Origin of the sequence: Kribbella pittospori (assembly GCF_004331465.1) — a bacterium.
GTDB classification, from domain to species: domain Bacteria; phylum Actinomycetota; class Actinomycetes; order Propionibacteriales; family Kribbellaceae; genus Kribbella; species Kribbella pittospori.
In genome coordinates this window covers 673760-729307 of the sequence record NZ_SJKB01000002.1, presented here as the reverse complement: position 1 = coordinate 729307, position 55548 = coordinate 673760, and the positions used below count along the sequence as shown (strand labels likewise).

The window sequence follows — 55548 nt, the reverse complement described above, 5'->3', positions numbered from 1 at the left end:
CAGCGGGGCCATCCGCATCCGGCCACCGGCCTGGTCGAGGGCCCGCAGGACCTCGTGCTCGAAGTAGCCCATCTTGAGCCGGCTGCGCAGGGTGTTGTCGAGATGGGCGTAGAGCAGCGTGTCCGCGCGGTACAGCGCCCGCCAGGACTCGAATTGCACGGCACTCATCTGCTTGGTCGGCATGCGCAGCAGTCTACGGCGATGAGTGCACCATACAACTGTTGACACACGAACTGTTCTCTTGTGTAGGCTGACCCGACGTTGCCGAGAGGGGGATGTCGTGCGCTCGATCCGTTGGAAGGCGGTGCGTCCGCTGCGGCACCGGGACTACCGGCTGCTGTGGACCGGACTGGCGGTTGCCCTGCTCGGCAGCGGGCTGTGGCTGGTCGCACTGGCCTGGCAGGTGATCGAGCTCGGCGGCGGACCGGTGCAGCTGTCCGTGGTGACGACGGCGTACAGCATCGGGCTGGTGGTCTGCGTGCTGTTCGGCGGGATCGCGGCCGACCGGTTGTCGCAGCGCAGCGTGATCGTTGTGGCGGACGGAGTACGCGGTCTGGTGCTGTTGGTCGTCGCCGGGCTGGCGCTGACCGAGCTGCTGGAGGTCTGGCATCTGGCCAGTGCGGCAGTGCTGATCGGAGCCGGAGAGGCGTTCCTGATTCCGGCGTACACGGCGCTGGTGCCGAAGCTGTTGCCGGCCGGCGAGTTGCTCGCGGCGAACGGCTTGGAAGGGACGCTGCGGCCGCTGGCGCAGCAGGCGACCGGGCCGGCGCTGGGTGGTCTCGCGATCGCCGCGATGTCGCCCGGGATCGCGATCCTGATCACGGCGTTGACCTACTTCTTCTCCGCCGGTTGTGTGCTCGCGATGCGCGTGCCGGCAACCACCAAGGAAGTGGACGAAGTACCGCAGACGATCTTCGGTGACCTCCGAGAGGGATGGGCCTATGTACGGCGTACCCGGTGGCTGCTGGCCTCCTTGTTGTTCGGCACGGTGTTCGTGCTGCTGATCCTCGGGCCGCTGGAGGTGCTGCTGCCGTTCGCGATCCGGGATCAGCTCGGTGGTGGGCCGAGTGACTTCGGCCTGGTGCTGGCGGCGTTCGGTGTCGGCGGTGCGGCCGGTGCCTTGCTGATCTCGTCACGGAACTTGCCGCGGCGGTACCTGACCGTCATGACTCTCATGTGGGGCGTCGGTTCGCTGCCGTTCGTCGTGCTCGGGTTCGCGCGCGACCTGTGGGTGATGGCGGCGGGTGCGGCGGTGGTCGGTGCGACCGGGTCCGCCGCGATGGTCATTTGGGGGACGCTGTTGCAGCGCCGGGTCCCGGACCGTCTGCGCGGACGCATCTCCAGCTTGGACTTCTTCGTCTCGCTTCTGCTGATGCCGTTGTCGATGGCACTGGCCGGCCCGGCGGGTGCTGTGTTCGGGCTGACGGCGGTGTTCATCGTCGCTGGTGTCGGCCCGGCAGTGGTGTCACTGTTGGTCGTGTACTTCGGCCGGATGCCGTCGGACGAGATCGCTCATCCGCTGGACCATCCCGTCACGCCGGCCGGCTCGCCCACCGCCGCCTGATTGCGCGGCCCCCGGGTGGGGAACGGTGCAGAGGGGCCGTTCGTTCTCTGGGGTAGAGGTGTGGTTACGGGGTGGGTGACACGTGAGGTGTTCTGTGGCGACGAGTGAGTTCCGGTGAGGGGTCATTCCGCGTTGATGCGGCGGATGGCGATCGCTGCCGGACTCGGTGTGGGGACAGCCGGGGTGCTCGCGGGCGTCTTGCTGCTCGGCCCGCTCGCGGCCGTGATCCTACTGACCGTCGTGTTCGCACTGGTCTGGCCGCTGGCCGCGGTGATCCGGCACGTGTCGGACGAAGCGCCGTACCAGTCGTCGGCCGTGGTCGCGGCCACTGCGGCCGCTGCTGTGCTGTGCCTGCCGGGGCTGGTGCGTCTGCTGGCGTGGGGCGCGGTCGGGTTCGCGGTGGCGCTCATCGCGGCGACAGCGTTCGTGCTGCTCGACCTGGTCCTGCCGGAGCGACGGCACCGTCCGTCGCGGCGGCAGCGGAAGCTGGAGCGGTTGACCGAGAAGCAGGGGTTCGAGGACGAGGCGCTGATCGCGTCGCTGCAGTGCCCACTCAGCATCGAGGAGTTGTGCGGCGTCTGGACCGAGACCGCGACCCAGCTCGCCCAAGGTGCCGGCCCGCGCGACCGCCAGGCAGTCGCCGAAGTACGCCGGATCTGCCTCGACGAATTCGAACGCCGCAACCCCGACGGCTTCCACCGTTGGCTGGAGGCCGGCGCGCCCGCGAATCCGAGCAGCTACCTGCTCCCCACTCCGGGAGACGGTCCGACCGCCCTGTGAGTCAGGCCGCCTTCTTCCGGCTCGCAGCCTTCCTGGCAGTGGTCTTCTTCGCCGCGCTCTTCTTGGCCGTGCCCTTCTTCGCGGTCGTCTTCTTGGCGGTCGACTTCTTCGCTGTGGACTTCCTCGTACCGCGGGACTTGCGTGCGGACTCGACGCTGGCGCGCAGCGCGGCGACCAGGTCGGTCGGGTTGGTGGCCTGCGGCTCCTCCTCGGAGAACACGACCTCCTTGCCCTTGTGCTTGGACACCACCAGTTCCTTGACCCGCTCGGTGTAGGTGTCCTTGTAGGCGGACGGTTTCCACTCGCCGCTCATCGCCTCGATCAGGTCGGTCGCCATCGACAGCTGCTTGCCCGCCGACGACTTGCCCGGTAGTTCGTCCAGTTCGTCAGCGGGATCGCGGATCTCGTCGGCGAAGTACATCGTCTCCAGCACCAGGACCTTGTCCTTGGCCCGGATCGTGGCCAGATACTCCTTGCCACGCATCACGAACTTCGCGATCCCGGCCCGGTTCGTCTTCGCCAGCGCGTCCCGCAGCAGCGCGTACGACGACGCGTTGTCGCCGTCCTTCGGACCCAGGTAGTAGCTCTTCTGGAAGTGGATCGGGTCGATGTCGTCCAGGTCGACGAACGTGGAGATCTCCAGCGCCCGGGACTTGCCCGGCGCGATCTCGTCCAGCTCGTCCGGCTCGACGATGACGAACTCGCCGCCGCCGACGTCGTGACCCTTCACGATCTTGTCGAAGTCCACTTCCCGGCCGGTCCGCTCGTTCACCCGCTTGTAGCGGATCCGGTCCGAGGTGCCCTTCTGGAACTGGTGGAAGTCGAGCTGGTGCTCGTCGGTGGCGCTGTACAGGCCAACCGGCACCGAGACCAGTCCGAAGGTGATGAATCCGCTCCAGATCGACCGCGCCATCCGTCTCTCCTCTCGTACCGCCCCCGCCGGTACCCAGGTCAGAGCCGGTTGTACCGCTTGCGCGCCTCCCGGCTCTCCTTCTGCGCGTCCCGGGCGGCCCGGCGGGCGTCGTCCAGTTCACCGCCCAGCCGTCGTACCAGTTCCTGTGCCTCCGCGAGGGCCTCGCGCGCGTTGTCGAGCTGGGTGTCGAGATCCTCGACCGTTGATTCGGCCTCCTGGGCCGCGGCGACGGCGTCCTCGAACGCCTTCTTGGCCTTCGCCTTCTCGGCGGCCTCGCGCTCCTCCTCCTTGCGCTCCGCGGCCTCGCGCTTCTTCCGGGCAGCAGCCGTTTCCTCGTCGGCCTCGGCCTGCTGCGCCTTGCGCCGGTCGCGGGCGGCCTGGCGGCGTTCGTCGGTGAGCGGGGTGACGTTGGTCGGTTCGCCTGCTTCGTCGACGACGCCGAAGCCGACGTGCCGCAGCGCGCTGCTCAACCGGCCTTCCCTTACGGCGTCGCCCGCAGCCGGATCCACCAGCGCGGCATCGAGCGTCTCGCGCAACTTCTGCCCGACGTCCGCGCTCAACTTCTGGCCCTCGTCACTGGCGACCTTGGCGGCCTCCTTGGCCAGGTTGTCCAGCAACTGGTGCCGTCGCGGTGTCAGCTCGCGCAGGCGATCGCCGTCGAGGTCGGCCGTCGCCTCGCGGAACTCGTCTCCCAGCGCGAGCAGATCGTCCAGCTCGTCCGGCAGCTTGCGGGCGATCAGGTTCGTCACCCAGGCCGCGACCGTCGGCTTGCGCATCGCCTTCAGCCGGGTCGACCCGAGCTGGTCACCGTCCGCCTTCAGCTGCTTGGCCAGCTCGTTGCGAGTAGCAATGAAATCCGCAGCCGGCGCCGCGTAGAGCGCATCCGCCGCCTCCTCGAAGTCCATGGCGGCGACGCTACCCGGAATTACCCCGTGGTGGGGCCGGGACGCACGACCAGTTCGGCGCGCAGCCGCTCCAGGATGCCGCGGAGCAAGCGGGACACCTGCATCTGACTGACGCCCAGCTCGTGGCCGATCTCCTCCTGGGTCAGCCCGTTGCGGAACCGGAGTTCGAGGATCCGCTTGTCCCGGTCGCCGAGGTTCGCGACGGCCGGCGTGAGGGTCTGGACGTCTTCGACCAGGTCGTAGCCGTCCTCGTCGTCGGCGACCGTGTCGAGCAGGCTGATCGTGCCGTCGACCGTCCCCGGCGCGTCCAGCGACAGCGTGCTGAAGCAGCCGCGAACCGAACTGGCCTCGGCGATCTCGGCAGGATCCGTGCCGAGCGCTTCCGCAGTCTCCTCGGCGCTGGGCACGTGTCCGAGCCGCTGGATCAGCTCAGGCTCGGCGGCCGCGATGCTGCCCTGCATCTCCTGCACGCGGCGCGGCGGCCGGACTGTCCACGCACAGTCGCGGAAGTACCGCTTCAGCTCACCCCTGATCGTCGGTACGGCGTACGAGAGAAATGCGGTGGAGGCGTCGAGCCGGTAGCCGTTCGCGGCCTTCACCAGGCCGAGGTAGGCGACTTGTTCGAGATCGTCGGGGTCCACGCCCTTGCTGCGGTACCGCGAGGCGATCGAGCGGGCGACGGGTGCGTTCAGGATCACGACCTCGTCGAGCAGTTCCTGGTGCCGCGGATCCGGCACCTCATGGGCTTCGAGCAGGAGTTCGTGGGTGGTTTCGGCTATGCGCTGCTTGGAATCCTCAACGCTGACAGCTGCGATCGTCACGGGAGGGACCTCGTCGTGTCGTCGTATCGTGCAGGTCGGGTGGCATCAGGGCTGAACCACTAGCTCCACCAGATCAAACTCAGCCGCTGGTTTCAAGTAGCGAGGTGTTACAGGTGTTTGAAACACGTCAAGTTCGCGCTCGCTGGGTCACCACGATGCACAGCAGTACGACGACAGCGGTGATCGGCGCGGTCACCGGAAGATGCTCGTTCATCAGCAGGACCGACCACACCAGCGTCAGCAGCGGCTGGGCGAGTTGCAACTGACTGGCCTTCGCGACCCCGATGATGCCCATGCCGCGGTACCAGACCACGAACCCGCCGAGTTGCGAAATCCCAGCAATGTAAGCAAGTCCGAGCAGACTCGACGCCGACGGATGCAACGGCTCCCGCGGTACGGCGATCAGCGTGATGGCAAGGCTGATCGGCAAGGCAAGTACGACGGCCCAGGCGATCACGTGCCAGCCCGGCAGATGCCCGGCGAGTCGACCGCCTTCGGCATAGCCGAGCGCACACACGACCAGAGCGGCCAGCAGATAGAGGTCTGCGACTGAAACGGACCCGTGATGCTGGCTGAGAGTGAAGACCACCACGGCTGCCGCGCCCGCACACGCAGCAAGCCAGAACATCGCGGGCAACCGTCGCCTGGTCAGCAGTGCCGATGCGGACGCGGTCGCGATCGGCAGAAGACCGACGACGACTGCGGAGTGGGCGGTGGTCGAGGTCTGCAAGGCCAGTGTGGTCAGCAACGGAAAGCCGATAACGCAACCACCGGCAACGATCAGCAAACCCCGTAGGTCCTTCCGCTCCGGTCGGCGGACGCGGAGAGCGGCGAGCAGTACGGCGGCGAGGATCCCGGCCAGGAGACCGCGAGCGCCGGTGGCCGTCCACGGACCCATGCCTCTGGTTGTCCACACGGTGGCCGGGAAGCTCAAGGAGAAGGATGCGACGCCGACGAGCGCTGCGATGGTCCCGGCTCTGGTCGGTATCGCTTCTCGACTCGGAACAGTAGCGCTATCGTGTGCCGTCATGGACAACGATAGCAGTCTGGCTGTTGTCGTCGGGCGGATGCGGGCGGAGGTCACCGCTGCCGGCCCGGGCGGCCGGCTGCCGTCCAGCCGCACGTTGGTCCGGCGTTGGGGAATCAGCCCGGTCACTCTGTCGCGAGCGGTCACTGTGCTGATGGCCGAGGGGCTTGTCAGCTCGCGTCCGGGATCAGGGGTCTTCGTCAGCGACCGAGCACAGCGCCGGAGAGTCGCTCAGGCGGATGTCTCCTGGCAGGACAGCGCTCTCGAGAACCATCGGCGTCCCAAGACCACGGCGATGCTGGGGATGTTGTCGACGCCTCCGGATGGGGTGGTGGATCTTTCGGTCGGCTACCTGCATGAATCGCTCCAGCCGAGCAAGGCACTGGCCGATGCGATGGGACGATCGGGCCGCCGACCAGGCACGTGGACCCGCTCGCCGGCCGAGGGGATCCCCGAACTCCGGGCCTGGTTCGCGGCGGACATCGGTGGCCGCGAGGGTCCGATCAGTGCCAATGACGTGCTGATCAGTTCGGGTGGCCAGACCGCCTTGGTCACCGCGCTAAGGGCTCTGACCGATCCAGGTCAGGCAGTAGTCGTGGAATCACCGACGTACGCGGGGACTCTGGCTGCTGCTGAGGCGGCGGGACTCCGCTGCGTGCCGGTGCCGCTCGATGTGGATGGTCTGCGAGTCGAGTTGCTCGCGGAGGCGTTCGCGAGTTCCGGTGCGCGGGTGCTGGTGTGTCAGCCGCTCTTCCAGAACCCGACCGGCGCCGTGCTCGCGGCGGCTCGGCGTGCCCGGCTGATGGACGCCGTACGGGCGGCTGGAGCCTTCGTCATCGAGGACGACTTCACTCGGCGGTTGGTGCACGAAGATGCTCCCGATCTGCCGCAACCGCTGGCTGCGGACGATCCGGACGGCCACGTCGTCCACATCCGGTCGTTGACCAAACCCACGTCACCGAGCCTGCGCGTCTCCGCCGTGACCGCGCGCGGCCCGGCGTACGCACGGCTGCGGGACAGCCATGTGGTGAACAGCTTCTTTGTGCCCAGACCGATGCAGGAGGCGGCGCTCGAGTTGATGACTTCGCCTTCCTACGCGACTCATTTGCGTCGGCTGGCAGCAGCGTTGCGGGATCGGCGGGAGACGCTGACGCAGAGCCTGGCGGAGCGGTGTCCGCATCTGACGGTTCACGCGGTCCGGCCCGGCGGATATCACGTCTGGACATCCCTGCCTGACGGGTTGCGGGACGACCTGGTCGTGGCCGAGGCGCTTCGCCAAGGCGTGTCCGTCAGTCCGGGGCGCAGCTTCTACCTGCCAGGCGGGCCGACCGGGCACCTTCGGCTCAGCTATGCGGGTACGGCGTCCGTCGACGAGATCGTGCGTGGGGCCGAACGGCTCGACGCCGCGGTACGGGCGTGCGCCGAAGCCTGACAGGATCTGTCAGGTTTCGGTGCTGGACTGGACCCATGGACGACTGTTGCGCCGTGGTGGACCTGCGGCAGTACACCCTGCATCCCGGCGAGCGCGACACCCTGATCGAGGTCTTCGACGAGTATTTCGTCGAGGGGCAGGAAGCGACGGGGATGCACATCGTCGGCCAGTTCCGCGACCTCGACGAGCCGGACCGGTTCGTCTGGCTCCGCGGTTTCCCCGACATGCCGACCCGCGCCGACGCGCTGAACGCCTTCTACTACGGGCCGATCTGGCGCGAGCACGCCGCCACCGCGAACCGGACCATGATCGACTCCGACAACGCGCTCCTGCTCAGGCCCGCGCACCTCGGCGCCGCCTATCCCCGGCCGGGCTCACCCCGAGCAGCGCGAGGTACGACGGACGTCCCCGACTCGGTCGTCGCCGGAGCCGTCTATCACCGGGGTGCAGCCGATGACGGCTTCGTCGAGTTCTTCACCGATCACGCCGTACCGGCCCTGACCGCCACCGGCGCGGAGCCGGTCGCCGTCTTCGAGACCTTGGTTGCCGAGAACAACTTTCCTGGACTGCCGTTGCGGGATGAGATCGTGCTGGCCTGGTTCGCCCGCTTCCCGGACGACGCGGCGTACGACGAGCATCGCCGGCGGCTCGAGGCGTCGACGGTCTGGCAGCGGCAGGTGCTGCCGGAACTGGTCTGCCGCTCGGCCGCGCCTGCCCAGGAGCTGCGGCTGCGTCCGACCGCCAGATCGCAGTTCCGGTAAATGCGTTGCGCGTCTCGGAGCGGGCGTGCATCCTGAAGCAACTGTGCGGCGACGAACGCTGCCTGGACCTAGGGAGGGCTGACGGATGGCCATCACTGTGCTGCGGCATGTCCGCATCAGTCTCACCTCACAGTTCAGGAGCACACCGGATGTCTTCCGACGTCTTTCGCACCACCGAGCAAGATCTCACCGATAACCTTTCCGACCTCGACTCCCGCTGGGCGCAGTTCACCGGCGACGAGTCCGAACCTGATCCGGCCGACGCGTTCGTCTTCCGCTTTCAGGAAGTCGACGAGCAGCTGGGCCCGGATCAGCGCTGGTCCACCTGGCTGGACGTCGAGCGCGGTTCTCGCGGCCCGGAACCACGCCCCTCGTGGGTAGTGACGGAACAGGCGGCGATCGACACCGAGCTCGGCGTCCTCAAAACCGGCAAGGAAGCCGACGTCTTCCTGGTCGAGCGGGCCGTCGAAGCCATCGGCGCCAACCCGGCCCGTTCCTCGCTGCTCGCCGCGAAGCGGTACCGCACCGAGGAACACCGGTCCTTCCACCGCAGTACGGCGTACGTCGAAGGGCGCCGTACCCGCAACAGCCGCGACACCCGCGCGCTGGCGAAGAAGACCTCACACGGTCGCAACGTCGCCGCCGGGCAGTGGGCGGGCATGGAGTGGGGTGCGCTCTGTCAGTTGTGGAAGGCGGGCGTCCCGGTGCCGTACCCGGTCCAGATCGACGGCACCGAGTTACTGATGGAGTTCATCGACGACGGTGAAGGCGGGGCGGCCCCACGGCTCGCCCAGGTCCGGCCGTCCAAGGACCTGCTCGGGCAGTACTTCGAGCAGGTCCGCGACGGGATGCGCGAGTTGGCCAGGGCGGGTTTGGCCCACGGAGACCTGTCGCCGTACAACGTCCTCGCCCAGGGGGACCGGATCGTGATGATCGACCTGCCCCAGGTGATCGACATCGTCGGCAATCCGAAGGGCATGGACTTCCTGCTGCGCGACTGCCACAACATGGCGACCTGGTTCACCAACCGCGGGCTCGAGATCGACGAACAGGAACTGTTCGCCGACCTGCTCACGATGGTGTTCTGATCGCCTGCTGCAGCAAGGGCACGAGTGGTACCAGCTGGTCGGGGTGGGCGTCGACGAGACCGTCGACATGGTTGCCCGCCTCGACCCGCAGGTACGTGTGCAATCCGGTCCGGCGGGCCATCGCGGCGTACACGTCCGAGTCCTGGGTGATCGGGAGCAGACTGTCGTAGGTGCCCTGGATCGTGACCAGTCGCTTGCCGATCCGGCCGGTCAGCGCGATCCGCCGGATCGCCTTGCGTGCTTCAGGCCGGCGCGCGTAGTCGTAGTCGGCTTCAGTGCCGGTGTACGACGGATCGAGCTCGGCGGCGTAGATCCGTTGAGTCAGCTTCCAGTAGACCGTGTAGTGGTAGTCCCACAGGAAGTCGGACTTCGGATCGAAGCCGGCACCGGTGATCAGCTCCGGAGATTGTTGCTCGTAGCCCCTGATGGCCGGCGGCAGGAACGTGAACAGGTTCGGTCCGTTCACGGTCCACAGCGTTCCTTCTAGGTCAACGCCCCGGGTATAGAGGTCGGGATGGTTCTCGAGCTGCCAGCGGACCAGGTAGCCGCCGTTCGAGATGCCTGCGGCAACCACCTCGCGCGGCGCGCGGTCGTAGTACTGGCCGACTGTCGCCCGGGCGGCTCGGGTCAGCTGCGTCATCCGCAGGTTCCACTCGACGATCGCGTCACCCGGCCGCACTCCGTCGGTGTAGAACTCGGCGCCGGTGTTGCCCTTGTCCGTCGCCGCGAACGCGTACCCCAGCGAGAGCACGTAGTCCGAGATCGCCTTGTCATTCGCGTACTGCGCTCGTACGCCGGGCGACCCGGAGACGACCAGGCCGCCGTTCCACCGATCCGGCAGCCGGACGACGAACTGGGAGTCGTGATTCCAGCCGTGGTTGGTGTTCGTGCGCGAGTTGTCCGGGAAGTACCCGTCGATCTGGACGCCGGGAATGCCCGATGGCGACGGCAGTCCCGCGTGGGTGAGACCCGCGTAGTCGGCCGGGTTGGTGTGACCGGAGGCCACGGTCCCAGTGGTGGTCAGGTCGGCGAGACGGGCGACTTCCTGGTGCTGGGAACCGGGAACCCGGACCGGACGATGGGCGCTGGCCGGCACGGTCATACCGGCGAGCAGCAGGACGGCTGAGAACAACGCGAGGCGGCGCATGGCGTCACGCTAGAAGTCGCCTCCTTCGCCAGACAGAGGGTCGGAGCACACAACCGTGCGCCTCCGGATGGTCTCCTACGACACCGCTTTGGCTGCCGCGCGTCCCGCCGTACGTCCGGTGAAGAGGCAGCCGCCGACGAACGTGCCCTCAAGCGATCGGTAGCCATGGATGCCGCCGCCACCGAAGCCGGCCACCTCGCCCGCCGCGTACACACCGGGCAGCGGCGTACCGTCGGTGCGCAGTACGCGGGAATCCAGGTCGGTCTGCAGACCGCCGAGGGACTTGCGGGTCAGGATGTTCAGCCGTACGGCGATCAGCGGGCCGGCCTTCGGGTCGAGGATCCGGTGCGGCGACGCGACCCGGATCAGTTTGTCGCCGCGGTAGTGCCGGGCGCCGCGCAGCGCGGTGATCTGGAGGTCCTTGGTGAACGTGTTGGTCAGCTCGCGGTCTCGCGCGACGATCTGGCGCTCCAGGTCGTCGAGGTCGATCAGTTTGTCGCCGGTCAGGTCGTTCATGCCGCGGACCAGATCGGGCAGGTTGCCCCGGACGATGAAGTCGGCGCCTTTGTCCATGAACGCCTGCACCGGCGCGGTCGCGCCGCCGCGGGCCCGGCCGAGCACACCCTTGATGTCCTTGCCGGTCAGGTCCGGGTTCTGCTCCTGGCCGGAGAGGGCGAACTCCTTCTCGATGATCTTCTGGGTGAGCACGAACCAGGTGTAGTCGTACCCGGTCCGCATGATGTGCTCCAGCGTGCCGAGAGTGTCGAACCCGGGGAACAGCGGCACGGGCAGTCGCTTGCCGGTCGCGTCGAACCACAGCGACGACGGTCCGGGCAGGATCCGGATGCCGTGCATCGGCCAGATCGGGTCCCAGTTCTGGATGCCCTCGGTGTAGTGCCACATCCGGTCGCGGTTCACGTACCGGCCGCCGGCTTGCTCGGTGATCGCGAGCATCCGGCCGTCGACATACGCGGGGACGCCGCTGATCATCCGCTTCGGTGGCTCACCCATCCGCTTCGGCCACTGCGAGCGGACCAGGTCGTGGTTGCCGCCGATGCCGCCGGAGGTGACGATTACGGCCTGCGCGGTCAGATTGAAGTCACCGACCTCGACCCGCGAACTGGCGACCCCACGCGCGACACCGCTCGGCTCGAGCACCTTGCCCGCGACTCCGTCGACCACGCCGGCGGTGACGGTCAACTCGTCCACCCGATGCCGGAACCGGATCTCCACCAGGCCCTTGGCCTCGGCTTCGCGGACGCGGCGCTCGAACGGCGCGACCAGACCGGGCCCGGTGCCCCAGGTGATGTGGAAGCGGGGCACCGAGTTCCCGTGCCCGTCCGCGTTGTAGCCGCCACGCTCGGCCCACCCCACCACCGGGAAGAACCGAACTCCCTGGGCATGCAGCCACGGACGCTTCTCGCCGGCGGCGAAGTCGACGTACGCCTCGGCCCATTGCCGGGCCCACTTGTCCTCGTCGTCCAGGCGGTCGAACCCGGCCGAGCCGAGCCAGTCCTGCAGCGCGAGATCGCGCGAGTCCTTGATGCCCATCCGGCGTTGCTCGGGGGAGTCGACGAACAGCAGGCCGCCGAACGACCAGAACGCCTGGCCGCCGAATGAGGCCTCCGGCTCCTGGTCCAGCAGCAGCACCTTCCGGCCCGCGTCGGCCAGTTCGGCGGTCGCGGCCAGCCCGGCCAGACCCGCCCCGACGACGATCACATCCGCGTCCATCACTGTCCCCTCACCGATCGGTGGTCCATGTATAGCGGACAACCGAAGGCGATGGACGGACCTGCGCAGACTTGCAAGGATTAGCGCCGTGACGATCCTTTCCGCGCACGACCTCGTACTGCCCGCCGCCTCGCTCGGAGCGGAGAACCCGCTCGCACCGTTGCGCAGTCATCAGGAGCTGCACGAGGTGCAGAACCTGGCCGACGTCCCGCCCGACCTGCGCGAGAACATCCAGTACGGGCGGCTGCACAGCACGCTGCCGTGCCTGAACCAGGACGGCTACGACCGCGACCTGGTCGACACGACCTTCCCCGCGCTGGTGCTGGAGAACGACCACGTCCGCGCGACCATCCTGCCCAGTCTCGGCGGACGGCTCTACTCGCTCGTCCACAAGGCCAGCGGGCAGGAGTTGCTGTACCGCAACCCCGTCTTCCAGCCCGCCAACCTCGCCCTCCGCAACGCCTGGTTCGCCGGCGGCGTCGAGTGGAACGTCGGCAGCACCGGCCACTGGACCGGCACCTGCGCCCCTATGCACGCCGCCCGCGTCGAAGGCCCGGACGGTACGCCGATCCTGCGGCTGTGGGAGCTCGAACGAACCCGCAATCTCATCACCCAGCTCGACTTCTGGCTACCGGCCGACTCCGAGTTCCTGTACGTCGGGGTCCGTCTCCAGAACCCTTCCGATCACGAGGTCCCGGCGTACTGGTGGTCGAACATCGCGGTCGAGCAGTCGCCGCAGACGCGGGTGCTGGTGCCGGCCGATGAGGCCTGGCGGTTCGGGTACGCCGCCGCACCGGAGCCGGGCCGGCGGCTCGATCTGATCGGCGTCCCCGAGTTCGACGGCATCGACCTGACATACCCGATGCGGCATCCGCGGGCGGTCGACTTCTTCTTCGAGCCGATGCCGGACGAGCGGCCGTGGATCGCCTCGGTGGATGCCGAAGGCAACGGTCTCGTGCAGGCGTCGACGGACCGCCTGCGCGGGCGGAAGCTGTTCGTCTGGGGCGAGGGAGCCGGCGGCCGCCGCTGGCAGGAGTGGCTCGCGCCGGGCCTCGAGGGACACGGGTACGCCGAGATCCAGGCCGGACTGGCGCGGACCCAGCTGGAGCACCTGAAGTTGCCCGCAGCAACGTCATGGCACTGGCTGGAGGCCTACGGCCGGCTGTCGATGGGTCAGACGGACGCACATTCCGGCAACTGGCAGACGGCCCGCACTGCGGCGGCCTCGGCACTGCGCCCGGTGGTCGACACACTCGCGGACCGGGAGCGGGCCTGGCTGACGGTCGTGGACGCGGCACCGGTCGAGCGTCTTGCTGTCGGCTCGGGCTGGGGAGCGCTCGAGCTCGCGCGAACCGGCTGGTCGATCTCCGCCGGTACGCCGTTCGCCGAGGACACGATGACCTCGCGGGAGCGTGCGTGGTTGCCGTTGCTCGGCGGGCAGTTGCCCGCGGCGGACGACGTACCGGACGGGACGTTGGTGAGTTGGCGGGAGTTGCTGGAGAACGCGGAGGACAACCGGCTGGTCTGGTATCACCGGGGTGTCGCTCGGCATTACGACGGTGATCGGGACGGTGCGATCGAGGCATGGACGCAGGCCGGCGAGAACCCGTTCGCGTTGCGCAATCTCGGGTTCGTGACCGGGGAGTTGTCGTACTACGAGCGCGCGGTCGAGTTGCGGCCCGACCTGGTACCGCTGGTTGCGGAGGCGGTTGCGCTCGCCCTGGATCTCGACCTGGTCCGGGCCGGCCGCATGCTCGACGGCGCTCCGGATGATCCGCGGATCAGGTTGTTGCGGGTCAGGTATGCGCTGGACACCGGCGATGCGCAGAAGGCGCACGAGTTGCTGGCCGACGGCATCCAGCTGGCCACGGTTCGGGAGGGCGCCAACCCGCTGACGGACTACTGGCTCGCCGCGGAGAAGGCGCTCGGAACCAACCGGCCGGTGCCGCCGCAGTACCAGTTCGGCATGGGCGAAAACTGACTCAGCAAATTCTTATGTCCTGACCTGGAACCGACCGGGTTCGGGTGGCGTCTCACGATTGTGCGGCAAGGGCCGCACAAGGCAGTTCGACTACGACGACCGCGTCGCGCGGGCGACGCGTCGGGGGTGAGTGCCATGTTGACGATCGTTGTGCTCGGTGGGTTCGGCTTGGTGCTGCTGATCACGGCATGCATCGTGCTGGATGTGCTCGCCGGAGTCCGGCGGGACGAGATCCCTTCGGGTACAGAAGAAAAGACGGCCGGTCAGGTCATCCGGGTTCGTGGCCCGGTCCGCGGCCAGTTGGACGGCGGTGTACCGACGGAGTACACCGAGGTCACCATCGAGTACTGCACCCGCCGCGGTGAGGGACCCTTCGAGGTCCACCGCCGGTTCCCGGTGGGCGGCAAGATTCCTTACATCAAGGGCGACCGGGTCATCGTCTGCTACGACGTCCGGACGCCGCGCCGGGCCCGCATCGCCGGCCGGGTCAGCCACTGGCCCCAGCTCGGACCCCGGTCGTCGGACCCGGTTCCACTGCCCTAGAACCAGGAGTCGCCGTACGGCTCCTGGTTCCCGCCCCACCTTCCTCCCTCGCCTCGAGCGGGGGTTTTCCCGTTCAGGACGGAAGGTGCGGGGCGAGCAGGTTGTAGAGGACCGGCCGGCCCTGGGCCAGGACGTACTCCGCCTCGTCGTCCGGCAGCCGGTCGGCCAGGTGAGCCAGTGACTCGCCCATCGTGATGCTCAGGGTGACCGCCAGCTGGAAGTCCCGGGTGTCGCGAGCGCCGAAGCGGACGGACAGGAGCTCGGCGAACTCACCCGCATGCTGGTCGTCGAACTCGCCCGGCTGCATCTCCAGGTCCGGGTCGCCGAGCCCGCTCAGGACGACCGCGCGGAAACCCGGATCGGTGCGGTGCATCTCGCGGAACGTGTCCAGCGTGACGTCCACCGCCTGCCGCCAGGTCGACACCTCAGCCAGCCGCTCCCGGACCGCCTCGGTGTAGCGCGCCTGGTTCCGCCGCTCGATCGCCTGGATCAGGCTCCGCTTGTCCGGGAAGTACCGGTACACGCTGCCGACCGCGATCTCGGCCCGCTTCGCGATCCCGCTCGTCGACGCGGCGTCGTACCCGCGCGCGACGACCTCGGCGCACGCCGCGTCCAGGATGCGTTCGACCTGCCTGCTGGCCCGGTCCTGCGTCGGCGTCCGGCGCAGCGGATACGCCCCCGATGTCACCATGTTGCTCATTGTCCATCTTCGAGGGGACCTTCGTTGCCACCTTCCTGTGACAGATTGCCGTCAGATCGGCGTCATCTCCACCGATCGACACTCTGAGGACCCGCCACAGGAGGGGAAGTCTCCGCCATGCGCATCAGCAGAACGGTCGTCGCCGGCCTGGCCTCCGCCGCGATCGCAGCGTCCGGCCTGGCCGGTACGGCGATCGGCAACCACCAGACCCCGCAGTCCGCCGGCCATGCCGACGACTCGGGGCTGCGGCTCAACCAGATCCAGATGATGGGGTCGCACAACTCCTACCACCGCGAGCTCAGCCCGGCCGAGCAGAAGGTCCAGCAGGCGCAGAACCCCGGTTCGGTCGACCTCTGGTACTCGCACGCGTCGATCCCGTCGCAGCTGGAGGACCAGAACATCCGGACCCTCGAGCTCGACCTGCTCCCGGACCCGGACGGCGGTCTGTACACGTACCCGCTGATCCGGAAGCTGACCGGACAGGGGCCGCTGACCGACCCGGCGATGGCCAAGCCCGGCATCAAGATCATGCACATCCCGGACTTCGACTACAACACGAACTGCGACACCTTCGTGCTCTGCCTGCAGCAGGTGAAGTCGTGGTCCGACAAGCACCCGGACCACGTGCCGATCACGATCAACCTCGAGCTCAAGCAGTCCGACCCGAACGTGGTCGCGGCCGGTGGCGTGCAGTCGCCGCCGTGGGACGCGGCGGCCTTGGACGGTGTCGACCGCGAGATCCGGTCGGTCTTCCCGGAGAAGGGGCTGCTCACCGCGGACGACATACGCAAGCCTGGTCTGACGCTGGAGCAGTCGGTGCTGACGAAGGGCTGGCCGAAGCTCGACGCGGTCCGCGGCCAGGTGCTGTTCTACTTCGACAACGGCGGACCCGGCGCGATCCGTGACCTGTACCTGGCCGGCAAGCCGAACCTGGAGGGCCGGGCGGTCTTCACCCGCGGTCCCGAGGGCCAGCCGGACGCCGCGATCACCCAGGTGAACGACCCGCGGGGCGCCAACCAGGCCGAGATCCAGCGGCTGGTGTCGAAGGGCTACCTGATCCGCACCCGCTCGGACGAGCCGCTGGCGACGATCCGGGACAACGACACCAGCCGGGTCGGTATCGCGCTGGCCAGTGGCGCGCAGGTGGTGACCACCGACTTCCCGGTCGTGGGCATGGCCGCCCGGTACGACAGTGACTTCGTCGCGAAGCTGCCCGGGCACACCGCCGTACGATGCAATCCTGTGTCGGCGCCGCAGTGGTGCCGGGGGAACGTCGCGGAGAGGTGACCTGAGCATGTCGGAGCACGTGGTCGATGTCAGTTGGAGCCGGGGTGGGCACGAGTTCACCTACGACAGCTACAACCGTGACCACGAGTGGCGCTTCGACGGCGGCATCACCGTGCCCGGGTCGGCCAACCCGCAGTACCTGGGCAACCCGGGCCCGGTCGATCCGGAGGAGGCCTTCGTGGCGGCGCTGTCGTCCTGCCACATGCTGACCTTCCTGGCGATCGCGGCCCGCAAGCGGCTGGTCGTCGACTCCTACGACGACCACGCGGTCGGCGTGATGGCGAAGAACGAGGCCGGACGGCTGGCGATCACCCAGGTGACGCTGAACCCGAAGATCGTCTGGGGCGGTCCGGAGCCGGACGCGGAAGCGCTCGAGCGGATCCACCACCGGGCTCACCTGGAGTGCTTCATCGCCAACTCGGTCACCACCGAGGTGGTCGTGGCCGGAATCGGCTGAGACAGACAAAACCACCCGCCGGACTGGCCTGAGCCTCGCGCAAGCGGCGTCAGGACAGTCGGCGGGTGGTTTTGGGGTGCACCTCTGTGGCGGTGCACCCGGACGGATCCGGCGGCGCCTCGCACGGGGCGCCTCTGCGTTGGTGCGTCTCCGCGCGGTCTACCTCGGTGGGGAAGACCGTGCGGGCGGCGCCGCCTGGATCCGTTCGTCCGGTTCGCGCCAGTTACTGCTCGGCGGCGGCGTCGCTCCGGTCGTCGGTGGTCTGGGTCGTGTCGACGGCCAGCAGGTCCTCGAGCCGGCGGACCTGCTCGTTGGCCATCGAGGTCATCAGTCGGTGGATCGTCATGCCAGTGAGACGCGCCCGGCCGGCGGGTATGACGGCGATTCACCCGAATTTCTTGGTGTGACCTACTTCTCATCCAGCCCGTCGAGGCGGAGCGGGATCAGTCGCCGGGCCTCGTCGTACGACGTTCCGGTCAGTTCGAGCAGGTCGACGACGGTGGATCGGATCTGTCCGAGGACCACGACGGCCGACAGACCGGTCGGCAGCGGCATCTCCGCCGTACGGCGGCCGAGCTCGCCCAGCACGCGGTGCGCGGCGACGGCGGCGGCGGGCTCGAACAGCGACTCGGCGATCAGGCGGGTGCCGTCGGCGAGGCGTTCGAGCAGCATCGGGTACTCGGCCGGCATCGCCTCGTCACGCCAGACCGAGACGGCGCAGCGACGTACCAGGACGCGGATGTTCCGGATCGCCCGGTCCAGCGGTACGACGAGGTCGGCGACCTCCTGGACCCGGACGCGGTGCCGGCGGACGAACGGCGACAGCCGGACCACGGCGACGCCCTCGTCGGCCGCGCTGCGGAGGTCGTCCAGTTGGGACTCGCTGGCGCGGGCCCGCCGGAGCGCGTCGGTGATCGCCTCCTCGTCCCGGGCGCGGAGGCCGTCCGCGGTCTCGATCAGGATCTCGGCCAGCTCGTTCAGCACCCCGGAGGCTTGTTGCCGGGGGCGCCTGATCGCTGTGGCCGGGGCGATGGTGGCGGCGGCCAGGGCGACCAGACCGCCGAGTGCCGCGTCGAGCCAGCGGCTGAAGCCGGCGCCAGGGCTCGGCAGGAGGGTGGTGACGATCGCGGCCTGGACCCCGGCCTGCGTGGTCATCAGGGTGCCGGCGCCGAGCAGGACCGCGACACTCATCGCCAGCGCGATCACGAACACGATCTGCGGGATCCCGGTGCCGAAGACGCGGACGAACAGGTCGCCGACCCCGACCCCGACCGCCACGCCGACCATCACCTCGGCCACCCGGCGCAGCCGCTGACCGAAGCTGAACCCGAGGCAGACCATCGCCGCGACCGGCGCGAAGAACGGTTGCCGGTGGCCGAGGGCGTACCTCGCGAGGGCCCAGGCCACGCCGGCGGCGATCGCGCACTGGGAGATGAAGAAGACTCGGCTGCGCCACCGGTCCACCCGGGTCCGGACCGACGCCCGCGAGCGGAGGACGGCCTGCGGCGCGATGTCGTCACGCAGCTCCCGCAACTGGTCCAACGTCAGCCTGACCGGATCCACGGACCCCATTGTCCAGGCATCCGGCGTCCAGCTTGCTTCCCCCGCCCTGGGAGGTCAGGGTTGGGTCATGACCGAGAACAACCGTGAGGACTACGGCAGCTACAGCGTCGACGACGAGGACCAGCTGCAACCCACGGACACCCTGAACGACCGTGGCGTGGACGACCTGCTCGACGAGGGCTACTCGCCGCCGGAGAAGTGGTCCGCCGGTGAAGGATTCGGTACGACGCCCGACGAGGCGCTGCAGGGGGAGTCGCTGGACCAGCGGATCGCCCAGGAGGAGCCGGACTCCGACCCGTACGCCGAGGACGGCGAGGACGTCGGCGGCCCCGAGGTCGGCGTGGTCCGCTCCGGCCGCCTGGTCGCACCGGACGAGGGTGCGCACAGCGACGACGACGATGAACTGGTCGCCGAAGACGTAGGCTTCGACGGCGCCGCCGCCTCCGCCGAGGAGGCCGCCGTCCACGTAGTAGACGCCGACGAAAACTTCGAACTGGACGACGAAGACGAACAAGACCTCCCCTCCTACGAAAACGTAGACCTAGGCGACGTAACCGACCCCGAAGACTAAACCCCGCCCAACGGCGGGCAGCTTGCAGAAGAAGCGGGCGGTGGAGCCTGCTTGCGGGTTGGGGCGGAGCGGGCGGCGGGAGAGCCGCTTGCAGGCGGGCCGGGGCTGGACGGGGAGTCAGGCGCGGCCTAGACAACAACTGCCAAACGGCAGCTACCCGCACGAGTGAGCGGTGGCTGCGGTAGCGGCAGTTGGCCTGCACGGTGAGTGGGAGCTAGCGCGGGGTGACCTGGATTTCGGCGCCTCGGCTGGGGACCAGGGTTACGTTTTTGGGTTGGGCTGGTTCTGGTTTGGGGTGGGGGGCGGTGACGTTGTAGGCGGCTAGGGCGGCTCGGAGGATTTCGGTGCCTTCCATCAGGGAGAAGCCGGCTCCGATGCACCTCCGCGCCCCACCACCGAACGGCATCCACGTCCCAGGCGCCGGCGGGTCGTCGTCCAGGAAGCGCTGCGGCCGGAACTCCTGCGGCATCGGGAAGTGCTCACCATCGCGATGCACCAGCCCGACCGCCGCCATGATCGTCGTACCCCGAGGCAGCCGATAACCGGCGATGTCCGCGGTCTCGGTCAACCGCCGGCCGACCTGATACACGACCGGGTGCAACCGCATAGCCTCCTTGAGGATCGCCTCCAGCTCATCGTCCGCACCCGAGTCCGCCGCCCGCTGACCGAACTCCAGGTCCTCGCGGCTCCGCGCCAGCTCATGGAACGTCCAGGCCAGCGCCGTCGCGGTCGTCTCGTGCCCGGCCAGCAGCAACGTCACCAGCTGATCCCGCAGCTCCACGTCCGACCAGGTGCCGGCGGCAAGCAACCGGGAGAGTACGTCGTTGCGTCCGGCAAGGTTCCCGCGGCGCTTCGCGATCTCGTCGTACAGGATCTCGTCGACCTGCTGCTGCACGTTCAGGTACGTCCGCCACGGCCGCACCCGGAGCAGGGCCGGGTAGAACCCACCGAGCATGATCACCGGCGGGACCGAGACGATCTTGTCCAGCAGCGGCCGGAGCTGGTTCAGCCGGTCGCGGTCGGTCACGCCGAAGATGACCTGGAGGATGATCTCGAGCGTCAGGTTCCGCATCCGCTGATGCACCTTGAACGGCTTGCCGATCGGCCAGGTCGCGACGTCGGCGCGGGCCAGTTCGTGCACCATCCCGGCGTACCCGCGCAGCGCCTGACCGGAGAACGCCGGCATCAGCTGCCGCCGCATCCGCACATGGTCCTCGTCGTCCAGCAGGAGCAGCGAGTGCGCGCCCATGATCGGCTTCAGCACCGTGTTGCCCTCGCCCGCATGCATCACCGACGGCGGACTGCCGAACACCTCGCGGATGTGGTCGGGCCGGCTCAGAACCACGCACACCCGGCTGGACGGTACCAGGCGGATCGTGAACACGTCGCCGTACTTCGCCCGCATCCGAGGGAAGAACGTCCGGCGGTGGCTCGCGAACAACACGGTCTGCGCCAGCGTCGGCAATCGTGGACCCGGCGGGAGGGTGCGCGCCGTCTGCCGGTCGAGCGTCCGGCCACCGAGCAAGGGTGTCGAAGCCATACCTTCACGCTACGTCAGCCGGGTGAACGACGGGCATCGAATGCGACAAGGGCCGCGACGATCCGTGGCAGCTGATCGTCGTGCACCGGATCGAGCCCGGTCAGCCGGCCGATCTGGCGGAGTCGGTAGTCCACTGTGTTGGCGTGCACATGCAGGTCGGCCGCGGTCTGACGCCGGTTCCGCGCGCGGCCCAGGTACGTCCGCAACGTCGTCATCAGGTCGTCCCGGTCCGCCAACGGATCGAGCAGTCCGGCCAGGCGATCGCGTGCCGGGCTCGGCCGGCTCAGCTGGTACTCGAGCACGAGGTCGTCCAGCTGGTACACACCCGGCGGCCGATGGATCCGCACCACGTCGAGCAGATCCCGCACCAGCGTGACGCCCGCAGGCACGTGATCGGGTGAGGTGGTTGTGGTGGCGAGAGTGACGTCGACGCCGGCGGCCTTGCACAACCTGAGGCGGAGCGCGTCGAGCTCGGTGGCCGGTGCGGGCAGCAAGGCGATGCCACCGTCGGCCGACAGGCCGGACATGCTGCCGGGGATCCGGTCCAGCTCGACCCGGATCCGTCGAAGCTTGCGCCGGGCAACGATCTGCGCGTCGAGCTGGGGCTGCTGCTCGTCCGGATGTACGCCGATCGCCAGGCCGACGACGACGTACTCACCGGGCAGCCGTTCCTCCACCGGCCGGCCGTCGAGCAGGGCGGCGAAGACCGACTGGCGGGTGGCCTGGTCCTCGCCGGCAATGGACTGGCGTTCCTCGAAGTAGCTGGCCGAGACGATCGCGGTCACCCGCTGCAGGAAGTCGAGGATCAGCCGGTTGAGTGCGATCGCGTCCGAAAGCTCCTCGGGCCGGAACCCGGCGGCGACGTGATCCGCGCAGACCTTCCCGCCCAGGTGGTACGCCGCCAGCAGCGCCTCGAGCGGCACGCCTTCCTCGGCCCGCCGGGTCGCCGACTCGCGCAGCGGGTCCAGCGTCTCTCCGGTCGGTACGACGCCGGTCCGGAAGGTCTCCGCGAACGCGCGCAGCGTGCGCTCGGTGATCAGGCGGATGTCGCCGTGCAGCTCCTCCTCGGGCAGTTGCGCGTAGAGCGGGATCTCCGCGACCAGCCGCTCCAGCACCTCGTCGACCAGCCGGCTGAGCCGGGTCCGGAGGATCTCGTGCACGGGTACGCCGCCGGAGTGCAGCTCCTTGTGATCCGTCACAACGATCACCCCTCGAAGTCTGGGTCTTGCCCCAGCGTCCCGCGAGTGCTTTGGGGTCGAACATTACTACTCGTAAGTACTGTGATTGGCCGGCGGCGAAGGGTGAGGATCATGAGGCGAACGGTTCTGCTGGCGGTCGGCGTACTGCTGGCCGGAGTGGTGACCAGTCCGGTGGCGCAGGCGGCGGCGCCGGAGTACGTCGCGCTCGGCGACTCGTCGGCGGCCGGTCCGCTGATCCCGCCGCAGATCAACCTGCCGTGTCTGCGGTCGGGTGTGAACTATCCGCACATCGCCGCCGAGCGGCTTGGAGCGAGGCTGACGGACGTGACGTGTTCGGGTGCGGTGATCCCGGACTTCAGCGGGAAGCAGTTCGGTTTTGTGCCGCCGCAGTACGACGCTCTGAAGCCGTCGACGGATGTGGTCACGGTGGCGATCGGGGGGAACGACATCGGGCTGGTGTCCGCGGCGTTGAGCTGCATCAACCTGTTGCCGCCGCCGGCCGGGACCTCGTGTAAGGCGCGGTTCACGTCCGGTGGGAAGGATCAGTTGGCCGCGCGGATCGACGCGACGGCGCCGGCGTTCGGGCAGGCGCTCGACCCGATCAAGCAGTTGGCGCCGAACGCTCGCGTTCTCGTGACGAGGTATGGCACGTACATCCGTCCGAACGGGTGCTATCCGGTGATCCCCGTCTGGCCGGTCGACGCCAACTACCTGCAGGCCACGGTCGACCGCCTCAACACCATGCTGGCCGAACAGTCCGCCGCCCACGGCGCGCAGTACGTCGACCTCCGCACGCCCAGCATCGGCCACGACGCCTGCGCACCCGTCAGCCAACGCTGGCTCGAAGGTCTCATCCCAAGCTCGGCCGCAGCGCCCCTTCATCCCAGTGCTCGCGGGATGGCCGCCTTCGGCGCGCTGGTTGCCGCGGCGGTCGGCTGACTCTACAAACACCCGCGCCCGGCACCGCTACGCGGCGCCGAGCGCGGGGACAGAGACGGAAGCCTCCCGGGGTGGGGGGTGGAGGTCCGCCTCCTGAGGTGGGAGGCGATGCCTCCCGGGTGGGGTGCGAGACAGCCTCCTGGGGTGGGGGTGCGGAGTCAGCCTCGCGGGTGGGGTGCGGAGGCAGCCCCCGAGGGGGGAGGAGGCCGCCTCCTTGGGTGGGGAGGCGGGGCCTCCCCACGGTGGTTAGGAGCGGGTGAAGCGGAGGGTGAGGATTTGGAAGGGGCGGAGTTCGAACGTGACCGCGTTGTCCTGCAGGTCCCGGTCGGCTAGGTGGCGTTCCAGGAGGTCTACCTCGGTGGCCGCGGTTGCGGTGAAGGAGGGGGTGATGGTGGCGCGGGAGCGGCCGCCGGAGGATTCGTAGAGGCGGACTACGACGTCGCCGGAGCGGTCGTCGGCCAGTTTGAGCGACTCGACGATCACGTTGCCGTTGTCGATGGCAACGAGCGGCTCGGCGCCGTCGGCACCGGTGACGACCCGCTCGGGCAGGTTGATCCGGTAGCCCTCCTCGATCGCCTCCGGGATCCCGGCACCGACCACCAGCGCGTGGTTGACGGTGTGCACACCCTGGTCGGTCTGCGGGTCCGGGAACCGCGGCGCCCGGATCAGCGACGTACGGATCGTGGTCGTCGTGCCGCCGTCCTCGCGCGCGGTCCGGTTGATGTCGTGGCCGTACGTCGAGTCGTTGACGACGGCAACGCCGTACCCCGGCTCGCCGACGTGCACCCAGCGGTGCGCCGCGATCTCGAACTTCGCCGCGTCCCACGAGGTGTTCTGGTGGGTCGGCCGGAAGATGTGCCCGAACTGCGTCTCGGACGCGGACCGGTCGGCGTGTACGTCGACCGGGTACGCCGCCTTGAGGAACTTCTCCGCCTCGTGCCAGTCCATCGTGGTCTCGATGTCGACCCGCTTCGTGCCCGGCCGCACCCGCAGCGTCTGGGTGACCGTCGACCGGCCGAACGAGCGCTTCACGACGACCGTCGCGACCCCGGAGTCGGTGCTGAAGTCGACGCTGTCCACCTCGGTCACGTCGCGGACGTTGTTCTTGTAGAACGAGTCCACGTCCCAGGCATCCCAGTTGTTCGGGGTGTCCACGTGCAGCTGCAGAAGGTTGCCCACGGCACCCGGCGCGATCACCTCGCGGCCGGCCTCGACGTCGTACAGCGAGGTGATCAGGCCGCGGTCGTCGATCGTGACCCGGATCAGCCCGTTGTCCAGTACGCCGTTCTCGACCGTCACCGCCGACTCCGAAGCGGCAGCGACCCCGGCGCCAAGCCCGGCGATGCCGTTGCGCCCGTGCGGAGCCGCGTTGAAGACGATCTGAGCATCGCCGGAACCGGCCAGCGCCTGCTGTGCCTTCGCGATGATCGCCTCGAGCTCCGAAGCCAACCGAGCGTACGTCTCCTCGGCCTCGCGGTGCACCCAGGAGATCGACGAACCCGGCAGGATGTCGTGGAACTGGTTCAGCAGCACGGCCTTCCAGATCCGGTCCAGGTCCTCGTACGGGTACGCGTCCAGCTTGCCCGCGACCACGGCCGCGGCGGACCACAGTTCGGCCTCGCGGAGCAGGTGCTCGCTGCGCCGGTTGCCCTGCTTGGTCTTGGCCTGCGAGGTGTACGTCGCGCGGTGGATCTCCAGGTAGAGCTCACCGGACCAGACCGGCGCGTGGTCGTGGTACTCCTCCTCGGCGGCGCTGAAGAACTCGGTCGGGGACTCGATCGTCACCCGCGGCGAGGACTCCAGGTTCGCCACCCGGCGCGCGGTCGCGACGAACTCGCGGGTTGGGCCGCCACCGCCGTCGCCGTACCCGAACGGGACCAGCGAACGGGTCGCCGCGCCGTTCTCGGCGAAGTTGCGCTGGGCGTGCGCGAGCTCGCGGCCGGACAGGTCGGAGTTGTAGGTGTCGATCGGCGGGAAGTGGGTGAACACCCGGGTCCCGTCCAGGCCCTCCCACCAGAAGGTGTGGTGCGGGAAGCGGTTCTCCTTGTTCCAGGAGATCTTCTGGGTCAGGAACCACTTCGACCCGGACAGCTTCACCAGCTGCGGCAGCGCCGCGGTGTAGCCGAACGAGTCCGGCAGCCAGACCTCCTGGGTGTCGATCCCGTACTCGTCCAGGAAGAACCGCTTGCCGTGCACGAACTGCCGGGCCAGCGCCTCGCTGCCGGGCAGGTTGGTGTCGGACTCGACCCACATGCCGCCGACCGGGACGATGATGCCGTCGGCAACAGCCTTCTTCAGCCGCTCCCAGACCGCCGGGTAGTTCTCCTTCACCCACGCGTGCTGCTGGGCCTGCGAGAACGCGAAGACGAGCTCCGGGTACTCCTCGGCCAGCGTCGCGACGTTGGACACGGTCCGGGCCACCTTGCGCCGGGTCTCCCGCAGCGGCCAGAGCCAGGCGGAGTCGATATGCGCGTGCCCGACCGCGGACAGCTGGTGCGCGCTGGCGTGGGCCGGCCGGCTCAGTACGTCGGTCAGCTGCGCGCGGGCGTCCGCGGCGGTGGCGGCAACGTTCTCGTAGTCCAGTGCGTCCAGCGCACGGCTCAGCGCCCGCAGAATCTCCCGGCGGCGCGGCTCCTGCAGGGACAGTTGCTCCTGCAGACCGTTCAGGGCCTCCAGGTCGAGGATCAGGTCCCACACCTCGGCGTTGAAGACGGCGACGTCGGCACGGGCCAGCCGGTAGATCGGCGTGCCGCCCGGCTCGGGCTTGCCGCCGACGTCGGTCGGTGCGAACGCGTTCGACCCGAGGACCTCGGGGTTCGCGGCCGCCTCGACGTAGAACTCGATCCGGTCGCCCGCGTGCGCCGGCGTACCTTCGGGGCCGAGGATGGACAGCGGCGCGTAGGTCTGCCGCGGGTGCAGGCCCTTCAGCGGTACGCCGGACGTGGTGTGGACCAGGCCCTCCGCGGAGAACCCGGGGCCGCCGCTGAAGCCGAGGTCGATGACGGCCTCGATCTCGCTGCCGGCCCACTCGGCCGGGACCTGGCCGCTGAACTTGAACCACGCGGTGCCCCAGGCCGCACCCCACGGCAGGCCGATCGCGGCCGGCTCGTAGGTCTGGGCGAGTGCCTCGGCGGGGGACACCGGCTCACCGGGGGCGTGCCACACCTCGATGTCCAGCGGGACGGAGGCGCCGTAGATCGCGGGGCGGATCCGCTCCCGCAGGGCGCGCTGGAGCCGCTCCTCGATGAGTTGACGGTCGTCGTGCACGAAATCATCCTCCGGCCAGGTCTGAATGGGCTGCTCATGCGATCCGCGCGACCGCTGCATGACAACGCTGTCACACCCACCCCGTACCCGTCCAGACGCAGTTCACCGTGGTACCTGCGGGTAGCGGTTCGGTTGCGGGCAGGGTACGTAACTACCCGGAGAGCCGGATGTTGTCTAGGTTGTCCTGCATGGATCGCCCCCGCCTGTTCACCCCCGACAGGAACAGCCTCCTCAGACCCGACGGAATGACCCGGCGCAGCCTGCTCGGTCTGGGGGCCGCGGCAGTCGCCGCGATGGCAGTGCCCGGATGCTCCCGCGGCCGCTCCGACGAGCCGGCACCGGACGGTCCGGGCACCTTTGCGACCGGCAACAAGGGCGGCGTCTACAACCAGTTCGGCATCGACCTGTCCAAGTTGATCAGTGAGGTCACCGGCGTCACGCTGCAGCCACTGGTCACCGGCGGTTCGGTGGACAACCTGATCAAGGTGTCCAGCCAGAAGGCCGACATCGGCTTCTGTACGTCGGACACCGCGCTGGCGGCGTACGAGGCGACCGGGGTGTTCGCCTCCGGGAAGCTGAAGTTCAGCGCGCTGGCCCGGGCCTACGACAACTACGTGCACGTGGTCGTGCCGATGGCCTTCAAGGGCCAGGAGTTGAAGGCGCTCGAGGGCAAGGTGGTCAGTGTCGGCCAGCAGACCTCCGGCACCAGGATCGTCGCCGACCTGATCCTCAACACCGCCGGCGTGAAGGTGACCAAGCGGTTCCTCAGCCTGGAGGACTCGGTCAAGGCGCTGGAGGCCAAGGCCGAGAACCCCAACGCGAGGGGCGGCATCGACGCGCTGATCTGGAGCGGCGGCGTGCCGACCGAGCCGATCGGCAAGTTGCAGGACTCGATCGGCTTCCGCCTGCTCGACATCGGCAACGTCGCCCAGACGATCGCGCTCAAGGAGTTCGGCGGCTACGTGGTGTCGGCGATCCCGCCGTCGGCGTACAAGCTGGCGAGCTCGGTGCCGACGCTGGCGATCCCGAACTACATCGTGGCCAAGCCCAATCTGTCGGACTCGTGGGCCTGGTGGACGGTCAACACCTTGTTCCGCCGCCAGAACGATCTGATCGCGGCCCATCCGGAGGCCGGCGCACTCGACCCGCGCTCGGCGATCGCGACGATGCCGATCCCGCTGCACCCGGCGGCCGAGCGCTGGTACCGCGAGAACCACATCTGAGCAGGGCGTACGCCGTACGTCCGGCTCAGACGTCGTAGTCGTCGATCAGCGGGACGCGGACCTCGATCACCAGACCGCCGCCTATCGGCGGACGGGCGACGACGCGGCCGCCGACCCGGGCCGCCTCGGAGCGGACGATCGCCAGCCCCAGGCCGGTGCCCGGCATTTCCCGGTGGTGCGCGCTGCGCCAGAACCGCTCGCCGACCTTCTTCAGGTCCCGCGAACCGAGGCCGAGCCCGTGGTCGCGGACCGACAGCACCACCTCGGTGCCGTCCCGGGTCACCGACACCTCGACCGGCGGAGCGCCGTACTTGGAGGCGTTGTCGAGCAGTACGTCGAGGATGTCGTCCACCTCGAGCTCCGGGCCGACACCGCCTGGCACCATCTCGCCGATGATCAGTTCCATGTCGTCGGCGGCGTACACGGCCTTCCAGCCGACCAGCCGCTCCTTCACCGCCTGGGCCAGGTCCAGCGGCTCTTCGTTGCCCTCGGCATCGGCTCCGGGGCGGTCCGAGCCGGCCAGCCGGGACAGCCGCTGAACGATCCGGCCGAGCCGGTCGATGTCGCTGAGCGCGAACCGCGCGGTCGGCGACAGCCGGGACAGGCCCTCGATGTGGATCCGCGCCGAGGTCAGCGGCGTCCGGAGCTGGTGCGAGGCGTCGGCGACGAACTCCCGCTCACGCTGGCGGGCCTGGTGCAGGCTGAGCGCCATCGAGTTGAAGCTGTCGCCGAGGCGGCGCAGCTCCGGTGCGCGTCCGTCGGTGGACACCCGGGTATCCAGCGCACCGCGGGTGATCTGGTGCGTGGCGTTGTCCAGGTCGCCCAGCGGCCGCAGTACCCAGCGGGTGATCGGCCGGACGATGCCGATGATGATCGCGCCGATGCTGATCAGCAGTCCGCCGAGGAGGAGCAGCAGACCGCGCTGCACCTGGTCGCGGGCCTCCTCGGTCGGGACCCGGAGGACCGCTGCACCGAGCACACTGCCGTTGTTGACGACCGGACGGGCCACCACCATCTCGCCGGACCGCCACGGCCACAGGGCCGGCGGCTCGGGTGGCAGGCGGCCGGCCAGGGTGCTGTGCAATGCGGCCTGGAGGTCAGGCTCATCCACGTCGACACCGGACACCGAGGTCGCCACGACCCGTGAGTCGACGTCGACGACGAACACCGGGGTGTTGTAGAGCTCCTGGTAGCGGACCGCCATCTCACGCAGGTTGGCGATGTCTCCGGACTGCAGCGGCGCCTCCGCCATGGCGGCGAACCAGTCCGCGTCGTTGCTGCGGGACAGGAAGAGGGTGCGCGACGTACTCGTGGCGATGTAGTTGGCCAGCGGTACGACGGCGACGATGGCCAGTGCGACGACCATCGGAACGAGGGACTGCAGCAGTCGACGGCGCAACGGTCAGTCCGAACCCAGGCGGTAGCCGACGCCGCGGATCGTCTGCACGAGCTCGGGCCGGCCGAGCTTGGCGCGCAGGCTCGCCACGTGCACATCCATGGTGCGTGACGAGGCTTCGAAGACGGACTGCCAGGCGTACAGGGCGACCTGTTCGCGCGGCACCACCCGGCCGTGGTGGGCGGCCAGCACAGCTAGCACGTCGAACTCCTTGCGGGTCAGGCTGATCGGCTTGTCCGCGACCTGCACCGTCCGGGCCTCGATGTCCACGGTCAGGTCGCCGACGGTCACCCGGGGGCGGGGCTGCAAAAGGCCGGTACGACGAAGTACAGCATCGATGCGGGCCAGCAGCTCGGATATCGCGAACGGTTTGACCACATAGTCGTCCGCGCCGCTGCGCAACCCGCGAACCCGGTCGGCCGCCTCACCGCGCGCGGTGACCGCGATCACCGGTACGTCGGACACCGTCCGGATCTGCCGGCACACGTTGATGCCGTCCCCGTCGGGCAACCCGAGGTCCAGCAGGACCAGGTCGCCGGGGTCCGCCGCGAGGGCGTCCGCGGCCGTCCGGACGTGCGTCACCATCAGGCCGTAGCGCCGCAACGCGGGTATCAGGGCATTGGCGATATCGAGATCGTCCTCGACCAGCAGAATCCGTACCGCGCCACTCATGCGGTGATCGTAGGCCAGGAGACGCTCATGTGTGTCAGATCTTGGTAAAGACGTAATCACGCGACTGCATGCAGTGTTCGGCAACATTAGCCTTCCGACCACAGGAGGGAACCGGTAGATGACTGTCGGTATCGGTACGGGGGGCGGCTTGACCGCGCCCTCCGAGGAAGAACTGGCCGAGTACGAGCAGGAACGCCCGGCTCGGCGGCTCAGGCCTGCCCTCGACCTGGTGATTTCGGTCTGGTGCGCAGTCGTCAGCGTCGGCGTGCTCTGGCAGGTGTTCTTCCCCTTACCACAGGGAACCCAGTTTTACCTGGTGATCTTTCTCGCAGCCGTTCTGCCGATCACGCTGCTCTGCTACCGGGGCTGGAAGGTCCCGGCGTTCCTCAACCCGTTCAAGAACCGGGCCACCGACGACCCCGGGATCACCGACTGGATCCTGGGCGTGGTCGCGCTGGTCGTCTGCGTCTACCCCCTCATCGACTTCGACGGCTATCTGGAACGGCGTCAGGCTCCGACGACGCTCGACCTCCTGGCCGGGACCGTACTGCTCATCGTGTTGCTCGAGGCCTGCCGTCGTACGACGGGCTGGGTGCTGCCGGTCTTCAGCCTGGTCTTCATCGCCTACGCGTACTACGGCGGCTATCTGCCCTACACGTGGTCGCTGGCGCATCAGGGCTTCAACTTCGACGCGATCATCGCGCAGTTCACGATGGGCACGGCCGGGTTCTACGGCACACCGCTGAGCGTCGCCGCCAGCTACATCGTGCTGTTCACCATCTACGGCGCGGTGCTCGACTACTCCGGGGCCGGCAAGTTCTTCATCGACCTGTCCTTCGCCGCCTTCAAGCGCAGCCGGACCGCGCCCGGCCGCACGGTCACCTTGGCCGGCTTCCTGCTGGGCAGCGTGTCCGGCTCGGGTACGGCGACCGCGGTGTCGCTCGGCACGGTGTCCTGGCCGATTCTCCGTCGGGCCGGTTACCCGCCTGAACCGGCGGGTGGAATGCTGGCCGCCTCCGGCATCGGCGCGATCCTGTCTCCGCCGACCCTGGGCGCGGCCGCGTTCATCATCGCCGAGTTCCTGCGGGTCTCCTACCTGACCGTGCTCGGGTACGCCGTCATCCCGACGATCCTGTACTACCTGGGCATCCTGCTCGCGATCGAGATCGACGCCCGCCGGCACGGCACCACGTCGGCCGAGATCTCGGAGCAGTCGGCGCTGCGGCTGCTGCTGCGGTTCGGGTACCACTTCCTCTCGCTGTTCGTGATCATCGGCTTCATGGCGGTCGACGTACCGCCGTTCAAGGCCGTGGTCTACGCGGTGATCATCCAGTTCGGGTTGTCGTTCCTGGACCGCGAGCACCGGCTGACCGCCGGGCGGCTGTTCAAGGCGCTTGCCCAGGGCACCCGTTCGGTGCTGCCGGTGGCGGCGACCTGTGCGACCGCCGGCATCATCGTCGCGGTCACCACGCAGACCGGGCTCGGGCTGAACCTGGCCGAGATCATCGTCAGCGCGGCGCACGGTCTGACCGAGAACCACACGGTCGTACTGTCCCTCACCGTGCTGCTGTCGGCGATCGCCGTACTGATCCTCGGCCTGGCGGTGCCGGTGACGGCGTCGTTCATCATCGCCGCGGTGATCATCGCGCCGGCGTTGACCCAACTCGGGGTGACGCAGCCCGAGGCGTACATGTTCATCTTCTACTACGCCGTACTGTCCGAGGTGTCGCCGCCGACCGCGCTGGCCGCGGTCGCGACGTCCGCCATCACCGGCGGCAAGGTGATCCCGACGATGTGGCAGGCGTGGAAGTACACGTTGCCGGCCTTCCTGGTGCCGTTCGCGTTCGTGCTCACCGACAACGGTGCACACCTGCTCGGTCAGGGATCGTTCGTCGGCATGCTGTGGACGCTGGCCGTGTCGATGCTCGCCGTCGCCGCCCTCGCGGTGGTGACCGGTGGCTGGATCGTGGTGGCGACGAGTTGGGCCGAGCGGCTGCTGTGTGTCCCGGCGGCCGTGCTGCTGCTTTACCTCGCGCCCGTAACCATCACGGCCGGAATCGGTTTGCTACTTGTTGCCGTCGTCATCAATCTGGTCCGGCGGCAACGCCAGGCCTCCGCCCCGAAGGAAGGACCCGTCACCTCATGAGACTCCGTCGCCTGCCCACCGCCGCGGTGGCGTTCGCTGCCGTCTTCTCGCTGGTCGCCTGTGGCGGGCAGCGCGAACCGACCGGCTCCGGTACGGCGGCCGGCGGTCGGCTGACGATTGCCACCGGCAACACGACCGGCGTGTACTACCAGCTGGGTGGCGCGCTGGCCTCGGTGATCTCGCAGAAGATGTCCGGGTACCGGGCGACCGCCAGTGAGACCGGCGCCTCGGTGCAGAACGTGCAGGGCCTGGTGGCCGGCAACTACGACATCGCGTTCTCGCTCGGCGACACCGCGGCGGACGCGGTGAAGGGCGAGAACAGCTTCAAGACCAAGCAGGACGTGGTCGCCCTGACCCGGCTCTACAACAACTACACGCAGGTCGCGGTCCGTACGTCGGCCGGGATCAACTCGATCGCGGACCTGAAGGGCAAGCGGGTCTCGACCGGCTCGCCGAACTCCGGCACCGAGGTGATCGCCCGGCGGCTGCTCGAGGCCGCGGGCCTGGATCCGGCCAAGGACGTCACCGCGCAGCGGCTCGGCCTGCCCGAGTCGGTGGACGCGATGAAGTCCGGCACGATCGACGCATTGGTCTGGTCCGGTGGCCTGCCGACCGGCGGCATCACCGACCTGACCACGAGCATGGGCAAGGGTGTGAAGCTGATCCCGATCGTCGACCTGCTGCCGAAGATGCAGGACAAGTACGGTCCGGTCTACAGTCAGGCGCCGATCCCGGCCGCGACGTACAAGCAGCCGACCGACGTGGCGACGATCATCGTGCCGAATGTGCTGCTGGTCCGCTCAGACATGAAGGACGAGCTGGCCGAGCAGCTGACCAAGGTGCTGTACGACAACAAGGACGCGCTGGTCGCGGTGAACGCGGCGGCCAAGGACATCACGCTCGACAACGCCGAGAAGACCGACCCGGTGCCGCTGCACCCCGGCGCGAAGAAGGCGCTCGACGGATTGAAGTAACCCATGACCGCCCTCCCCCGCACACCAGGCGCAGCGGGGGAGGGTGTTGGGACCCACCTCCACACCAGGCGCAGTGGAGGCGGGACCCGCCGGCTCCCACAACCAGGCGCAGTGAGAGCAGGCAGACCGGGCCCGGCCCCTCGGAGGCATCCGAGGATCCGGGCCCGGTCACTTTGCTTCTAGTGCTGCTGCTCTTCCTGGTCCTCCGAAATCGCGGTGCCGTAGAGGTAGTGGGACAGGGCGGAGTCGCGTTTCGGATGTACGTGGTACTTGGTCGGGACGACGCGTCCCTCGGCGCTGTCCCAGGCGTTGTCGGCCAGCCGCCACATGCGGTGCACCATCCGGCCCGCCATGCCGGTGTGTGGCGAGTACGGATGCGCCCGCGTCGGCGCGACCTCCTCGGCTTCCAGCAGCTCTTCGGTCAACGTGTTCATGTGCGAGTCGTCCAGCTGCTCACAGATCTGCTGGGTGTACGACGTCTCCAGCCGCTCGTGTTCGGCGAGCAGCCGGTCGACGGACGTCCACACCTCCAGGTCGGTCAGGTTCTGCACCCGCATGTCGCCGTACTGGCGTCCTTTCAGGAAGCGCAGTGACCGCTCCAGCTCCTTGGCGTTGCTGACGTACCTGGTGACCAGGCTGCTGCCGTCAGGGAGTCGGCGTACGTGCGGGAGGAGAACGTCTTCGGCGGCGGCCAGGTGCTGCGCGGCGATGGCGTAGAACCAGTCGGTCTGATGTCTGCGCTCGGGGTGCGCGGCGGCCGGGTGGTGAGCCTGCTGAGCCAGCTCACGGATCCGGGCATGTTCGTAGGTCAGGGCCAGTTCGAGCGTCGAAGCGGTCATGACAACCACCTCCAGGAGGGTCTCCTCCAGCCTGTGCCCAACCCCCGGCAACCGCAACCACCCGGCCCCGTACCGTAACCTCCCCGCCGGTACTGAGGGCGTGTCTCCCAATCCCACGCCTACTGCGCGGCACTCGGCGGGCACCTGCTCGCTACGGCGTGGGATCGGGAGACACGCCCTAGCCGTCCGAGCTCTTCTTCCACAGGTTGATGCCGGCCTCGACGGCGTCGGCGTCGATGGCCTCGAGCTCCTCGGGGCTGAACTTCAGGTTCCGGACGGTCGCCAGGTTGTCCTCGAGCTGGGCGACGCTGGAGGCCCCGATCAGCGCGCTGGTGACACGGTCGTCGCGCAGCGTCCAGGCGAGCGCCAGTTGGGCGACGGACTGGCCGCGCTCCTTGGCGATCTCGGCCAGCGCGCGGACGTGCTTGAGGGTGTCCTCGGTGAGCGAGTCCGGGCTCAGCGACTTGCCCTGCGCGGCGCGGGAGTCGGCCGGGACGCCGTTCAGGTAGCGGTCGGTGAGCACGCCCTGCGCCAGCGGCGAGAACGCGATCACGCCGACGCCCAGCTCGCCGACGGCGTCGAGCAGGTCCTCCTCGATCCAGCGGTTCAGCATCGAGTACGACGGCTGGTGGATCAGCAGCGGCGTACCCAACTCCTGCAGGATCCGCGCCGCCTCCCGGGTCCGGTCCGCCGAGTACGACGAGATGCCGGCGTACAGCGCCTTGCCCGAACGCACCGCGGCGTCCAGCGCACCCATCGTCTCCTCGAGCGGGGTGTCCGGGTCGAACCGGTGCGAGTAGAAGATGTCGACGTAGTCCACGCCCATCCGGGCCAGCGACTGGTCCAGCGAGGCGAGCAGGTACTTCCGCGAGCCGCCGCCCTGACCGTAAGGACCCGGCCACATGTCGTAACCGGCCTTGGTCGACAGGATCAGCTCATCGCGGTACTTGGCGAAGTCCCGGGCGAAGTGCGTCCCGAAGTTCGTCTCGGCCGAGCCGTACGGTGGGCCGTAGTTGTTCGCCAGGTCGAAGTGCGTGACGCCGAGGTCGAACGCCCGGCGCAGAATGTCGCGCTGCGTGGTGAACGGCTTGTCGTCGCCGAAGTTGTGCCACAGCCCCAGCGAGATCGCGGGCAGCAGTAAGCCGCTGCGCCCCGTCCGGCGGTAGGCCATCTGGTCGTCGTACCGGTCCTGGGCGGCTACGTAGTCAGTCACGAGAACCCAGTCTGCCGCATGTCGTGACCAGTGCAAACCCCTTGTTTTACAGCAGAAACCCCAGCACTGAGAGCCAGAACCCCGCCTTCTTGATCAGGTCAGGTCACGCCACGGCGCGGGTGGTCCGGCGGCGAAGAACCGCAGCAACCCGAGCACCCGGCTGCCGGGCGGCGCGGTCCAGTGCCGCTGACCGGGCCACGGGTCGGCGGTCAGCTTCCCCAGCCCCCAGTCCAGGTGGAACCACAGCGCGGCCGCCGCAACCTCCTCCTCCCGTACGGCGTTCTGGGTGTGGCGGACGTATTCGGGCAGGATCGCGGCGACATGCTCAAGGGGCAGCTTGGCGAAGTCCATGCCGCGCGGGGCGCGGGCGGCATCACCCCAGTCGATCAGGGCCAGCAGTTCGCCGTCCGGTCCGGCCAGAAGGTTGTGTGCGGCAACATCTCCGTGGATCAGCACCTTGGCTTCGTTCCGGTCGAACCGGCCGGACAGGCGGGTGAACCAGTCGCTCAGCCACTTCGCCGTACCGAGATCGATCGTCCCGTGCTCTGCCAGTTGATCGACCGTCTGCCACGGGTCGTCGCGGTCGTCCTGCGGCAGTCCGGGGATCTCGGTCCGCTCGTGCTCGTGCAGCTGAGCCAACTGCTCTGCCAATCCGCTCGGCGGTCCAGCGGTCGGCTCGACCCCGTGCACCCGCCGCATCACGACGTACGGCGCATCGATGATCGCCCGGCTGTCGTCGTACTCGACGATCGCCGGCGTCAACACACCCGCTGCCCTGGCGACCGGCACAACCGCCGCCTCCTTCCGCAGATCCCCCTCGAACCCCGGCCGAGACACCCGCAGAAACAACTCCTCACCCAGCACGAACCCACGGTTAGCCACCCCACCCACAACCTCAACGATCTCCCCCGCCCCAACCCCATACCGCCCCCCAACCTCAATGACCTGCCCCGCCGCCACCCCGTCCCGCTGCCCGCCCTCAACGATCTGCTCCGACGCAGTCCCGTCCCGCTGCTCGTCCTCAGTGGTCTGCCCCGGCGCGATCCCGTCCCGCCGGCCGCCCTCGGCGGTCTGGTCCGGTGCGGTCTGGTGCCGCCGTCCGGTCTCGGCGGTCTGGTCCGGTGCGGTCTGGTGCTGTTGCCCGGTCTCGGCGATCTCCGGGTCCTTATGGTGATCTCCCACACATACCTCCGTCGTGGTCTGGCGTCTGTCGTCTCGATCCTTCAGTCGGTGCCCCACGGCGTCCACCGGATTTGATGTACTGCGAGCGTGCGAGTCGACCTGGATCCGGAGACCGTCGGACGGCGCGAGATCTACGCGATGCTGAACTCGATCGTCGTACCGCGCCCGATCGCCTGGGTCTCGAGCCTGTCCGCCGACGGCGTGCTCAACCTGGCGCCGCACTCGTTCTTCACCGTGGCGTGTGTGCGGCCGCCGATGGTCCAGTTCACCTCCGTCGGCCGCAAGGACAGCCTGAACAACGTCGAGGCCACCCGCGAGTTCGTGGTCAACTTCGCCGCCGAGCCCTTGTTCGAACAGGTCAACGCCACCGGCACCAATTTCCCGCCGGAGATCAACGAGTTCGAAGCCGTTGGCCTGACCACCGAACCCGCCCGCACAGTCGCCGTACCTCGGGTCGCGGAGTCACCGGTCGCCATCGAGTGCACGCTGCACACCACCCTCGAACTGGGCGACTCCACCGTGGTGATCGGTCAGGTCCGCCACCTCGCCATCGACGAGGCCGTGATGGTCGACGACCGCCCCGACATCCACCTCCTACGTCCGCTGGCCCGCCTGGGCAAGGACGAGTGGTCCACCCTCGGCGAAGTCCGCTCGATCACCCGAATCCGCCACTCCGACTGGCCCGGCCACTTCAAGCCCCCCACCCCCTGACACGACATCTCCGGTTAGCAGGTCGGGTACGCCGGCCGTCCGATCCACCGATCGAGTCACGTCAGCGCGATCCCACAACTGGGCGACTCTTGTCGGGGTGGAGGTGTTGCGGGGGCTGGCGCTTTGTCCGCTCGATGGCGGGTTGTAGGCGGCTAGTGAGCAAACAACCCGCCAGCGGGCCGACCGTCAGGTGAGGGGGCGGAGGCGGCGGAGGCGGAGGCTGTTGGAGACGACGAAGACTGAGCTGGAGGCCATTGCGGCGCCGTCCGGCGTCGGGGCGAGATGCTGTCAGGCGGAGGTGCTGTCGGCTAGTGCCGTTGGCGGTGCGGTGGGCCGTCCGGGTGGAGGCGCTTTACGGGATGGTGGCGCTGTCGGGGCAGGGGGACCGTCTGGGCGGCGCTACGGGTGGAGGTGCTCTCTGGGCGGAGGCGCTTGCGGGTGGAGGTGCTCTCTGGGCGGAGGCGCTTGCGGGTGGAGGTGCTCTCTGGGCGGAGGCGCTTGCGGGTGGAGGTGTTGCCGGGGTGGAGGTGCTACGGCTGGCGGGGCTGGGGGGCTGGGGGCTTGTCGGGGCGAGGCGTTCCGGACTGAGGTCTCATCGCGGTGGTGGGGTGATTGGGGTGATGGGGCGTTTGAGGGGGGTGGCTGGGATTGTCATGGGGGCTGCGATTGCTGGGTGGCCTTGGGTTACGAGGATGGCGTTGGTTCGGTAGTGGGCTCTGAGCTTCTTCTGGTCGGATGAGGTGCCGGACGTTGTCATCACCTCTACGCCGGAGCCGTCTGGTTTTGGTCCTGCACCGTTGACTGCGATACCGCGCTCGGCCCAGTAGCTGATGTCGGCGATGACCCGATCCCTCAGGGCCGCCATCTCGCGCTGGCTCATCCGGGCGTCGCGTAGGTCCACGGTGACGCCTTTGACCTCTTCGCGCACCCGGGCGTCGAGGGCGGCGTCAGGCTTCCGGTACACGATCACGACGCGCTTGTCGTGATCGAGCACCAGACCGGCGAACGAAGCGGGGAAGTCCTGGAGCAGCAAGGGATTCAGCACATCCGCGGCAGCCGTCACGGCAGCGTCGTTGCCGGACGGCACCGGCGACGCATACGGCACCGGCGACCCATACGGCACCGGCGACCCATACGGAATCCCAGGCGACCCACCTGCAGCCTCATCGCCGCAGCCGGCCACAACACCGGCACCAACGACAGCCGCAACGACCACGGCGACCGATCCCAGTCGAACACCGGAGGGGCGATCGTGGCCACCACGCGTACGCCGTACTCTGCGCATCTACCTCACCTCACCCTGAGGACGCCCGGGCCGCCCTCGGCGTGGCACTCAGGTCGGTGGAGATTCTCGAGTGGCCAGATGCTGTGTGAGCGACTGGAGCTGCGAGGAGAGACGAAGTGGTGTGTGGTCGGGGGAGGGAGTGGTGGCGGGATGCCAGGTCCACGGGGTGTCGGCGGCCTGGGTGACCAGGTAGACGTCGGGTGACAGAGGGCCAGGGTCGTGGGCGTGGGAGCGGGCCGTCAGGTTGAGCATCAGCCCGAGGGCAGGGATGACCGACAGGTCCTCGATGACATGGATCAACAGAAGGTCACGGGACGGCAGCCCGGCCAGGACCCCGTAGGACGGGGTCTCGATGTGGAGGGATTCGCGGAGCACGGTGTCGAGGACCAGGGCCCGGGAGGCGGCGTACGGCGAGCCGGTGACGGCGGCGATCCGGAGCTCGTCCTGGGTGAGGTATTCGACGTGGTCGGTGATGCAACGCAGGTTGGTCAGGCCGTGCTGCTCGGCTTCGGACCAGGTGAGACCGAAGTCGGTGGGGTCGAGGTACATGGTGACCACGCCGTCCTCCGTGGTCGACGGAACGGACAGCAGCCCGGGAAGGAAGTCGGGGCGCCCGGAGGTCCATTCGGTGGGCAGCGCATCGCGGGGAACGAGGCGCTGGATCAGATCCCGCTCGGGATCCGTGGGTGGGAGTGGTGGGCCTTCGCGGAGCTTTTCCTGGAGTTGGACGAAGTGCTCCTCGACCAGGGCCGGCCAGCGGTCCTCGTCGTACCGGGCGACGACGCGGGCCAGGTTGCTCAGGCCGAGCACCGGGCTGGATGCGGACGGCGCGACGGGGACGAGGGCGGCGCCGCCCTCGTACATGACGTCGAGACCGAGTCGGGCCGCGGTGGACAAGCCGAGGCTGATCAGCCGCGCGGCCTGGCCGCGGGTCAGGGGAGTCAGGACCGGATCCGGCCGGTCGGAGTGGTTGCCTTGGGCATGGTGGTCGGTGCAGGTGTCGATGGTCATCGGGACCACCTCCTCGCCCAGAGAAAGTACGAGGATCGGCACCCGTCGCGGCCGGTGATTTCGAACCTGTGGACAACCCACCCGGGATAGTCTGCGCAGACCCGCCAGAAGGACCCGCCAGAAGGGCCTACCGAGAAAGACCCACCCCAGAAGGAGCCGGCATGTCCAGCACCCCGTCGTCACGGCCGACGTCGGTGACGCGGTTGTCGTTGTCGCACATCACCGCGCAGAACGAGACCAACCTGCTGGGGACAGTGCACGGTGGCGTGATCATGACTCTGGTCGACTCGGTCGCCGGCGTCGTCGCGGCCAGGCACTCCGGCGGCGCGGCCGTCACCGCGTCGATGGACGAGATGACCTTCCTGGTGCCGGTCCGGGTCGGTGACGTCATCCACTTGAGTGGCCAGGTCAACTGGACTGGCCGGAGCTCGATGGAGGTCGGTGTCCGGATCACCGCGGACCGGTGGGACTCTGTCGGACCGGAGGTGCACGTCGCCTCGGCGTACCTGGTGTTCGTCGCGGTCGACGAGCACGGGAAGCCGCGTGAGGTCCCACAGGTGATCGCCGAGACCGATGAGGAACGGCGACGGCTTCGGGAGGCGGAGATCCGGCGGCACCACCGGCTGGCACGCCGCGCGGCGATCATCGAGTCCCGCAAGATGGGGGAGGCCGGGACATGACCGTGGTCGGGAGTGCGCGGCGGCATCCGTCCGCTGTTCTGCTTGTGGTGCAGTTGCTCGGCGTCCTGGTCTACCCGGCGATGGAGGGATCGCGCGGCGGACGGGTTGCGTTCGAGATCCTGGGGATCGTCGTACTGGCGCTCGCGGTGTTCTCGGTACGGGCCACGCCCGGACTGACCTGGGTCAGCATCTGTCTGGGCATCCCAGCCGTCGCCCTGTCACTGGTCGACGCAGCCAACCCGACCGAGCCAGTGATCGCGATCTCCGGCGTACTGCACGCCGCCTTCTACTTCTACGCGGCCTACAGCCTGCTTCGCTACATGCTGTCCGACCATGACGTGAGTGCCGACGAGCTGTATGCGACCGGTGCCACGTTCACCTTGGTGGCTTGGGGTTTCGCCTACCTGTACGTGTTCGTGCAGGCTCTCGTGCCCGGCAGCTTCACCGCAGCCGTTGACCCGGCGAGCGATCGCACCTGGATGGAGCTGCTGTTCCTGAGCTTCACCACGCTCTCCAGCACGGGGTTGAGCGACATCGTCCCCATCACGTCCTGGGCCAGGTCGGTGGTGATGCTCGAGCAGCTCGCCGGCCTCGGGTACGTCGCCATGGTGGTGTCCCGCCTGGTCGGTCTGACCATCATGAGACGCAGCAACAGCTAGATCCGCGGCCAGGAGGCCAGCATGTCAGCGGCCGCGCGGCTCGCCACCTCGGTCGCGTCAGCCATCGCCGCCACCCGATAGCTCACCAGTGCGCCCTCGTGCAGCAGGAGCAGACGATCGGCGAGCTCACCCGCGTCAGCAAGCCCCGCCAGCTCGGCCTGTGCCTTGAACTCGGACCGCATCCACTGCTTCTGCCCCACGATCACCGGCATCGCCGGGTGGTCCGGTGCGGCCAGCTCGACGCTCGCGTTGATGAACCCGCACCCGTTCCGCGACCCCGCCACCCAGTCGGTCAGTGCCCCGAACAACGCCAGGATGACCTCCTCCGGCGTACCGGGCTTGCGCGCCGCGAGCTGGTCGTCGAGGAACGCGTGCCAGACCCGGTTCCGGCGCTCGAGGTACGCCGCGATGAGCCGATCCTTCGACCCGAACCGGTCGTACAGCGTCTTCTTGGTCACGTCGGCGGCCGCGGCGATCGTGTCCACGCCGACCGTCCGGATCCCGTGCGCGTAGAACAGCGTCGACGCCGCGGCCAGGATCCGCTCCCCGGCCGGCGTCAGCCGGGCCTCGTCGGACAGCCCGCGATCCACCCGCAGTCTCATCTGCTGAGCTAGCACACTGACAGTATACCGACCTGTATGTTTACCGTGTCCTCATGACCACACAGGCCCTTCCGGTACGGCGTCTGCCCGCGGTGACTGTGATCGCGGGCGCCGGGTTCGTCGTGTTCTGGAGTTCCGGGTTCATCGGCGCCCGGTGGGGGACGCAGTACACGACCGCCTTCGACCTGCTCGCCTGGCGCTACGTGGTTGCGGGTGCGTTGGCTCTGGTGATCCTCGCCATCCGCCGCCCGCGAGTGACGAAACGGGACCTGGTGACCCAGGTCGGGATGGCGGTCCTCACCCAGTTCGTTTATCTCGGCCTCATCTTCACGGGGATCGACCACGGCATCAGTGCGGGCGTCACTGCACTCATCGGGTCGCTTCAACCGATCCTGATCGCCACAGTCGCCGGACCGTTGCTCAGCGAACCCGTCAATCGACGTCAGTGGATCGGTCTGGCACTCGGCCTCGCCGGAGTCGCTCTCGTCGTCGCGGATGACCTACACGCCGGCCACCTCTCACCGCTGCTCTTCCTGGTGCCACTCGGGGGTGTGCTCGGCATGGTCGTCGGCACGTGTCTGGAACGCCGCCGCAAGCCCAGCACCAGTTCGCTCGACGCACTCTGCATCCAGAGCCTTGTTTCCACTGTGCTGTTCGTCGCGCTGGCCGTGACCACCGACCAACTGACAGTGCCGAACGAACCGGGCTTCTACGGCGCCGTCTTCTGGTTGGTGCTGCTGGCAACAGGTGGCGGTTGGGGGCTCTACCTGGTCAACCTGAAGCTGTCCGGTGCCACCCGCATCAGCAGTCTGCTGTACCTCGTACCGCCGACCACGATGGTGATCGCGTACCTGATGTTCGACGAGACGATCGGTGCGCTGGCGGTGATCGGCATGCTGGTCTGTGCGGCCGCCGTACTGCTGGTCAGGCTCAACGAGCATGACGGAGCCGTACTGGCTACGCTGCGGGGATGGCGGAACCCCGGTGGCTGAACCAGACAGAGCAGCAGGCATGGCGAGCGTTCATCGCGGCCCAGCGCGTGGTGAACACCCGGATCGAGCAGCAACTGCAACGCGATGCCGGAATCCCGCACACCTACTACGAGATCCTGGTCCGGCTGTCCGACGCACCTGACGGCCGGCTGCGGATGAGTGAGCTCGCCGTCGCCACCCTTGGTTCACGCAGCCGCCTCTCGCACGCGGTGAACCGGCTCGAGCAGACCGGATGGGTACGGCGGGAGGCGATCGAGTCCGACCGTCGCGGGCAGGTGGCGATCATCACCGACCTCGGCCGGCAGAAGCTGGTCGAGACCGCGCCCGGTCATGTGGAGGAAGTCCGCAAGTCGATCTTCGACGCGCTCAGCGAGGAGCAGGTCGAGCACCTCTACGACCTGTGCGCGACGCTCGCCCGGCACTCCGGCGACACGGTCGACCGCGCCGCCTGGGAGCGACGCTGACAATGAGGCATCCAGCCGCTCTGGTCCTGCTGACGGCGCTCCTGCTCGCAGGCTGCAGCGACACCGACTCTCCACCCACGGCCGGTCCGAGTACGGCGCCCTCATCCTCCGTGCCGCTGCCGACGACCCAGCCGCCGACCACCGAGTCACCCACGACGCCGACGCCGTCAGCAACCCCGACTCCCACGCCGACAGCAACACCGGCGAGTTGCGTCGACCAGAAGCTCAAAGCCCTCACGCTCAGCGAGAAGGCGGCCCAGCTGATCCTCACCGGTATCAGTGCCAACGGCATGACCTCGAGCCAGCGCTCCATCGTCCAGCAGGAGAAGCCCGGCGGCGTACTCCTGCTCGGCACTGGTGGCAGCCTCTCCCACACGCGTACGGCGATGGCTGCGGTCAGGACCGCCGACACGGTCAAGGGCGTCCGGCCGCTGATCGCAGCGGACCAGGAGGGCGGACAGATCCAGCGCCTCAAGGGATCCGGCTTCGACCGCATCCCCGCAGCCACCGTGCAGGGCACCTGGTCCAGCTCCAAGCTCACCAGCAACGCGGACCACTGGGGCGACCAACTCAAGCAGGCCGGTGTGAACCTCAACCTCGCTCCGGTGGCGGACGTCGTACCGAGCTCTCTGAAGAGTCAGAACGCGCCGATCGGCAGTCTGGACAGGGAGTACGGCAACACCCCGGCTGAGGTCGGGCCGCCGGTCCAGGCGTTCGTACGCGGCATGCGGTCGGCCGGAGTGATGACCTCGGTGAAGCACTTCCCGGGACTCGGCCGGGTGCGCGGCAACACGGACTTCTCGTCCGGAGTGGTCGACAACGTCACCGTCCGCGGGGACGCCTACCTCAAGCCGTTCGCGGACGGCGTCCGGGCGGGGAGCGAGATGGTGATGATCGCCACCGTCACCTACGCCAAGATCGATCCGAAGAACCGTGCCGTGTTCTCGCGGACCGTCATCCAGGGGATGGTGCGCGGGGACCTCGGGTTCGATGGAGTGGTCATCACCGACGACGTCGGAGCGGCCGCGGAGGTCAAATCGGTGCCGGTGGGGCAGCGGGCGACGCGGTTCGTGGCGGCCGGTGGGGACATCGTGATCAACGCCACGGCGTCGCAGACGGCCACCATGGTGAACGCGCTGGTGTCCAAGGCCGAGCAGGACAAGACGTTCGCCGCGCAGGTGAGCAGTAGCGTGAGGCGTGTGCTGACACTGAAGCAGAAGTACGGCCTGGTGAGCTGCGGATGACGGAAGAGTACGAAGAGACCGAACCCGACTACCGCTTCACCCTGGCGAACGAACGCACCTATCTGGCCTACCTGCGGACCTCGCTGGCCTGCTACGCCGGCGGTCTGTCCGCGGTGCAGTTCCTGGATCTCGGTCCGGACCGCTGGCCCGCGCGCATCATCGGTGTCGTTCTGGTTACTGTCGGTATCATCACCACGGCCGGCGCCTTCCGCCGCTGGCAGCAGAACCTGGCCGCGATCCGCCGCGGTGGGCCGCTCCCGTTGACCCGCCTGCCGCTGATGCTGGGGGCAACGATCGCCGTGGTCGGCCTGATCGGCCTGATCTTCTCACTGTGGCGATGAGCACACCCGATCCCGGGCTGCAGCCCGAGCGCACCCTGCTCGCCTGGCGCCGGACCGCCCTTGGACTGATCGCGAACGGCGTCCTGTTGCTTGCCTCCGGCCACGGTACGTCGGACGTCCGCACCGGCCTCGGCATCGTCGTACTGGTGCTGTCCCTGTCCTGCTGGGCAGCGGTGAGCGCCGTCTACCGCCGTACCGGAGGTGCCGCGATCCATGCCCTCGGCCACGATCGGGTGCTCCGGATCGCGGCCGGACTGGTGCTCGTGGTGGGTCTTTTCGACCTGTACGCCGTGATCACTCGTTGAAACGATTCGGATACTCTCCGGTCACTTCCCCTTGGGGCAGTTCATACCGACGCGCTACCTTGACCAGGCGGATGCGCCGTCAACCGCAAGTTCCCCCCGAGGGCATGGCTTTCAGCCCCCTGCCTACTGCGCGGCACTCGGTGGCGCATCTCACTGCACTGGTGCCAAGGTCACGATGCTTCGCATCGAAACCTCGGCCCCAGCACACCGAGCTACACCACCGAGCACCTGCTCGCGACGGCAGGGGACTGAAAGCCATGCCCTAGCATGTTCACGGTTTGTCCCTCGTTCATCCGGAGCTTGAAGTGCCGTTACGTCTGCGTCCGAACGACCCGACGTTCTACGACCTTTTCACCGAATCCGCCAACCACCTCGTGGACGGATCCCGGATCCTGGCCGAATTGCTCGGCAGCACCGCCGGAACCGGGCTGTCGTCGAGCCACCAGATCGCCGCCCAGATGAAGGACGCCGAGCACGCGGCCGACGAGACCACCCACTCGATCATCCGCCGGGTGAACTCGACGTTCGTCACCCCGTTCGACCGCGAGGACATCTACCGGCTGGCCTCCGATCTCGACGACGTGATGGATTTCATGGAGGAGGCCGTCGACTCGGTCCACCTGTTCAACCTGGAAAAGCTGCCGGAGGAGATCGCCGAGCAGATCGAGGTCCTCCAGCGGATGGCGCAACTGACCGCCGAGACGATGCCCCGGCTGCGCACGATGAAGGACCTGGCCGAGTACTGGATCGAGATCAACCGGCTCGAGAACACCGGTGACGCGGTGCACCGGCGGATCATCGCCAAGCTGTTCAGCGGCGAGTACGACGCGCTGACCGTGATGAAGTTCAAGACCGTGGTGGACCTGCTGGAGGCCGCGATCGACGCCTTCGAACACGTCGCCAACACGGTCGAGCAGATCGCCGTCAAGGAGAGCTGAGCGTGGAGCTCACGCTCGTCGTCGCCGTCGTCGTCATCGCGCTGGTCTTCGACTACACCAACGGCTTCCACGACGCCGCGAACGCGATCGCGACCTCGGTCTCGACCCGGGCGCTGACCCCGCGGGTCGCGCTCGCGATGGCGGCGGTGATGAACTTCCTCGGAGCGTTCCTCGGCACCGAGGTGGCCGAGACCGTCGGCAAGGGCATCATCAGCGCACCGAGCGGGGAGCACGGCCTGGTCGTCGTGATCGCGGGACTGATCGGCGCGATCACCTGGAACCTGATCACCTGGCGCCTCGGCCTGCCCAGTTCCTCCTCGCACGCGTTGATCGGTGGCCTGGTCGGCGCCGGGATCGCCTCGGGCAGCGTGGTGCTGTGGTCCGGGATTCTCGACAAGGTCGTCATCCCGATGGTGCTGTCGCCGGGGGTCGGCTTCCTCGGCGCCTTCGTGCTGATGCTCGCGATCCTCTGGGTGTTCCGGCGCAGCAATCCGGGCAAGGTCACCCGCGGCTTCAGGATGTCGCAGTCACTGTCGGCCGCGGCGGTGGCGCTCGGCCACGGTCTGCAGGACGCGCAGAAGACGATGGGTGTCATCTTCCTCGCCCTGCTGACCACCGGTCACGTCAACGAGTCGGACGGGATCCCCCTGTGGGTCAAGCTCTCGGCCGCGACCGCGATCTCGCTCGGCACGTACTCCGGCGGCTGGCGGATCATGCGCACCCTGGGCCGCCGGATCATCCATCTGGACCCGGCCCGGGGGTTCGCCTCCGAGGCGGTCGCCGCGACCGTGCTGTACGTGATGGCGATCGGCCTGCACGCGCCGGTCTCCACCACCCACACGATCACGTCCGCGGTGATGGGCGCCGGCGCGACCAAGCGGCTGTCCGCGGTCCGCTGGGGCGTTGCCAGGAGCATCGTCGTGGCCTGGGTGCTGACCATTCCCGCCGCCGGCCTGGTCGCCGCGGCCTGCTACGGACTGGCCCACCTGATCTTGGAGTAAGTTCCCAGGCTGGGTTCATTCCACGTTCACTCACCCGGCCTACGGTCGATCGTCGCTGCTGATCGTCCGCCCCAGGGAAGTGATCGCATGGACCTGTCGTTCCTCGTCGTCGTGGTGATCGTCACCGCTCTGGTCTTCGACTTCACCAACGGATTCCACGACACCGCCAACGCGATGGCGACGTCCATCGCCACCGGCGCGCTCAGACCCAAGATCGCGGTGGCCATCTCGGCAGTGCTCAACCTGGTCGGCGCCTTCATCTCCACCGAGGTGGCCAAGACCATCTCCAGCGGACTGGTCGACGACACCAAGATCACCGTCCCGGTCATCTTCGGCGGCCTGGTCGGCGCGATCCTGTGGAACCTGCTGACTTGGTACCTCGGCCTGCCGAGTTCCTCGTCGCACGCGCTGTTCGGTGGACTGATCGGCGCCACCTGGATCGCGGCCGGCAGTAGTGCGGTGCACTTCGGCACCGTGGTGCAGAAGGTCATCGTGCCGGCCGTGGCCGCACCGATCGTGGCCGGCGTCGTGGCCCTGCTGGGCACCTTCCTGGCCTACAAGATCACCCAGCGGGCCCGGCAGAAGTCGGTCGAGGACGGGTTCCGTGCCGGTCAGATCGCCTCCGCCTCACTGGTCTCACTCGCGCACGGCACCGGTGACGCGCAGAAGACGATGGGCGTCATCACGCTGGTGCTGATCACCTCGGGCAGCCTGGCGCAGGGCTCCGGGCCGCCGGTGTGGGTGATCCTCTCGGCCGGTCTGGCCATCGCCGCCATCACGCTGCCGGCCGCCGCGGTCGTCGGCGCGCTGTCCGGCCGCGTGGCCGACTCCGGCAACCTCGGCGTCGTCATCATCGCGCTGCTCGCGATCGTGGCCGGTGGCGGCATCTACCTCGCGTCCCGCCGCCGCCCGGTGACGTCGGACAACGTCAACAAGTACCCGACCACGCCGGCCACCACGGCCGCGGCGGCCTGAGAGGAGTACGGCGATGCACATCGACTGGAGTGCGGCTCGGTGAGGTGGCACTGGTCAGCCTGATCTTCGGGGTCGGGGTGGCGGTCGTGTTCGCGCTCGGAGTGGCGGCGATGGCGCGGCGGGCGGTGGCGATCGACGAGAAGAAGCCGCCGTCGGTCGTCGACACCACGGTGGCCGGGCTCTGCTTCGCCGCCTGCCTGGCGGCCGTCTTCTACGGCCTGTACCTGATCATCCCGCAGTTCCACTGAGGACGCCCTAGCGGTTCCAGCGGCGTACCGACTTGGCCACGTCCTTGGAGCGGATCGAGCCGAGGTTGTACTCCCATGCGGCGGCCAGCCGGTCGCCGAGCAGCGCTGCGTCCAGGTAGGTCTTCGGGCGGACCGCGACGGCCCAGGTCGCCGCGGCCGCGTGACCCTGCTGACAGAGCAGGTGGTTCACGGTCGCCTCGATCCTGCTCTCGTCGTCGCCGCCGAGCCCGTTCGTCGACCACTCCTGCAGGATCGTCGTGTCGTCGGCCGTCATCCGGGCGAGGTAGGTGAGCGGACCACGCCAGTACCCGCGGCTGCCGATGCTGTCCAGGCTCTCCAGCGGGAACCAGCCGTTCTGGCAGCGCCTGCCGTTCACCGCGGACTCGACCTCGCGGGCGCGGTCGGCCGGCAGGTCCTGGATGGCCCAGTCGACGAAGTAGACGCCGGCGTCCGGGATGTGCTCTGCCACATGCGGCGCCACCGCCAGCATCCCCGGTTCGAAGAGATGCAGCTCTTCCGGTGAATCGAACACAACCTTCCCCGCCCACCCGAGTACCGCCGCCAACCGGCCGGCGTCACAGGGACCCCCCAGGTTTCCTGCACTGTCAACAAGAGCCTTTCGTACCCTCGGGGTCACCCGGGGGTCAAGGTCTTGTCCGCGTTACTGACGGTGTGCTTACTTGCGGCGGGCTGCCCGCCGGGCGAGCTCCTCCTGGTCCAGGCGTTCCGCCTCCTCGGGAGCCGGCGCACCACCGCCGTACGACGCGGGCAGCCACCAGGCGCCGGCCGGCTGCTCCGGGTAGTCGCGGATGGTCCGATCGAGCATCCCGGCCATCGTCGTCCGCAGGTGCGCGGTCGCCTCGGCGGGGTCGTCGTCGGTGCCGACCGCGATCGGCTCGCCGACGGTGATCGCGATCGCGCGATGCCGGGAGAAGTCGCGCGGATGATCCTTCGTCAGCATCCGCTGCGTCCCCCACAGGATCAGCGGGACCACCGGTACGCCGGCCTCCGCGGCCATCCGGACCGTGCCGGACTTGAACTCCTTCAGCTCGAACGACCGGCTGATCGTCGCCTCGGGGAACACCCCGACGATCTCGCCGTCGTTCAGGTAGCGGATCGCTTCCCGGTACGACGCCGTACCCGCCGACCGGTCCACCGGGATGTGGTGCATGCCGCGCATCAGCGGACCGGAGTACCGGTTGCGGAACAGCACGTCCTTGGCCATGAAGCGGACCAGTCGCTTGCTCGGCACCGCGCCGAACCCGCCCAGGATGAAGTCGACGTAGCTGATGTGATTCAGCGCGATCACCGCGCCGCCGGTCCGCGGCACGTTCTCGGTCCCGGTCATCCGGATCTTCAGGTCCAGCACCTTGAACGCGGTCTTCGCGAAGCCGATCACGGGCGGGTACACGAGGTCTCGCATCCCCCGACGCTACCGGCCCGGTCAAGACGACGGGTTAGAGTGACGGTGACAATTGGAGATCGCGGGAGCTCGCACCGTAGCGGGCTGAGAGGGCGGCTGGCCAGGAGAACGACAACTGGTCCGGCGCCGCCGACCGCCGAACCTGTCCGGGTAATTCCGGCGTAGGGAGCAGCACAGTGACTGTCAGCACGATTCGACCCACTGTCACCACCGGCCCGATCTCGGGGTCGGAGAAGATCTATCGCGGCGAGTTGGGGGTCCCGGCCCGTCGCGTCCACCTCACCAACGGCGAACACTTCGACCTGTACGACACGTCCGGTCCGTACACGGACGCGTCGGCGCGGATCGACGTACAGGCCGGTCTGCCCGCACTGCGGCGGGACTGGATCGCCGGGCGCGCGCCACTGACCCAGTTGGCGTACGCGCGAGCCGGCACCATCACGGAGGAGATGAGGTACGTCGCCCTGCGGGAGGGCATGGACCCGGAGTTCGTCCGGTCCGAGGTCGCGCGCGGCCGGGCCGTGATCCCGGCGAACCGGCGGCACCCGGAGAGCGAGCCGATGATCATCGGGAAGAAGTTCCTGGTGAAGGTGAACGCGAACATCGGCAACTCGGCGGTGACGTCGTCGGTCGAGGAGGAAGTGGAGAAGCTCGTCTGGGCTACCCGGTGGGGCGCGGACACGGTGATGGACCTGTCCACCGGCAAGAACATCCACGAGACGCGGGAGTGGATCCTGCGCAACTCGCCGGTGCCGATCGGGACGGTGCCGCTGTACCAGGCGCTGGAGAAGGTGAAGGGCGATCCGGCCGAACTGTCGTGGGAGGTGTACCGCGACACGGTGATCGAGCAGTGCGAGCAGGGCGTCGACTACATGACCGTGCACGCCGGCGTCCTGCTGCGGTACGTCCCGCTGACAGCGCGGCGGATCACCGGGATCGTGTCGCGCGGCGGGTCGATCATGGCGGCCTGGTGCCTCGCGCATCACCAGGAATCCTTCCTGTACACGCATTTCGCCGAGCTGTGCGAGATCCTGCGCGAGTACGACGTGACGTTCTCACTCGGCGACGGTCTGCGGCCCGGATGTATCGCGGATGCCAACGACGCGGCGCAGTTCGCGGAGCTGCGGACCTTGGGTGAGCTCACCAAGGTCGCCTGGGAGCACGACGTCCAGGTGATGATCGAGGGTCCGGGACACGTGCCGATGGACAAGATCGCCGAGAACGTCCGGCTCGAAGAGGAGCTGTGCGGCGAGGCGCCGTTCTACACATTGGGGCCGTTGGCAACTGATGTGGCGCCGGCGTACGACCACATCACCAGCGCGATCGGCGCGGCCCAGATCGGCTGGCTGGGTACGGCGATGCTCTGCTACGTCACGCCGAAGGAGCACCTCGGCCTGCCGGATCGCGACGATGTGAAGACCGGTGTGATCACGTACAAGATCGCTGCTCACGCGGCGGATCTGGCCAAGGGACACCCGGGCGCGCAGGCCTGGGACGACACGTTGTCGAAGGCAAGGTTCGAGTTCCGCTGGGAGGACCAGTTCAACCTCTCGCTGGATCCTGACACCGCGCGGTCCTTCCACGACGAGACCCTGCCGGCCGAGCCGGCCAAGACCGCGCACTTCTGCTCGATGTGCGGCCCGAAGTTCTGCTCGATGCGGATCACCGCCGACATCCGCGCGTACGCCGAGGAACATGGCCTGACCTCCACCGAGGCGATCGAGGCCGGCTTCGCCGAGATGTCGGAGACCTTCAAGGCCCACGACAAGAAGCTGTACCTGCCGCTGGCAGAGTGAGGATCCTGGTTCCTGCTGACGCTCGGTGAGATCCGGGGGGCGAGTCGAGATGCCTCGACCCCCGGATCCAGCGGAGAATGAGTGGATGGGCGGTCCTGCCCGACGATCACGGGGAGTGATCGGATGAACCGATTCAGGTTTTTTCCTTCACTCTACGTGAATAAGATTGTAGCCTTAACAGCGTCGGGAAGGAGGTGCAGCACAGTGGTCTTCGTTCTCACGGTAGATCAGCGGGGCAGCCGAAGCATGACCGATCTCGTACCCGAGCTACTGAACATCCTGAACCGCCGGCCCCGGCGGACCGGGTTGCTCCGCAAGTTCGAGCGGACGGCCGGCGACGAAGTGCAGGGCATCCTGTCGGAGGCGCGCGCCACGATCGACGTGATCGTCGAACTGCTGCGCGCCGACACCTGGTACGTCGGACTCGGGGTCGGTGAAGTCACGCAGCCGTTGCCGCGCAGTACGCGGGCCGGCAGTGGGGACGCGTTCGTGTTCGCGCGGGAGGCAGTGAATCGGGCCAAATCGAGCCCACACCACGTCAACGTGGTCGGCTCCGACGCGCACTGCGCCGAGCAGGTCGAGACGGTGCTGTGGCTGATGGCGTCGGTGCTGCGGCGGCGGAGCGAGCGCGGCTGGGCTGTCGCCGACCTGCTGGCCGAAGGGCTGACCCGGCGCGAGATCGGCGTGAAGCTCGGCATCAGTCAGTCCGCGGTGACGCAGCGGGCCCAGGCGGCCGGAGTCGCCGAAGAGCAACGTGGACGAGCGCTGGCGGCCGAGCTGCTCGATGCCGGGGCCACCGCGTGACGGCACTCGTCCTGTCGTTCACCGCCGCCGGCCTGATCCTCGCCGTTCTGGCGTGGGTCCCCAAGGCCGGGTCGACGCTGGAGATCGTGCTCAGCGGAGTGATGCTGGTCTGCCTGATCACCGTCGGCGTCCTGCTGCTGGCCGGCGACGGAGTCGAGGGCTGGCGTGAGCGCTGGTGGAACGTGCTGCTCCTGCTGGCCGGCGGGCTGGCAGTGACCGGTGGCGGCCCGCTGACGACATCTGTGCTGGCTCTCGTCGACCGGGGCAACACGAGAGCGCAGTCGACGCAGAAGGCCGGTGAGGTGCTGCGCGGCGGCGCTCTGATCGGTTCGCTCGAGCGCCTGGCCATCTACGCGGCGCTGGTGGCGGGATGGCCCGAGGGAGTGGCGATCGTGCTGGCCATCAAGGGCCTGGCTCGCTATCCGGAGCTGCGCAGCCCCGACCAGCCGGCTTCGGTCACGCCGCAGGCGGTTGCCGAACGCTTCATCATCGGCAGCTTCACCAGTGTGCTGTGGGCAGTGGCCTGCGCCGGCTTCCCGCTGGCGCGCTGAGGTTCAGTCCTTCAGGACGTACGTCGACATGACCTTGTCATGCCAGGTCTGCTTCTGGTCGTCCCACAGCGGCCACAGCAGGTTCAGGAAGCAGGCGTTGTTGAAGAGCCCGCTGAGGAACTCGCGCAGGAACGCCTTGCCGGCGCCCACCGGCTGGAAGTAGGCGGAGTCGACCAGCCGCAGGTTCAGCGCGCTCTTGCCGACGCTGCGACCGGTCCTGCCCTGGCGGAAGACCCGGTTCCACAGGGTCAGGCCGATGCTCGCGGCGATCCCGAGCAGGAACAGGATGATCGCGTAGGCCTGCGGGCCGTCATCGGGATAGGTGTTGTTCTCGCGGGTCGCGATGTTCGCGATGAACACGCCGTACCCGATCAGGATCGGCACTGCGCTGATCAGGGAGTCGATCAGGAAGGCGCCGGCCCGCGGACCCCAGTCGGCCAACGGAACCTGAGGTCCGTAGCCGTACCCGTACTGCGGTTGTCCGTACGGCGGCGGCATCTGCCCGTACCCGTAGGCCGGCGGCTGACCGTACGGCTGCTGGCCGTACGGACCGTATCCCTGCTGCTGGTGACCACCCTGGTAGGGCCGTCCGTCCTGCCCATACGGCGGTGGCATCGGTGTACTCACTGCGGCATCGTATTGGCAGGCGCCGGGAACGCCGAACGCCGCGACCTGAACAGGCCACGGCGTCCGGATGAAGCTTGAAACGTCAGAGCTTGATGACGTAGGTGTTGTTGATCTTGTCCGCGAACGTCTGCCGCTTCTCGTCCCACAGCGGCCACAGGTAGCCGATGTAGCAGGCGGCGCCGTCCAGGATGTGGGTGAGCTGGCGCAGGAACGCCTTGCCCGGACCGACCGGCTGGCCGCTGATCCCGTCGATCAGCTTGAGGCCCAGCGCCGACTTGCCGAGGGTCTGCCCGGTCGTGCCCTGCCGGAACACGATGTTCCAGATCCCCAGGCCGATGCCGACCAGGTAGAACAGCAGGGCCAGGATGGCCATGGCTGAACTGTTGCCGCTCGCAAGCGCGATCCCGATGCCGTACGGCACCATGATGATCAGTACGTCGATCAGCCAGCCGCCGACCCGGTTCGGCCAGGCCGCCAGGTTGCTGGGTACGCCGTACCCGCCTGGCTGACCGTACTGCTGCGGGTAGCCCGGCTGACCGCCGTACTGCGGGTAACCCGGCTGCTGCCCGTACTGCTGGGGCTGCTGCCCATACTGGCCAGGCTGCTGACCGTACTGCCCGGGCTGTTGCCCGTAGCCCGGCTGCTGGCCGCCATAGCTGGGCTGCTGCTGCCCGTACTGACCCGGCTGCTGCGCGGGCTGCCCGTACTGGCCGGGCTGGCCGTACTGACCCGGCTGCTGGGAGTCCTGCGGGCCGTAACCCGGCGGTGGCGTCGGATTGCTCACGACGATCCCTTCTAGTGAATACAGATGAGGAGTGAGTTGCAGGCTAACCGTCCGACGGCTCAGCTCCGGCTACGGATCCCACGAGATGAGAGTTACCGTTGTCCGGTGAGTCTTTCGCTGAGCGTCGTACTCCGGCCGACCGGTCCGGTCCGCCCGCTGGACCGCCGATTGCTCGGCGCGGCGGCCGTCGGAGTGGGCGGTTTCGCCCTCGCGGCCGTGTACCAGTTGTCCGGCCAGCGGATCGGCATTCCCTGCATCCTGCACGCGACCACGGGGCTGAACTGCCCGTTCTGCGGCTCGACCCGGATGGCAGCCGCCTTGCTGCGTGGGGATCTGGACGCGGCCTGGCATTTCAACCCGGTGGTGCTGGTGATCGGCCCGCTCATCGGTGTTGCCATCGGCTACCAAATGCTGGCCTGGGCGCTCGAATCGCTGCGGCTGATCCGTCTGCCCCGGTTGACGCTCAGCCCGCGCACACTCGCCTGGTTGACCAAGGCGCTGGCCGTGCTCCTGATCGTGTATGGCGTCGCCCGCAACCTGAACTGAGACGTCGCGGGCGGACCAGCGCCGCCGCCCGCGACGAGCCGTCAGCTGTACTGCGTGATGGTGTAGATCGTCGAGAGCACGATCGAGACGATGCCGCCGATCCAGGCGACCTTCGCCAGCGTGTCCGGCTTGCCCTGCTCACGGAACTTGCCCTGGGCAACCAGACCGAGGACGACCGAGGCGATACCGCAGCAGAACCAGCAGACGATGCCGATGATCGACAGCACCTGCGGGGTGTTGCTCTGTGGCGCGGCCGGAGCGCCGTACCCGTAGGCGCCGCCCGGGTACTGCCCGTACTGACCCGGCTGGCCGGGCTGCTGACCGTACTGCCCGTACTGGCCCGGCTGCTGCTGCCCGTACTGACCGGGCTGTTGGCCGTACTGCCCAGGCTGCTGCTGACCGTATCCCGGCTGCTGCCCATAGCTCTGCTGTCCCGGCTGCCCGTACTGACCGGGCTGGCCGTACTGCCCTGGCTGCTGTTGCCCATATTGGCCGGGCTGCTGACCGTACTGCCCGGGCTGACCGTATTGGCCCGGCTGCTGGCCGTACGGATCCTGCGGCTGCTCGCCGTACTGGCTCGGCTGGTCGTTCCCGCTCTCGTCGGGCGTGTCCTGCGGCCTGTTCTGGTCGTTCTGATCATCGCCGGGGGGAGGCGTCGGAGTACTCACCGCAGTCCCTTCTGAGACGTCTAGGAATCCTCGAAGGCTATCTTTTCCACAGGTTCCCGGTCACGCCCCCGCGCCGCTCCCCAGCCCCCTACGCTGAGTGGGTGACCGAGAGCCCGATGCCATTCCCACTGCCTGTCCCGCATCCGCAGTCCCAGCAGCGGCTGCCCGGCGGACCGGTCCTCGTGACCATCGGCGACATCTCCGTCGAGCAGCTCCGGATCGTCAGCCCCGCGGGGATCTTGCCCACGCGCGGGGCGAACTGGTGGGCGATGGACATGTCGCGGACGGAGGAGCGGATCCCGGGGCGGGCGATTGCGTTGGCGATCGTGTTCGCGTTGGCGTGTCTGCTCGGGCTGTTGTTCCTGTTGTGCAAGGAGCGTACGACGATCGGGTTCGTGCAGGTCAGCGTGCAGAGTGGCGGCCGCACACACACCACCCACGTCCGGGTGAACTCCGCGCACCAGGCTGCCGATGTGCTGGCCCGGGTGAACTACGCGCGGACCGTCTGCCTGTAAAACGGCCGCCGCGAGGAAATCCCTCGCGGCGGCCGGATGCCGTTGGGTGGAACGGATCAGCCGAAGCGGCCGGTGATGTAGTCCTCGGTGGCCTTCTCGGTCGGGTTGGAGAAGATCTGCTTGGTCGCGCCCATCTCGATCAGCCGGCCGGGCTTGCCGGTCGCGGCCAGGTTGAAGAACGCCGTCTGGTCCGAGACCCGGGCCGCCTGCTGCATGTTGTGCGTGACGATGACCACGGTGAACCGGTCCTTCAGTTGCTCGATCAGGTCCTCGATCGCCAGCGTGGAGATCGGGTCCAGCGCCGAGCACGGCTCGTCCATCAAGATCACCTCGGGCTCGACCGCGATCGCCCGGGCGATGCACAGCCGCTGCTGCTGACCACCGGACAGACCCGCGCCCGGCTTGTCCAGGCGGTCCTTGACCTCGTTCCACAGGTTCGCGCCGTGCAAGGACTTCTCGACCGTCTCGGTGAGCCGCTTGCGGTCCTTGACGCCGTTCAGCTTCAGCCCGGACGCGA

57 protein-coding genes and 1 pseudogene (2 of these 58 only partly in view) are annotated in these 55548 nt (G+C 68.4%); 31 read left to right on the top strand and 27 right to left on the bottom strand.

Annotated features, from left to right (window positions below; genetic code table 11):
* A protein-coding gene (locus E0H73_RS10060) for a MarR family winged helix-turn-helix transcriptional regulator (protein WP_131353206.1) crosses the window boundary here: on the bottom strand, nt 1–183 show its start. 294 nt of this gene lie to the left of the window's left edge; only the first 183 of its 477 coding nucleotides appear in the window; it begins with the start codon at nt 181–183; the stop codon falls past the left edge of the window.
* A gap of 97 nt (nt 184–280) precedes the next feature.
* On the opposite strand from E0H73_RS10060, the gene E0H73_RS10055 reads away from it, so the two are divergent.
* Together E0H73_RS10055 and E0H73_RS10050 are read left to right on the top strand one after the other, a co-directional pair.
* A complete protein-coding gene (locus E0H73_RS10055; RefSeq protein WP_165555564.1) occupies nt 281–1564 on the top strand; it encodes an MFS transporter in 1284 nt (427 codons plus the stop codon).
* 114 nt (nt 1565–1678) lie between these two features.
* Nucleotides 1679–2344 (top strand): hypothetical protein, encoded by a 666-nt coding sequence (locus tag E0H73_RS10050; protein WP_238163911.1) that lies wholly within the window; start codon nt 1679–1681, stop codon nt 2342–2344.
* A 1-nt stretch (nt 2345) separates the two neighbouring features.
* Here E0H73_RS10050 and ku read toward each other — a convergent pair whose 3' ends face one another.
* From ku to E0H73_RS10030, 4 genes are all read right to left on the bottom strand, one after another.
* Complete coding sequence (ku, locus tag E0H73_RS10045) at nt 2346–3257, bottom strand: non-homologous end joining protein Ku (protein WP_131353205.1); 912 nt, start codon at nt 3255–3257, stop codon at nt 2346–2348.
* Between the two features lie 38 nt (nt 3258–3295).
* Nucleotides 3296–4162 (bottom strand): hypothetical protein, encoded by an 867-nt coding sequence (locus tag E0H73_RS10040; RefSeq protein WP_131353204.1) that lies wholly within the window; start codon nt 4160–4162, stop codon nt 3296–3298.
* A 20-nt stretch (nt 4163–4182) separates the two neighbouring features.
* The gene (locus tag E0H73_RS10035) at nt 4183–4983 is read right to left on the bottom strand and encodes a sigma-70 family RNA polymerase sigma factor (RefSeq protein ID WP_238163910.1); all 801 of its coding nucleotides are present in this window, start codon (nt 4981–4983) and stop codon (nt 4183–4185) included.
* A 127-nt stretch (nt 4984–5110) separates the two neighbouring features.
* Nucleotides 5111–6013, bottom strand: a complete 903-nt coding sequence (locus E0H73_RS10030) for a DMT family transporter (protein ID WP_131353202.1) — start codon at nt 6011–6013, stop codon at nt 5111–5113.
* Here E0H73_RS10030 and E0H73_RS10025 point away from each other — a divergent pair.
* The 3 genes from E0H73_RS10025 to E0H73_RS10015 all read left to right on the top strand — a co-directional run bounded on the left by E0H73_RS10025 (nt 6012) and on the right by E0H73_RS10015 (nt 9291).
* Nucleotides 6012–7442: an aminotransferase-like domain-containing protein gene (locus E0H73_RS10025; protein ID WP_131353201.1), complete on the top strand. Its 1431-nt coding sequence runs from the start codon at nt 6012–6014 to the stop codon at nt 7440–7442. The genes E0H73_RS10030 and E0H73_RS10025 overlap by 2 nt on opposite strands.
* A 35-nt stretch (nt 7443–7477) precedes the next feature.
* Nucleotides 7478–8203 carry an NIPSNAP family protein gene (locus E0H73_RS10020; RefSeq protein WP_165555563.1) on the top strand — a complete coding sequence of 242 codons (726 nt, stop codon included), beginning with the start codon at nt 7478–7480 and terminating at the stop codon, nt 8201–8203.
* A 149-nt stretch (nt 8204–8352) separates the two neighbouring features.
* Complete coding sequence (locus E0H73_RS10015; protein ID WP_131353200.1) at nt 8353–9291, top strand: serine protein kinase RIO; 939 nt, start codon at nt 8353–8355, stop codon at nt 9289–9291.
* On the opposite strand, the gene E0H73_RS10010 is transcribed toward E0H73_RS10015, so the two are convergent.
* A complete protein-coding gene (locus tag E0H73_RS10010) occupies nt 9275–10438 on the bottom strand; it encodes an alpha/beta hydrolase family protein (RefSeq protein ID WP_202867281.1) in 1164 nt (387 codons plus the stop codon). The genes E0H73_RS10015 and E0H73_RS10010 overlap by 17 nt on opposite strands.
* Nucleotides 10439–10513: 75 nt before the next feature.
* A complete protein-coding gene (locus E0H73_RS10005; protein WP_131353199.1) occupies nt 10514–12169 on the bottom strand; it encodes an FAD-binding dehydrogenase in 1656 nt (551 codons plus the stop codon).
* Between the two features lie 88 nt (nt 12170–12257).
* Between E0H73_RS10005 and E0H73_RS10000 the strand changes: the two genes are divergently transcribed.
* Both E0H73_RS10000 and E0H73_RS09995 read left to right on the top strand, forming a co-directional pair.
* Complete coding sequence (locus tag E0H73_RS10000) at nt 12258–14150, top strand: DUF5107 domain-containing protein (RefSeq protein ID WP_131353198.1); 1893 nt, start codon at nt 12258–12260, stop codon at nt 14148–14150.
* Between the two features lie 135 nt (nt 14151–14285).
* On the top strand, nt 14286–14693 hold the full coding sequence (locus E0H73_RS09995; RefSeq protein WP_238163909.1) for a DUF3592 domain-containing protein: 408 nt from the start codon (nt 14286–14288) through the stop codon (nt 14691–14693).
* A 73-nt stretch (nt 14694–14766) separates the two neighbouring features.
* Here the strand turns inward: E0H73_RS09995 and E0H73_RS09990 are convergent, their stop codons facing one another.
* Nucleotides 14767–15384 (bottom strand): TetR/AcrR family transcriptional regulator, encoded by a 618-nt coding sequence (locus E0H73_RS09990; protein WP_131353197.1) that lies wholly within the window; start codon nt 15382–15384, stop codon nt 14767–14769.
* 126 nt (nt 15385–15510) lie between these two features.
* Here E0H73_RS09990 and E0H73_RS09985 point away from each other — a divergent pair, with 126 nt between their 5' ends.
* Both E0H73_RS09985 and E0H73_RS09980 read left to right on the top strand, forming a co-directional pair.
* Entirely contained in the window at nt 15511–16680 is a 1170-nt protein-coding gene (locus E0H73_RS09985; protein WP_131353196.1) for a phosphatidylinositol-specific phospholipase C1-like protein, read from the top strand.
* Between the two features lie 7 nt (nt 16681–16687).
* Nucleotides 16688–17137, top strand: coding sequence for an OsmC family protein (locus E0H73_RS09980; protein WP_131353195.1), 450 nt, complete (start codon nt 16688–16690; stop codon nt 17135–17137).
* A 223-nt stretch (nt 17138–17360) separates the two neighbouring features.
* On the opposite strand, the gene E0H73_RS47920 is transcribed toward E0H73_RS09980, so the two are convergent.
* Nucleotides 17361–17483 carry a hypothetical protein gene (locus E0H73_RS47920; RefSeq protein WP_272949120.1) on the bottom strand — a complete coding sequence of 41 codons (123 nt, stop codon included), beginning with the start codon at nt 17481–17483 and terminating at the stop codon, nt 17361–17363.
* 62 nt (nt 17484–17545) lie between these two features.
* Nucleotides 17546–18709 (bottom strand): FUSC family protein, encoded by a 1164-nt coding sequence (locus tag E0H73_RS09975; protein ID WP_131353194.1) that lies wholly within the window; start codon nt 18707–18709, stop codon nt 17546–17548.
* Between the two features lie 58 nt (nt 18710–18767).
* On the opposite strand from E0H73_RS09975, the gene E0H73_RS09970 reads away from it, so the two are divergent.
* Entirely contained in the window at nt 18768–19271 is a 504-nt protein-coding gene (locus E0H73_RS09970; RefSeq protein WP_131353193.1) for a DUF5709 domain-containing protein, read from the top strand.
* Between the two features lie 214 nt (nt 19272–19485).
* Here the strand turns inward: E0H73_RS09970 and E0H73_RS09965 are convergent, their stop codons facing one another.
* Together E0H73_RS09965 and E0H73_RS09960 are read right to left on the bottom strand one after the other, a co-directional pair.
* Nucleotides 19486–20811, bottom strand: coding sequence for a cytochrome P450 (locus E0H73_RS09965; RefSeq protein ID WP_131353192.1), 1326 nt, complete (start codon nt 20809–20811; stop codon nt 19486–19488).
* Between the two features lie 14 nt (nt 20812–20825).
* A complete protein-coding gene (locus tag E0H73_RS09960; RefSeq protein WP_202867279.1) occupies nt 20826–22019 on the bottom strand; it encodes a PucR family transcriptional regulator in 1194 nt (397 codons plus the stop codon).
* A gap of 102 nt (nt 22020–22121) precedes the next feature.
* Here E0H73_RS09960 and E0H73_RS09955 point away from each other — a divergent pair, with 102 nt between their 5' ends.
* Nucleotides 22122–22949 carry an SGNH/GDSL hydrolase family protein gene (locus E0H73_RS09955; RefSeq protein ID WP_131353191.1) on the top strand — a complete coding sequence of 276 codons (828 nt, stop codon included), beginning with the start codon at nt 22122–22124 and terminating at the stop codon, nt 22947–22949.
* Nucleotides 22950–23195: 246 nt separating this feature from the next.
* Here E0H73_RS09955 and E0H73_RS09950 read toward each other — a convergent pair whose 3' ends face one another.
* The gene (locus E0H73_RS09950) at nt 23196–26216 is read right to left on the bottom strand and encodes an alpha-mannosidase (protein WP_131353190.1); all 3021 of its coding nucleotides are present in this window, start codon (nt 26214–26216) and stop codon (nt 23196–23198) included.
* Nucleotides 26217–26404: 188 nt separating this feature from the next.
* Between E0H73_RS09950 and E0H73_RS09945 the strand changes: the two genes are divergently transcribed.
* Nucleotides 26405–27439: a TAXI family TRAP transporter solute-binding subunit gene (locus E0H73_RS09945; RefSeq protein WP_238163908.1), complete on the top strand. Its 1035-nt coding sequence runs from the start codon at nt 26405–26407 to the stop codon at nt 27437–27439.
* Between the two features lie 25 nt (nt 27440–27464).
* Here the strand turns inward: E0H73_RS09945 and E0H73_RS09940 are convergent, their stop codons facing one another.
* Nucleotides 27465–28805 (bottom strand): sensor histidine kinase, encoded by a 1341-nt coding sequence (locus E0H73_RS09940; RefSeq protein WP_131353189.1) that lies wholly within the window; start codon nt 28803–28805, stop codon nt 27465–27467.
* Between the two features lie 36 nt (nt 28806–28841).
* Complete coding sequence (locus E0H73_RS09935; protein ID WP_012918592.1) at nt 28842–29507, bottom strand: response regulator transcription factor; 666 nt, start codon at nt 29505–29507, stop codon at nt 28842–28844.
* Between the two features lie 118 nt (nt 29508–29625).
* On the opposite strand from E0H73_RS09935, the gene E0H73_RS09930 reads away from it, so the two are divergent.
* Nucleotides 29626–31653 (top strand): TRAP transporter permease, encoded by a 2028-nt coding sequence (locus E0H73_RS09930; RefSeq protein WP_131353188.1) that lies wholly within the window; start codon nt 29626–29628, stop codon nt 31651–31653.
* On the top strand, nt 31650–32627 hold the full coding sequence (locus tag E0H73_RS09925) for a TAXI family TRAP transporter solute-binding subunit (protein ID WP_131353187.1): 978 nt from the start codon (nt 31650–31652) through the stop codon (nt 32625–32627). The genes E0H73_RS09930 and E0H73_RS09925 overlap by 4 nt, the downstream gene beginning before the upstream one ends.
* A gap of 179 nt (nt 32628–32806) precedes the next feature.
* On the opposite strand, the gene E0H73_RS09920 is transcribed toward E0H73_RS09925, so the two are convergent.
* The 3 genes from E0H73_RS09920 to E0H73_RS09910 all read right to left on the bottom strand — a co-directional run bounded on the left by E0H73_RS09920 (nt 32807) and on the right by E0H73_RS09910 (nt 35861).
* Nucleotides 32807–33466 (bottom strand): hypothetical protein, encoded by a 660-nt coding sequence (locus E0H73_RS09920; RefSeq protein ID WP_131353186.1) that lies wholly within the window; start codon nt 33464–33466, stop codon nt 32807–32809.
* A 178-nt stretch (nt 33467–33644) separates the two neighbouring features.
* Complete coding sequence (gene mgrA / locus E0H73_RS09915; protein WP_131353185.1) at nt 33645–34679, bottom strand: L-glyceraldehyde 3-phosphate reductase; 1035 nt, start codon at nt 34677–34679, stop codon at nt 33645–33647.
* Between the two features lie 93 nt (nt 34680–34772).
* The gene (locus E0H73_RS09910; RefSeq protein ID WP_131353184.1) at nt 34773–35861 is read right to left on the bottom strand and encodes a phosphotransferase family protein; all 1089 of its coding nucleotides are present in this window, start codon (nt 35859–35861) and stop codon (nt 34773–34775) included.
* Nucleotides 35862–35948: 87 nt separating this feature from the next.
* Here E0H73_RS09910 and E0H73_RS09905 point away from each other — a divergent pair, with 87 nt between their 5' ends.
* Nucleotides 35949–36572: a flavin reductase family protein gene (locus tag E0H73_RS09905; RefSeq protein ID WP_131353183.1), complete on the top strand. Its 624-nt coding sequence runs from the start codon at nt 35949–35951 to the stop codon at nt 36570–36572.
* A gap of 592 nt (nt 36573–37164) precedes the next feature.
* On the opposite strand, the gene E0H73_RS09900 is transcribed toward E0H73_RS09905, so the two are convergent.
* On the bottom strand, nt 37165–37659 hold the full coding sequence (locus tag E0H73_RS09900) for a hypothetical protein (protein ID WP_131353182.1): 495 nt from the start codon (nt 37657–37659) through the stop codon (nt 37165–37167).
* 246 nt (nt 37660–37905) lie between these two features.
* Nucleotides 37906–38868 (bottom strand): hypothetical protein, encoded by a 963-nt coding sequence (locus E0H73_RS09895; protein WP_131353181.1) that lies wholly within the window; start codon nt 38866–38868, stop codon nt 37906–37908.
* A gap of 161 nt (nt 38869–39029) precedes the next feature.
* On the opposite strand from E0H73_RS09895, the gene E0H73_RS09890 reads away from it, so the two are divergent.
* Nucleotides 39030–39548 (top strand): acyl-CoA thioesterase, encoded by a 519-nt coding sequence (locus tag E0H73_RS09890; RefSeq protein WP_131353180.1) that lies wholly within the window; start codon nt 39030–39032, stop codon nt 39546–39548.
* Nucleotides 39545–40207, top strand: coding sequence for a potassium channel family protein (locus E0H73_RS09885; protein WP_131353179.1), 663 nt, complete (start codon nt 39545–39547; stop codon nt 40205–40207). Before E0H73_RS09890 ends, E0H73_RS09885 begins: the two co-directional genes overlap by 4 nt.
* Here the strand turns inward: E0H73_RS09885 and E0H73_RS09880 are convergent.
* Nucleotides 40204–40824, bottom strand: coding sequence for a TetR/AcrR family transcriptional regulator (locus tag E0H73_RS09880; protein WP_202867278.1), 621 nt, complete (start codon nt 40822–40824; stop codon nt 40204–40206). The two genes, E0H73_RS09885 and E0H73_RS09880, sit on opposite strands and share 4 nt — an antisense overlap.
* Before the next feature lie 38 nt (nt 40825–40862).
* Between E0H73_RS09880 and E0H73_RS09875 the strand changes: the two genes are divergently transcribed.
* The 9 genes and pseudogenes from E0H73_RS09875 to E0H73_RS09835 all read left to right on the top strand — a co-directional run bounded on the left by E0H73_RS09875 (nt 40863) and on the right by E0H73_RS09835 (nt 47317).
* On the top strand, nt 40863–41801 hold the full coding sequence (locus tag E0H73_RS09875) for a DMT family transporter (protein WP_131353178.1): 939 nt from the start codon (nt 40863–40865) through the stop codon (nt 41799–41801).
* A complete protein-coding gene (locus E0H73_RS09870; RefSeq protein WP_131353177.1) occupies nt 41780–42265 on the top strand; it encodes a MarR family winged helix-turn-helix transcriptional regulator in 486 nt (161 codons plus the stop codon). Before E0H73_RS09875 ends, E0H73_RS09870 begins: the two co-directional genes overlap by 22 nt.
* A 2-nt stretch (nt 42266–42267) precedes the next feature.
* Nucleotides 42268–43509: a glycoside hydrolase family 3 N-terminal domain-containing protein gene (locus tag E0H73_RS09865; RefSeq protein ID WP_131353176.1), complete on the top strand. Its 1242-nt coding sequence runs from the start codon at nt 42268–42270 to the stop codon at nt 43507–43509.
* Nucleotides 43506–43850, top strand: a complete 345-nt coding sequence (locus tag E0H73_RS09860) for a YidH family protein (protein WP_131353175.1) — start codon at nt 43506–43508, stop codon at nt 43848–43850. Before E0H73_RS09865 ends, E0H73_RS09860 begins: the two co-directional genes overlap by 4 nt.
* Nucleotides 43847–44155, top strand: a complete 309-nt coding sequence (locus E0H73_RS09855) for a DUF202 domain-containing protein (protein WP_165555561.1) — start codon at nt 43847–43849, stop codon at nt 44153–44155. Before E0H73_RS09860 ends, E0H73_RS09855 begins: the two co-directional genes overlap by 4 nt.
* Nucleotides 44156–44460: 305 nt before the next feature.
* On the top strand, nt 44461–45093 hold the full coding sequence (locus E0H73_RS09850) for a DUF47 domain-containing protein (protein ID WP_131353173.1): 633 nt from the start codon (nt 44461–44463) through the stop codon (nt 45091–45093).
* 2 nt (nt 45094–45095) lie between these two features.
* Nucleotides 45096–46094 carry an inorganic phosphate transporter gene (locus tag E0H73_RS09845; protein WP_131353172.1) on the top strand — a complete coding sequence of 333 codons (999 nt, stop codon included), beginning with the start codon at nt 45096–45098 and terminating at the stop codon, nt 46092–46094.
* Nucleotides 46095–46181: 87 nt separating this feature from the next.
* A pseudogene (locus E0H73_RS09840) lies at nt 46182–46862 on the top strand (inorganic phosphate transporter); the annotation flags it as partial.
* Between the two features lie 236 nt (nt 46863–47098).
* Nucleotides 47099–47317 (top strand): hypothetical protein, encoded by a 219-nt coding sequence (locus E0H73_RS09835; protein ID WP_202867277.1) that lies wholly within the window; start codon nt 47099–47101, stop codon nt 47315–47317.
* A 7-nt stretch (nt 47318–47324) separates the two neighbouring features.
* Here the strand turns inward: E0H73_RS09835 and E0H73_RS09830 are convergent, their stop codons facing one another.
* Both E0H73_RS09830 and E0H73_RS09825 read right to left on the bottom strand, forming a co-directional pair.
* On the bottom strand, nt 47325–47849 hold the full coding sequence (locus E0H73_RS09830; RefSeq protein ID WP_165555559.1) for a hypothetical protein: 525 nt from the start codon (nt 47847–47849) through the stop codon (nt 47325–47327).
* Between the two features lie 144 nt (nt 47850–47993).
* A complete protein-coding gene (locus E0H73_RS09825; protein ID WP_131353170.1) occupies nt 47994–48740 on the bottom strand; it encodes a lysophospholipid acyltransferase family protein in 747 nt (248 codons plus the stop codon).
* Between the two features lie 176 nt (nt 48741–48916).
* On the opposite strand from E0H73_RS09825, the gene thiC reads away from it, so the two are divergent.
* The 3 genes from thiC to E0H73_RS09810 all read left to right on the top strand — a co-directional run bounded on the left by thiC (nt 48917) and on the right by E0H73_RS09810 (nt 51891).
* Nucleotides 48917–50536 (top strand): phosphomethylpyrimidine synthase ThiC, encoded by a 1620-nt coding sequence (thiC, locus tag E0H73_RS09820; protein ID WP_131353169.1) that lies wholly within the window; start codon nt 48917–48919, stop codon nt 50534–50536.
* A 246-nt stretch (nt 50537–50782) separates the two neighbouring features.
* Nucleotides 50783–51340, top strand: a complete 558-nt coding sequence (locus E0H73_RS09815; RefSeq protein ID WP_165555558.1) for a transposase — start codon at nt 50783–50785, stop codon at nt 51338–51340.
* Nucleotides 51337–51891, top strand: coding sequence for a hypothetical protein (locus E0H73_RS09810; RefSeq protein WP_131353167.1), 555 nt, complete (start codon nt 51337–51339; stop codon nt 51889–51891). Before E0H73_RS09815 ends, E0H73_RS09810 begins: the two co-directional genes overlap by 4 nt.
* Nucleotides 51892–51894: 3 nt before the next feature.
* Here E0H73_RS09810 and E0H73_RS09805 read toward each other — a convergent pair whose 3' ends face one another.
* The gene (locus tag E0H73_RS09805; protein ID WP_131353166.1) at nt 51895–52518 is read right to left on the bottom strand and encodes an RDD family protein; all 624 of its coding nucleotides are present in this window, start codon (nt 52516–52518) and stop codon (nt 51895–51897) included.
* A gap of 82 nt (nt 52519–52600) precedes the next feature.
* Entirely contained in the window at nt 52601–53302 is a 702-nt protein-coding gene (locus E0H73_RS09800) for an RDD family protein (protein WP_131353165.1), read from the bottom strand.
* 105 nt (nt 53303–53407) lie between these two features.
* On the opposite strand from E0H73_RS09800, the gene E0H73_RS09795 reads away from it, so the two are divergent.
* Nucleotides 53408–53848, top strand: coding sequence for a DUF2752 domain-containing protein (locus tag E0H73_RS09795; RefSeq protein ID WP_238163907.1), 441 nt, complete (start codon nt 53408–53410; stop codon nt 53846–53848).
* Nucleotides 53849–53889: 41 nt separating this feature from the next.
* On the opposite strand, the gene E0H73_RS46520 is transcribed toward E0H73_RS09795, so the two are convergent.
* On the bottom strand, nt 53890–54516 hold the full coding sequence (locus E0H73_RS46520; RefSeq protein WP_202867276.1) for a DUF4190 domain-containing protein: 627 nt from the start codon (nt 54514–54516) through the stop codon (nt 53890–53892).
* A gap of 101 nt (nt 54517–54617) precedes the next feature.
* Here E0H73_RS46520 and E0H73_RS09785 point away from each other — a divergent pair, with 101 nt between their 5' ends.
* Nucleotides 54618–55031, top strand: coding sequence for a hypothetical protein (locus E0H73_RS09785; RefSeq protein WP_131353163.1), 414 nt, complete (start codon nt 54618–54620; stop codon nt 55029–55031).
* A gap of 56 nt (nt 55032–55087) precedes the next feature.
* Here E0H73_RS09785 and pstB read toward each other — a convergent pair whose 3' ends face one another.
* Nucleotides 55088–55548 carry the 3' portion of a phosphate ABC transporter ATP-binding protein PstB gene (pstB, locus tag E0H73_RS09780; RefSeq protein ID WP_131353162.1) on the bottom strand. The gene runs 316 nt beyond the window's last position, so the window shows 461 of its 777 coding nt (coding positions 317–777); its start codon lies beyond the right edge, outside the window; the stop codon is at nt 55088–55090.

Coding starts and splice junctions, on each gene's coding strand:
- E0H73_RS47920 (WP_272949120.1), bottom strand. CDS start 17,483: ATGACGATCCACCGACTGATGACCTCGATGGCCAACGAGCAGGTCCGC.
- E0H73_RS09980 (WP_131353195.1), top strand. CDS start 16,688: ATGTCGGAGCACGTGGTCGATGTCAGTTGGAGCCGGGGTGGGCACGAG.
- E0H73_RS10040 (WP_131353204.1), bottom strand. CDS start 4,162: ATGGACTTCGAGGAGGCGGCGGATGCGCTCTACGCGGCGCCGGCTGCG.
- E0H73_RS09945 (WP_238163908.1), top strand. CDS start 26,405: ATGGATCGCCCCCGCCTGTTCACCCCCGACAGGAACAGCCTCCTCAGA.
- E0H73_RS09940 (WP_131353189.1), bottom strand. CDS start 28,805: ATGGTCGTCGCACTGGCCATCGTCGCCGTCGTACCGCTGGCCAACTAC.
- E0H73_RS10010 (WP_202867281.1), bottom strand. CDS start 10,438: ATGCGCCGCCTCGCGTTGTTCTCAGCCGTCCTGCTGCTCGCCGGTATG.
- E0H73_RS09890 (WP_131353180.1), top strand. CDS start 39,030: ATGTCCAGCACCCCGTCGTCACGGCCGACGTCGGTGACGCGGTTGTCG.
- E0H73_RS09870 (WP_131353177.1), top strand. CDS start 41,780: ATGGCGGAACCCCGGTGGCTGAACCAGACAGAGCAGCAGGCATGGCGA.
- E0H73_RS09855 (WP_165555561.1), top strand. CDS start 43,847: ATGAGCACACCCGATCCCGGGCTGCAGCCCGAGCGCACCCTGCTCGCC.
- E0H73_RS09925 (WP_131353187.1), top strand. CDS start 31,650: ATGAGACTCCGTCGCCTGCCCACCGCCGCGGTGGCGTTCGCTGCCGTC.
- E0H73_RS09975 (WP_131353194.1), bottom strand. CDS start 18,709: ATGGGGTCCGTGGATCCGGTCAGGCTGACGTTGGACCAGTTGCGGGAG.
- ku (WP_131353205.1), bottom strand. CDS start 3,257: ATGGCGCGGTCGATCTGGAGCGGATTCATCACCTTCGGACTGGTCTCG.
- E0H73_RS09875 (WP_131353178.1), top strand. CDS start 40,863: ATGACCACACAGGCCCTTCCGGTACGGCGTCTGCCCGCGGTGACTGTG.
- E0H73_RS09990 (WP_131353197.1), bottom strand. CDS start 15,384: ATGGTGACATCGGGGGCGTATCCGCTGCGCCGGACGCCGACGCAGGAC.
- E0H73_RS09985 (WP_131353196.1), top strand. CDS start 15,511: ATGCGCATCAGCAGAACGGTCGTCGCCGGCCTGGCCTCCGCCGCGATC.
- E0H73_RS09920 (WP_131353186.1), bottom strand. CDS start 33,466: ATGACCGCTTCGACGCTCGAACTGGCCCTGACCTACGAACATGCCCGG.
- E0H73_RS09885 (WP_131353179.1), top strand. CDS start 39,545: ATGACCGTGGTCGGGAGTGCGCGGCGGCATCCGTCCGCTGTTCTGCTT.
- E0H73_RS09825 (WP_131353170.1), bottom strand. CDS start 48,740: ATGCGAGACCTCGTGTACCCGCCCGTGATCGGCTTCGCGAAGACCGCG.
- E0H73_RS09865 (WP_131353176.1), top strand. CDS start 42,268: ATGAGGCATCCAGCCGCTCTGGTCCTGCTGACGGCGCTCCTGCTCGCA.
- E0H73_RS10005 (WP_131353199.1), bottom strand. CDS start 12,169: ATGGACGCGGATGTGATCGTCGTCGGGGCGGGTCTGGCCGGGCTGGCC.
- E0H73_RS09955 (WP_131353191.1), top strand. CDS start 22,122: ATGAGGCGAACGGTTCTGCTGGCGGTCGGCGTACTGCTGGCCGGAGTG.
- E0H73_RS09965 (WP_131353192.1), bottom strand. CDS start 20,811: ATGGCTTCGACACCCTTGCTCGGTGGCCGGACGCTCGACCGGCAGACG.
- E0H73_RS09935 (WP_012918592.1), bottom strand. CDS start 29,507: ATGAGTGGCGCGGTACGGATTCTGCTGGTCGAGGACGATCTCGATATC.
- E0H73_RS09995 (WP_238163909.1), top strand. CDS start 14,286: ATGTTGACGATCGTTGTGCTCGGTGGGTTCGGCTTGGTGCTGCTGATC.
- E0H73_RS09930 (WP_131353188.1), top strand. CDS start 29,626: ATGACTGTCGGTATCGGTACGGGGGGCGGCTTGACCGCGCCCTCCGAG.
- E0H73_RS10015 (WP_131353200.1), top strand. CDS start 8,353: ATGTCTTCCGACGTCTTTCGCACCACCGAGCAAGATCTCACCGATAAC.
- E0H73_RS09815 (WP_165555558.1), top strand. CDS start 50,783: ATGACCGATCTCGTACCCGAGCTACTGAACATCCTGAACCGCCGGCCC.
- E0H73_RS09895 (WP_131353181.1), bottom strand. CDS start 38,868: ATGACCATCGACACCTGCACCGACCACCATGCCCAAGGCAACCACTCC.
- E0H73_RS10025 (WP_131353201.1), top strand. CDS start 6,012: ATGGACAACGATAGCAGTCTGGCTGTTGTCGTCGGGCGGATGCGGGCG.
- E0H73_RS10020 (WP_165555563.1), top strand. CDS start 7,478: ATGGACGACTGTTGCGCCGTGGTGGACCTGCGGCAGTACACCCTGCAT.
- E0H73_RS09970 (WP_131353193.1), top strand. CDS start 18,768: ATGACCGAGAACAACCGTGAGGACTACGGCAGCTACAGCGTCGACGAC.
- E0H73_RS09860 (WP_131353175.1), top strand. CDS start 43,506: ATGACGGAAGAGTACGAAGAGACCGAACCCGACTACCGCTTCACCCTG.
- E0H73_RS10030 (WP_131353202.1), bottom strand. CDS start 6,013: ATGACGGCACACGATAGCGCTACTGTTCCGAGTCGAGAAGCGATACCG.